59 protein-coding genes and 1 pseudogene (1 of these 60 running past the window's edge) are annotated in these 57,671 nt (G+C 37.2%); 20 read left to right on the plus strand and 40 right to left on the minus strand.

Going from position 1 to position 57,671, the window contains the following annotated elements; translation table 11 throughout:
• Together dnaX and amvA are read right to left on the minus strand one after the other, a co-directional pair.
• On the minus strand, window positions 1-1,231 hold a 1,231-nt coding region (gene dnaX / locus OD757_RS01625; protein WP_263030643.1), incomplete at its 3' end, for a DNA polymerase III subunit gamma/tau.
• A gap of 173 nt (window positions 1,232-1,404) precedes the next feature.
• Window positions 1,405-2,883, minus strand: coding sequence for a multidrug efflux MFS transporter AmvA (gene amvA / locus OD757_RS01630; RefSeq protein ID WP_263030644.1), 1,479 nt, complete (start codon window positions 2,881-2,883; stop codon window positions 1,405-1,407).
• A gap of 125 nt (window positions 2,884-3,008) precedes the next feature.
• Between amvA and OD757_RS01635 the strand changes: the two genes are divergently transcribed.
• Window positions 3,009-3,587, plus strand: a complete 579-nt coding sequence (locus tag OD757_RS01635; protein ID WP_004791707.1) for a TetR family transcriptional regulator — start codon at window positions 3,009-3,011, stop codon at window positions 3,585-3,587.
• 48 nt (window positions 3,588-3,635) lie between these two features.
• Here OD757_RS01635 and OD757_RS01640 read toward each other — a convergent pair whose 3' ends face one another.
• The 3 genes from OD757_RS01640 to OD757_RS01650 form a co-directional block, all read right to left on the minus strand.
• On the minus strand, window positions 3,636-4,895 hold the full coding sequence (locus OD757_RS01640) for a serine hydrolase domain-containing protein (protein WP_263030645.1): 1,260 nt from the start codon (window positions 4,893-4,895) through the stop codon (window positions 3,636-3,638).
• A 71-nt stretch (window positions 4,896-4,966) separates the two neighbouring features.
• Window positions 4,967-5,821, minus strand: a complete 855-nt coding sequence (locus tag OD757_RS01645; RefSeq protein WP_263030646.1) for a MaoC family dehydratase — start codon at window positions 5,819-5,821, stop codon at window positions 4,967-4,969.
• A gap of 74 nt (window positions 5,822-5,895) precedes the next feature.
• Window positions 5,896-7,287: a 3-oxoacyl-ACP reductase gene (locus tag OD757_RS01650; protein WP_263030647.1), complete on the minus strand. Its 1,392-nt coding sequence runs from the start codon at window positions 7,285-7,287 to the stop codon at window positions 5,896-5,898.
• A gap of 234 nt (window positions 7,288-7,521) precedes the next feature.
• Here OD757_RS01650 and OD757_RS01655 point away from each other — a divergent pair, with 234 nt between their 5' ends.
• Window positions 7,522-9,093 (plus strand): acetyl-CoA C-acetyltransferase, encoded by a 1,572-nt coding sequence (locus OD757_RS01655; RefSeq protein WP_263030648.1) that lies wholly within the window; start codon window positions 7,522-7,524, stop codon window positions 9,091-9,093.
• Window positions 9,094-9,159: 66 nt separating this feature from the next.
• Here the strand turns inward: OD757_RS01655 and aceI are convergent, their stop codons facing one another.
• Entirely contained in the window at window positions 9,160-9,594 is a 435-nt protein-coding gene (gene aceI, locus OD757_RS01660) for a chlorhexidine efflux PACE transporter AceI (RefSeq protein WP_155757888.1), read from the minus strand.
• A 90-nt stretch (window positions 9,595-9,684) separates the two neighbouring features.
• Between aceI and OD757_RS01665 the strand changes: the two genes are divergently transcribed.
• From OD757_RS01665 to leuE, 3 genes are all read left to right on the plus strand, one after another.
• Entirely contained in the window at window positions 9,685-10,578 is an 894-nt protein-coding gene (locus OD757_RS01665) for a LysR family transcriptional regulator (RefSeq protein WP_009390304.1), read from the plus strand.
• Between the two features lie 130 nt (window positions 10,579-10,708).
• Window positions 10,709-11,698 carry a transaldolase gene (gene tal, locus OD757_RS01670; RefSeq protein WP_263030649.1) on the plus strand — a complete coding sequence of 330 codons (990 nt, stop codon included), beginning with the start codon at window positions 10,709-10,711 and terminating at the stop codon, window positions 11,696-11,698.
• Window positions 11,699-11,770: 72 nt separating this feature from the next.
• On the plus strand, window positions 11,771-12,421 hold the full coding sequence (gene leuE / locus OD757_RS01675; RefSeq protein ID WP_057074598.1) for a leucine efflux protein LeuE: 651 nt from the start codon (window positions 11,771-11,773) through the stop codon (window positions 12,419-12,421).
• A 50-nt stretch (window positions 12,422-12,471) separates the two neighbouring features.
• Here the strand turns inward: leuE and OD757_RS01680 are convergent, their stop codons facing one another.
• Window positions 12,472-12,945 carry an Lrp/AsnC family transcriptional regulator gene (locus OD757_RS01680; protein WP_009390122.1) on the minus strand — a complete coding sequence of 158 codons (474 nt, stop codon included), beginning with the start codon at window positions 12,943-12,945 and terminating at the stop codon, window positions 12,472-12,474.
• A gap of 186 nt (window positions 12,946-13,131) precedes the next feature.
• Here OD757_RS01680 and OD757_RS01685 point away from each other — a divergent pair, with 186 nt between their 5' ends.
• Entirely contained in the window at window positions 13,132-14,307 is a 1,176-nt protein-coding gene (locus OD757_RS01685) for a benzoate/H(+) symporter BenE family transporter (protein ID WP_263030650.1), read from the plus strand.
• 57 nt (window positions 14,308-14,364) lie between these two features.
• On the opposite strand, the gene OD757_RS01690 is transcribed toward OD757_RS01685, so the two are convergent.
• The 3 genes from OD757_RS01690 to OD757_RS01700 all read right to left on the minus strand — a co-directional run bounded on the left by OD757_RS01690 (window position 14,365) and on the right by OD757_RS01700 (window position 15,649).
• A complete protein-coding gene (locus OD757_RS01690; protein WP_009390068.1) occupies window positions 14,365-14,808 on the minus strand; it encodes an RDD family protein in 444 nt (147 codons plus the stop codon).
• A gap of 264 nt (window positions 14,809-15,072) precedes the next feature.
• Window positions 15,073-15,246 carry a hypothetical protein gene (locus tag OD757_RS01695; RefSeq protein WP_263030651.1) on the minus strand — a complete coding sequence of 58 codons (174 nt, stop codon included), beginning with the start codon at window positions 15,244-15,246 and terminating at the stop codon, window positions 15,073-15,075.
• A 175-nt stretch (window positions 15,247-15,421) separates the two neighbouring features.
• Window positions 15,422-15,649, minus strand: coding sequence for a hypothetical protein (locus OD757_RS01700; protein WP_009390128.1), 228 nt, complete (start codon window positions 15,647-15,649; stop codon window positions 15,422-15,424).
• Between the two features lie 286 nt (window positions 15,650-15,935).
• On the opposite strand from OD757_RS01700, the gene OD757_RS01705 reads away from it, so the two are divergent.
• On the plus strand, window positions 15,936-16,379 hold the full coding sequence (locus OD757_RS01705) for a universal stress protein (protein ID WP_263030652.1): 444 nt from the start codon (window positions 15,936-15,938) through the stop codon (window positions 16,377-16,379).
• Window positions 16,380-16,642: 263 nt separating this feature from the next.
• Window positions 16,643-18,229: an ATP-binding cassette domain-containing protein gene (locus OD757_RS01710; RefSeq protein WP_263030653.1), complete on the plus strand. Its 1,587-nt coding sequence runs from the start codon at window positions 16,643-16,645 to the stop codon at window positions 18,227-18,229.
• Between the two features lie 66 nt (window positions 18,230-18,295).
• On the opposite strand, the gene OD757_RS01715 is transcribed toward OD757_RS01710, so the two are convergent.
• From OD757_RS01715 to OD757_RS01745, 7 genes and pseudogenes are all read right to left on the minus strand, one after another.
• Window positions 18,296-18,724, minus strand: coding sequence for a PPC domain-containing protein (locus OD757_RS01715; RefSeq protein ID WP_009390116.1), 429 nt, complete (start codon window positions 18,722-18,724; stop codon window positions 18,296-18,298).
• 34 nt (window positions 18,725-18,758) lie between these two features.
• A pseudogene (locus tag OD757_RS01720) lies at window positions 18,759-18,845 on the minus strand (hypothetical protein); the annotation flags it as partial.
• 55 nt (window positions 18,846-18,900) lie between these two features.
• Window positions 18,901-20,013, minus strand: a complete 1,113-nt coding sequence (locus OD757_RS01725) for an OmpW/AlkL family protein (protein ID WP_263030654.1) — start codon at window positions 20,011-20,013, stop codon at window positions 18,901-18,903.
• Window positions 20,014-20,378: 365 nt separating this feature from the next.
• Window positions 20,379-20,741 (minus strand): NirD/YgiW/YdeI family stress tolerance protein, encoded by a 363-nt coding sequence (locus OD757_RS01730; RefSeq protein WP_262145344.1) that lies wholly within the window; start codon window positions 20,739-20,741, stop codon window positions 20,379-20,381.
• Between the two features lie 238 nt (window positions 20,742-20,979).
• The gene (locus OD757_RS01735; protein WP_009390141.1) at window positions 20,980-21,267 is read right to left on the minus strand and encodes a hypothetical protein; all 288 of its coding nucleotides are present in this window, start codon (window positions 21,265-21,267) and stop codon (window positions 20,980-20,982) included.
• A gap of 276 nt (window positions 21,268-21,543) precedes the next feature.
• Window positions 21,544-21,675, minus strand: a complete 132-nt coding sequence (locus tag OD757_RS01740; RefSeq protein WP_009390132.1) for a hypothetical protein — start codon at window positions 21,673-21,675, stop codon at window positions 21,544-21,546.
• Between the two features lie 153 nt (window positions 21,676-21,828).
• Window positions 21,829-22,698, minus strand: coding sequence for a LysR family transcriptional regulator (locus OD757_RS01745; protein WP_034678034.1), 870 nt, complete (start codon window positions 22,696-22,698; stop codon window positions 21,829-21,831).
• Window positions 22,699-22,923: 225 nt separating this feature from the next.
• Between OD757_RS01745 and OD757_RS01750 the strand changes: the two genes are divergently transcribed.
• Window positions 22,924-23,778, plus strand: coding sequence for a DMT family transporter (locus tag OD757_RS01750; RefSeq protein WP_263030655.1), 855 nt, complete (start codon window positions 22,924-22,926; stop codon window positions 23,776-23,778).
• A 57-nt stretch (window positions 23,779-23,835) separates the two neighbouring features.
• Here OD757_RS01750 and OD757_RS01755 read toward each other — a convergent pair whose 3' ends face one another.
• The 4 genes from OD757_RS01755 to OD757_RS01770 form a co-directional block, all read right to left on the minus strand.
• The gene (locus OD757_RS01755) at window positions 23,836-24,099 is read right to left on the minus strand and encodes a hypothetical protein (protein WP_009390188.1); all 264 of its coding nucleotides are present in this window, start codon (window positions 24,097-24,099) and stop codon (window positions 23,836-23,838) included.
• 162 nt (window positions 24,100-24,261) lie between these two features.
• Window positions 24,262-25,368, minus strand: coding sequence for a minor capsid protein (locus tag OD757_RS01760; protein ID WP_263030656.1), 1,107 nt, complete (start codon window positions 25,366-25,368; stop codon window positions 24,262-24,264).
• 194 nt (window positions 25,369-25,562) lie between these two features.
• Window positions 25,563-25,805: a hypothetical protein gene (locus tag OD757_RS01765; protein WP_263030657.1), complete on the minus strand. Its 243-nt coding sequence runs from the start codon at window positions 25,803-25,805 to the stop codon at window positions 25,563-25,565.
• 612 nt (window positions 25,806-26,417) lie between these two features.
• Complete coding sequence (locus OD757_RS01770; RefSeq protein WP_263030658.1) at window positions 26,418-26,732, minus strand: winged helix-turn-helix transcriptional regulator; 315 nt, start codon at window positions 26,730-26,732, stop codon at window positions 26,418-26,420.
• A 110-nt stretch (window positions 26,733-26,842) separates the two neighbouring features.
• Between OD757_RS01770 and OD757_RS01775 the strand changes: the two genes are divergently transcribed.
• Window positions 26,843-27,259: a carboxymuconolactone decarboxylase family protein gene (locus tag OD757_RS01775; RefSeq protein ID WP_263030659.1), complete on the plus strand. Its 417-nt coding sequence runs from the start codon at window positions 26,843-26,845 to the stop codon at window positions 27,257-27,259.
• Between the two features lie 87 nt (window positions 27,260-27,346).
• On the opposite strand, the gene OD757_RS01780 is transcribed toward OD757_RS01775, so the two are convergent.
• The 5 genes from OD757_RS01780 to OD757_RS01800 all read right to left on the minus strand — a co-directional run bounded on the left by OD757_RS01780 (window position 27,347) and on the right by OD757_RS01800 (window position 29,689).
• Window positions 27,347-27,916, minus strand: coding sequence for a lysozyme (locus OD757_RS01780; RefSeq protein ID WP_263030660.1), 570 nt, complete (start codon window positions 27,914-27,916; stop codon window positions 27,347-27,349).
• 130 nt (window positions 27,917-28,046) lie between these two features.
• Window positions 28,047-28,247 carry a hypothetical protein gene (locus OD757_RS01785; protein WP_004791647.1) on the minus strand — a complete coding sequence of 67 codons (201 nt, stop codon included), beginning with the start codon at window positions 28,245-28,247 and terminating at the stop codon, window positions 28,047-28,049.
• Window positions 28,248-28,354: 107 nt separating this feature from the next.
• The gene (locus OD757_RS01790; RefSeq protein ID WP_263030661.1) at window positions 28,355-28,624 is read right to left on the minus strand and encodes a hypothetical protein; all 270 of its coding nucleotides are present in this window, start codon (window positions 28,622-28,624) and stop codon (window positions 28,355-28,357) included.
• 315 nt (window positions 28,625-28,939) lie between these two features.
• On the minus strand, window positions 28,940-29,314 hold the full coding sequence (locus OD757_RS01795; protein ID WP_263030662.1) for a TonB C-terminal domain-containing protein: 375 nt from the start codon (window positions 29,312-29,314) through the stop codon (window positions 28,940-28,942).
• A gap of 150 nt (window positions 29,315-29,464) precedes the next feature.
• Window positions 29,465-29,689 (minus strand): hypothetical protein, encoded by a 225-nt coding sequence (locus OD757_RS01800; RefSeq protein WP_263030663.1) that lies wholly within the window; start codon window positions 29,687-29,689, stop codon window positions 29,465-29,467.
• 276 nt (window positions 29,690-29,965) lie between these two features.
• On the opposite strand from OD757_RS01800, the gene OD757_RS01805 reads away from it, so the two are divergent.
• The 3 genes from OD757_RS01805 to OD757_RS01815 all read left to right on the plus strand — a co-directional run bounded on the left by OD757_RS01805 (window position 29,966) and on the right by OD757_RS01815 (window position 33,681).
• A complete protein-coding gene (locus OD757_RS01805; protein ID WP_263030664.1) occupies window positions 29,966-30,688 on the plus strand; it encodes a type 1 glutamine amidotransferase in 723 nt (240 codons plus the stop codon).
• 112 nt (window positions 30,689-30,800) lie between these two features.
• The gene (locus tag OD757_RS01810) at window positions 30,801-31,319 is read left to right on the plus strand and encodes a hypothetical protein (RefSeq protein ID WP_263030665.1); all 519 of its coding nucleotides are present in this window, start codon (window positions 30,801-30,803) and stop codon (window positions 31,317-31,319) included.
• Between the two features lie 151 nt (window positions 31,320-31,470).
• Complete coding sequence (locus OD757_RS01815) at window positions 31,471-33,681, plus strand: TonB-dependent receptor family protein (protein ID WP_263030666.1); 2,211 nt, start codon at window positions 31,471-31,473, stop codon at window positions 33,679-33,681.
• Between the two features lie 75 nt (window positions 33,682-33,756).
• Here OD757_RS01815 and OD757_RS01820 read toward each other — a convergent pair whose 3' ends face one another.
• The 10 genes from OD757_RS01820 to pepN form a co-directional block, all read right to left on the minus strand.
• Window positions 33,757-34,308: a TetR/AcrR family transcriptional regulator gene (locus tag OD757_RS01820; RefSeq protein WP_263030667.1), complete on the minus strand. Its 552-nt coding sequence runs from the start codon at window positions 34,306-34,308 to the stop codon at window positions 33,757-33,759.
• A gap of 571 nt (window positions 34,309-34,879) precedes the next feature.
• A complete protein-coding gene (locus tag OD757_RS01825; RefSeq protein WP_263030668.1) occupies window positions 34,880-35,437 on the minus strand; it encodes a chorismate mutase in 558 nt (185 codons plus the stop codon).
• Window positions 35,438-35,514: 77 nt separating this feature from the next.
• Window positions 35,515-36,198 (minus strand): SDR family NAD(P)-dependent oxidoreductase, encoded by a 684-nt coding sequence (locus OD757_RS01830; RefSeq protein ID WP_263030669.1) that lies wholly within the window; start codon window positions 36,196-36,198, stop codon window positions 35,515-35,517.
• Window positions 36,199-36,207: 9 nt separating this feature from the next.
• A complete protein-coding gene (locus OD757_RS01835) occupies window positions 36,208-36,969 on the minus strand; it encodes an SDR family NAD(P)-dependent oxidoreductase (RefSeq protein ID WP_263030670.1) in 762 nt (253 codons plus the stop codon).
• A gap of 7 nt (window positions 36,970-36,976) precedes the next feature.
• On the minus strand, window positions 36,977-37,663 hold the full coding sequence (locus OD757_RS01840) for a glutathione S-transferase family protein (protein ID WP_263030671.1): 687 nt from the start codon (window positions 37,661-37,663) through the stop codon (window positions 36,977-36,979).
• A gap of 229 nt (window positions 37,664-37,892) precedes the next feature.
• Window positions 37,893-38,912: a spore coat U domain-containing protein gene (locus tag OD757_RS01845; protein ID WP_263030672.1), complete on the minus strand. Its 1,020-nt coding sequence runs from the start codon at window positions 38,910-38,912 to the stop codon at window positions 37,893-37,895.
• Window positions 38,903-41,362, minus strand: a complete 2,460-nt coding sequence (locus tag OD757_RS01850) for a fimbria/pilus outer membrane usher protein (RefSeq protein ID WP_263030673.1) — start codon at window positions 41,360-41,362, stop codon at window positions 38,903-38,905. The genes OD757_RS01845 and OD757_RS01850 overlap by 10 nt, the downstream gene beginning before the upstream one ends.
• Before the next feature lie 9 nt (window positions 41,363-41,371).
• A complete protein-coding gene (locus OD757_RS01855) occupies window positions 41,372-42,076 on the minus strand; it encodes a molecular chaperone (RefSeq protein WP_263030674.1) in 705 nt (234 codons plus the stop codon).
• A 72-nt stretch (window positions 42,077-42,148) separates the two neighbouring features.
• Window positions 42,149-42,679, minus strand: coding sequence for a spore coat U domain-containing protein (locus OD757_RS01860; RefSeq protein ID WP_009391903.1), 531 nt, complete (start codon window positions 42,677-42,679; stop codon window positions 42,149-42,151).
• Window positions 42,680-43,268: 589 nt separating this feature from the next.
• A complete protein-coding gene (pepN, locus tag OD757_RS01865; RefSeq protein WP_263030675.1) occupies window positions 43,269-45,875 on the minus strand; it encodes an aminopeptidase N in 2,607 nt (868 codons plus the stop codon).
• A gap of 319 nt (window positions 45,876-46,194) precedes the next feature.
• Between pepN and OD757_RS01870 the strand changes: the two genes are divergently transcribed.
• The 3 genes from OD757_RS01870 to thiM all read left to right on the plus strand — a co-directional run bounded on the left by OD757_RS01870 (window position 46,195) and on the right by thiM (window position 48,623).
• Window positions 46,195-46,452 (plus strand): hypothetical protein, encoded by a 258-nt coding sequence (locus OD757_RS01870; RefSeq protein WP_009391895.1) that lies wholly within the window; start codon window positions 46,195-46,197, stop codon window positions 46,450-46,452.
• Between the two features lie 152 nt (window positions 46,453-46,604).
• Window positions 46,605-47,762, plus strand: a complete 1,158-nt coding sequence (locus OD757_RS01875) for a hypothetical protein (RefSeq protein ID WP_009391907.1) — start codon at window positions 46,605-46,607, stop codon at window positions 47,760-47,762.
• Between the two features lie 33 nt (window positions 47,763-47,795).
• Complete coding sequence (gene thiM / locus OD757_RS01880) at window positions 47,796-48,623, plus strand: hydroxyethylthiazole kinase (protein WP_263030676.1); 828 nt, start codon at window positions 47,796-47,798, stop codon at window positions 48,621-48,623.
• Between the two features lie 29 nt (window positions 48,624-48,652).
• Here thiM and OD757_RS01885 read toward each other — a convergent pair whose 3' ends face one another.
• The 3 genes from OD757_RS01885 to OD757_RS01895 all read right to left on the minus strand — a co-directional run bounded on the left by OD757_RS01885 (window position 48,653) and on the right by OD757_RS01895 (window position 51,701).
• The gene (locus OD757_RS01885) at window positions 48,653-49,483 is read right to left on the minus strand and encodes a GyrI-like domain-containing protein (protein WP_263031011.1); all 831 of its coding nucleotides are present in this window, start codon (window positions 49,481-49,483) and stop codon (window positions 48,653-48,655) included.
• Between the two features lie 102 nt (window positions 49,484-49,585).
• Entirely contained in the window at window positions 49,586-49,945 is a 360-nt protein-coding gene (locus OD757_RS01890; RefSeq protein ID WP_263030677.1) for a 5-carboxymethyl-2-hydroxymuconate Delta-isomerase, read from the minus strand.
• Between the two features lie 43 nt (window positions 49,946-49,988).
• Window positions 49,989-51,701: an AAA family ATPase gene (locus OD757_RS01895; RefSeq protein ID WP_005306567.1), complete on the minus strand. Its 1,713-nt coding sequence runs from the start codon at window positions 51,699-51,701 to the stop codon at window positions 49,989-49,991.
• Window positions 51,702-51,931: 230 nt separating this feature from the next.
• On the opposite strand from OD757_RS01895, the gene OD757_RS01900 reads away from it, so the two are divergent.
• Both OD757_RS01900 and OD757_RS01905 read left to right on the plus strand, forming a co-directional pair.
• Window positions 51,932-53,104 carry an iron-containing alcohol dehydrogenase gene (locus tag OD757_RS01900; RefSeq protein ID WP_263030678.1) on the plus strand — a complete coding sequence of 391 codons (1,173 nt, stop codon included), beginning with the start codon at window positions 51,932-51,934 and terminating at the stop codon, window positions 53,102-53,104.
• 195 nt (window positions 53,105-53,299) lie between these two features.
• Window positions 53,300-54,268: an alpha/beta hydrolase gene (locus OD757_RS01905; protein ID WP_263030679.1), complete on the plus strand. Its 969-nt coding sequence runs from the start codon at window positions 53,300-53,302 to the stop codon at window positions 54,266-54,268.
• Here the strand turns inward: OD757_RS01905 and OD757_RS01910 are convergent.
• Window positions 54,265-55,455: a helix-turn-helix domain-containing protein gene (locus tag OD757_RS01910; RefSeq protein WP_009391894.1), complete on the minus strand. Its 1,191-nt coding sequence runs from the start codon at window positions 55,453-55,455 to the stop codon at window positions 54,265-54,267. The two genes, OD757_RS01905 and OD757_RS01910, sit on opposite strands and share 4 nt — an antisense overlap.
• Before the next feature lie 142 nt (window positions 55,456-55,597).
• On the opposite strand from OD757_RS01910, the gene OD757_RS01915 reads away from it, so the two are divergent.
• A complete protein-coding gene (locus tag OD757_RS01915) occupies window positions 55,598-57,109 on the plus strand; it encodes an aldehyde dehydrogenase family protein (protein WP_263030680.1) in 1,512 nt (503 codons plus the stop codon).
• A gap of 220 nt (window positions 57,110-57,329) precedes the next feature.
• Window positions 57,330-57,671: the beginning of an ethanolamine permease gene (eat, locus tag OD757_RS01920; RefSeq protein WP_263030681.1), read on the plus strand. 1,095 nt of this gene lie beyond the right edge of the window; the window shows 342 of its 1,437 coding nt (coding positions 1-342); its start codon is at window positions 57,330-57,332; the stop codon falls past the right edge of the window.

Raw genomic sequence — 57,671 nt, forward strand, 5'->3', positions numbered from 1 at the left:
GTTCAATCATAGCGGGTTGGCTAATCACTTCAACTGGTTGCACAGCACTTACAGGAGCAATATCTTGAACTTGTTGCTGAACTTGGTGATTCACCGCAACTTGGTCATTTTGCTGAACAGGCTCTGATACTACAATTTCATTAGGTGCTAAGGGACGGAATGCCAATAAGCGTAAAACGCACATTTCAAAACCTTGTTCTTGCGTCACGGCAAGTTGTAGGTCAGATCGTCCTTTACATGCAATTTGATAATAAAGCTGTAAATCTTGAGCAGAAATTAGCTTAGACAGCTGCATGATTTTGCGATTAATTTCATCGCTATATTTCAAACTTAAATCAGGCAGATATTGCAAAATTGCCAATTCATGCAATGTCGAAATCAACTGATCAAGTACAAGCGAAACATCTAGTGCTTGATGTCTAAATTGTAATAAAAGCTGACTCACCTTTTCACGTTGGTTTTGATGAATCGCTAAAATCAAATCATAAATAATCGTACGGTCAATTAGACCGAGCATTTCTTTAACATCTTGGTGATGTACGGCACCCTGACCATAAGCAATTGCCTGATCGGTTAAAGATAATGCATCACGTAATGAACCTTGCGCAGATTCGGCAATTTGCCAAATCGCATCTTGATCAGAAACGATCTGTTCTTTTTCAAGAATCGCACCAAGATGCTTTGTAATTTCATCTACAGCAAGAGGTCGTAAGGTAAATTGCAAACAGCGTGAAATTACCGTAATCGGTAACTTTTGTGGGTCAGTCGTTGCAAACAGAAACTTAACATGTTCGGGTGGTTCTTCTAATGTTTTTAATAACGCATTAAAGGAATGCGTAGATAACATATGTACTTCGTCAATCAGGTAAACTTTAAAACGGCCTTGCGTTGGCGCATAAGGAACGTTGTCTAAAAGTTCACGCGTATCTTCTACTTTTGTTCTTGAAGCAGCATCAATTTCAATCAGGTCAATAAAACGACCTTCATTTACCGCTTTACACGTTGCGCAGACTTCACATGGCGTAGAAGTCACACCTGTTTCGCAGTTTAAACACTTGGCTAAAATACGTGCAATTGTGGTTTTACCCACACCACGCGTTCCTGTAAATAAATAAGCATGGTGTAGACGACCGCGTTCCAATGCACTACTTAATGCACGAGAAACGTGGTTTTGTCCCACTAACTCATTGAAATTACGTGGACGGTATTTTCTAGCAAGTACTTGATACATGTATGCTCCTTTTTACAGGCATAAGCATACTTTGTTTTTAAAAGAGTGTGAACGTATAAAGCTCATATCCGTACAGATAAACTGCGAACTGCCCCATTTGTCTGCACTATCAGTTATTTTAAAGCTTCGGATAAAGAACATTTTGACCGAAGCTTTAAATACCCTAAAACGTTTTAATTCACTTTCTTCGGAAAACTAAACCAGACAAATACAGTTAAAAGGAAAAAACAAATAGCTGAGATTGTAAGCACCCAACTATGGGCATAGCTAAAAGCTTGCTGAGCAACTGCAATTAATTGCCCTCCCAAAGGATTTTCAAGACTAGATGCTAATTGCATGGTTTCACCGATCGAAATACTCGCTTTTTCAATTAAGCTTGTCGGAAGTCCTTCGGGCAAAATAATTGAACGACTATAAAACCAAGACAACATTAACCCAAAAATAGCGACGCCTAAACCAGCTCCAAGCTCATAGGCCATACCTTCAATCGCACCTGCTGCACTTGCCTTTTGAGGCGGTACAGATGACATAATGGCAGCAGTTGAGGCCAGCAAAGCAATCTCAATGCTAAAGCCTAAAAAGACCATACACATCCACGCTAAAAAGTGATCGGTCGAAAAATTAAGCTGGGCAAGTCCCCATAGACTAAATCCACTTATTAAAATCCCAACAGTAGATACAAGTCTTAGCCCCCATTTATTTAAGCAAATACCTGCTAATGGGCCACCTAAACTAATTGCAATCATGAATGGAATAATAAACATGGCGGCTTGTAAAGGAGAAAAACCATGCACAAACTGCAACTCTTGAGACAAGAGTAATTCGAAACCAACCAAAGCAATCATAGAAACCACCGCCATGACAATGCTGGTAGAAATCACTGGATGTTTAAATAACTCCAAATCAATCATTGGCGTTGTACTTCTTTTTTGGCTTCGAATGAAGTGAATTAAAGTACTTACTCCAATCACAAACATCACGACTGTAAGTACCGAGAAGTTGTACATCGCCGATTTAATTGAATAGATGAGACTTAAAATCGCCACGACTAAAATTAAAGCTTGCCCTAAGTTAATTGGCTGATCAGTTTTCTCTTGTTGTTTTGGAATGATCATTACGATCATGACTAGAACGACTAAAATAATCGGAATGTTAATGAGGAATACAGCTCCCCAATGGAAATGTTCTAGTACAAAACCACCAACTAATGGACCAAAAGCTGCACCGCCCCCACCCACTGTAGACCAAAGACCAAGTGCAAAATTTCTCTGCTTCTCTTCGGTAAAAGCATTACGAATGCCTGATAAAGTAGCAGGAATAAGCATCGCTGCCCCTAGACCTAAAACAGCACGGGAAGCAATTAAAGCATAAGCTGTTGGAGAAAAAGCCGCAGCCAAAGAACCGACTCCAAAAATTGCAGTTCCAATAAATAATAATTTTTTAAAGCCAATACGATCACCAAGTGCACCCATCGGCAAAATCAAACCCGCCATAATCAGTGAATAAATATCAATGACCCATAAAAGCTGATTGGTAGTTAAATTCAATGCTGCACTTAAAGATGGTGTTGCAACATGCATCACCGTTGCATCAATCGTAACTGGTAAATAAATAAGGACGATAATTGTCAGGATTAACCATTTTTTTTGCATAACGCTCTTCAATATCCAAAACTTGGACATGTGTTCAAATCATGGTTATTATATACACAATTGGACACTTGTCCAACTTTTAGTTTTAATGTAATTTGTGTCGAATTCAGTCAGGTGAAAGAAACATGGCCTATCTTAATCGCGATCAACGCAGAGAAATGATTCTGCAAGCCGCCATGCAAGTTGCTTTGGCTGAAGGTTTTACAGCCATGACGGTACGCCGAATCGCAACAGAAGCACAAACCTCTACCGGACAAGTTCACCATCATTTTTCTTCGGCATCTCATTTAAAAGCTGAAGCTTTTTTAAAGCTCATGGAACAGCTTGATGAAATTGAACAAACCCTAAAAACGACTAGCCAATTTCAAAGGCTATTCATCTTATTAGGCGCAGAAAACATAGATAGACTTCAGCCCTACTTACGCTTATGGAATGAGGCTGAACTCTTAATTGAACAAGATGTTGAAATACGAAAGGCTTATAACCTTGCCATGCAGAATTGGCATCAAACAATTGTGCAAGCAATTGAATGTGGTAAAAAAGAAGGTGAATTTAAAAATATATCTAATTCAACAGACATAGCTTGGCGACTCATTGCCTTTGTATGCGGATTAGAAGGTATTTATCAACTTGGTTTACAAGGTTTAGCCGAAGAAGACTTTAAGCGCCATACCGAAGCAATTATTCGCCTAGAATTATTATAAATATAGAAGCTGGCATTTCTTAAAAATACCAGCTTTAAAATACTAAAATTAGAACCAGCCTTTACGACCTTTTAAAACTTGATCGGTGCAACGTAGGGCTTCTTGAGTCAGCCCCCATAAACGGTAATCACCCGTGATTGAACCAATTTGAAAGTTATGGGTATAGGCAAAACTCAGGTCGCGCTCAGGATCGCACCACGCCCCTGAACCATTGTAACCAATATGTCCAAAGCCATTTTTAGCACGTTTACCCATGGTAATAATGCGGTGATATCCTAAACGCCAATTCATCGGAATTGGCATGACTCGATCACGTGCATAACTTTGAATGGTACTGAGTTCTTTAAATACTTCTGGGCGAATAAGTTGCTGTCCATCCCATTCACCGTGATTTGCCAGCATCGCATAAATTTTAGCAAGACTATTTGCAGTAAACGTGCCGTTCGCCGCTGGAATGACTGCTTGTAACCCTTCATCACTAAAGAAACTAAAATGCTTCATTCCTTTTGGAATCATGGCATCCTGAAAATCTTGCGGATCTTGCCCCGTCCACGTAATCATTTTTTCAGAGAGTGAACTCTTGCGTGCTTGAGGCTTTTTAGGTTTTTCAACTTCGGGAGCCGCTGGTTTTTCAGGTTTGGGTTGAATAATTAAACGTGCTACACGGTCTAGCTCACTTGCAGGCGTACCAAAATAAGCGCCGTCTAACTGCAAAGGCTCAACGAGATATTTTTGCATGAGCTGATCTAAAGATTGACCAGTTGCTTTTTCAAGTACTCCACCGACAAGCCAGCCAAATGTTAAAGCTTGATAAGCATTGCCCTCTCCTGCAAGGAATCTAGGCTTAGTCGCCGCGACTACATCTAACATGTGTGACCAGTCGAGCATTTCTCTTGCACTTTCGATAATATTTCGAACATCAAACATACCGCTTTGATGACTTAGCACATGACGTAAAGTCATTTGCTCTTTACCATTTTGAGCAAACTCAGGCCAATAAGTCGCAATCGGTTTGTCGTATTCTAAAAAACCTTCACTTACTAAAATATGCGCTAAAGTTGCAAGCACACCTTTACCTGTAGAGTAGCAAACTGCCAAAGTGTCAGGTTGCCATGCTTCACTTTGTGATTTTAGACCTGTGTAGATATCTACAACTTTCTGGCCTCTAAAATAAACCGCTAATGCAGCTCCACCTTGTCCCGTTCTGGCATCTTGCAGGCGGCTAAATTGGTGGGCTAAATCAATAAAACGTTCATCTAAAATACCGTGATAGTTATGGGTATCGGCCAGTAAAATTTCTTTAATCACATGAAGTTCCTTGCATTTTTTGTTATTTTGCTCAAAAGCAGCCCAAACATCTGTTCAGGCTGCTGATATTTTTATAATGCTTTTACAGTTCCTGCAACATGCGGTTTTTGTGATTTTGCATTACGAATCAAGAAATCAGTCTTTTTATCTGCATTGGCAGTTAAAAATTCAACTTTTGACGGTAAGAACATTGGTAGCTTAAACCACACATCTGCTTCATAAGCATTTGGTAATTCGAGGTTCGCTAGTGCTTTAGCTTTGCTCCACATGCCATGTGCAATTGCTTGCTTAAAGCCAAATGCTTTTGCTGTAATAGCATGAATGTGAATTAAGTTAAAATCACCAGACACTTTCGCATAACGGCGGCCTGTGTTTTCTAAAATATTCCACTCTGCCTTTGGAACATAAGCTGGTGCTTGTTCTTCTTTGGCTTTCTCACCCACTCTTTTCTCGACTTTTTGGCGAGATAAATAAGTCGTTAAGCCCTCCATCACCACTTCATTGCCAACTTTTGCCGTGCTAATAAAGTCAAACTGAACACCTTTATCATGCGGTTTTAGTTCCCCAAATTTACATGACAAAGTTAGTTTTTCAGTCACAGCAATTGGTCTGGTTTGTTTAATCTGGTTACGAATATGCACTAAACCTAAAATCGGAAATGGAAACGCTTCTGCTGTCATCATGTGCATTTGCAAACTTTGAGAAAGCACAGCCAAATAAATTGCGGGAACAAAACCATTATTTTTAAAGCCACATACTTCGTTATAAGCTTTGAGGTGACTTTGATCAACCTCAAGACTATCCACCACATATTCAATTTGTGGCAAGATTTTTGGACCTTTAGGCTTTTTAAAAATTAAACCTTGCACCACTTTTGGGTAAGCCAAGGCCGCTTTTGGTAGCTGGCTAAAATGACGAGTATTCATACCTAACCTTTTATAATTTATAGATTCTTGAATAAAAAAGGGATGCACAAGCACCCCTTTTTAGTGAAGAGTGCTTAAGCGCCCAACAAACTTTGACCACACACACGTACCACGTTGCCATTTACGCCTGTAGAAGCGGTTGATGCAAACCATGCAATCGTTTCTGCTACATCAACAGGTAAACCACCTTGTTGCATAGAGTTCATACGGCGACCAGCTTCACGAATTGCAAATGGAATCGCAGCAGTCATTTGAGTTTCGATGAAACCAGGTGCTACTGCATTAATGGTAATACCATTTTTTAGAATAGGTGCAGTAAATTTCACTAAACCAATCACACCAGCTTTTGATGCAGCATAGTTTGTTTGACCAAGGTTACCAGCAATACCGCTAATTGATGATACACAAACAATACGGCCATTTGCATTTAGACCATCGTTTTCTAACAAGTAGTCATTTACGCGTTCAGCAGCCGACAAGTTAATGTTAATTACCAAATCCCAAAGCTCTGGCTTCATGTTTGCCAAAGTTTTGTCACGTGTAATACCTGCGTTATGAACAATAATATCTAAACCGCCTTGTTTTGCAGCAGCAGTTTTAATTTTTTCGCCTGCATCAGCAGCAGTAATATCAATTGCCAATGTAGAACCACCAATGTCAGCAGCTACACGGTCAAGGTCAGCTTGTTGTTGTGGTACATCTAGACAAATAACATGAGCACCATCACGTGCAAGCACATGTGCAATTGCCTCACCAATACCACGGCTCGCACCAGTTACTAATGCAGTTTTACCAGCAAGCGGTTTTGCCCAATCAACATCAACCACATCTGCTTTAGATACACGAATTACTTGACCAGATACATAAGCTGAACGTGGAGAAAGCAAGAAACGTAATGTTGATTCAAGGTTTGCAACAGCACCTTCGTCTACATAAACAACTTGAGCGGTAATACCCTTTTTAAATTCTTTACCTACAGATTTGATAAAACCTTCAAGTGCACGCTGAGCAATCGCTTGTTTCACAGTTTTTGCAGTTTCAGGTGTTGTACCAATAACAATCACTCGACCAGAAGTTGCAACTTGACGTGCAATCGGGTTAAAGAATTTATAAAGTTCGTTTAACTGTTCCGAGTTTTGAATACCAGAAGCATCAAATACTACTGCTTTGAATTTTGATTCTTTATCGCCTGCATTAAATGGACGTAAATTTAAACCAACTTTTGCAGCTTCTTGTTGTAATGCAACATTATTGCCTACATAGCTGTCAGCATGAATATTGCTAAGTACTTGTGCAATCGCACCTGACAATACACTTGACGGCGCTGCGCCAACCAATACTGCACCATTCACTACTGGCTGAGCACTTTCAAAACGCTCTAATACAACAGGCGATGGTAAACCCAAATTTTTAACAACGAATTTACCAATAGGAGATTGTGTAAATGCTTGGTATTGATCAGTCATGATTATTATCTCTCAAAAAAATGATTTTCTACGACAGGCTTCATTATGTTATGAAATGGAGAGGAACAATATGAAATCAGTCGTTCATTAGAGTCATCCCAAATCATACTTGAGTTCATCTTTTGATGTCTTGACCTGAATGCTATCTACCATGTCATTCTAGTCAATACAGGTCTATTTGAATTGTGTTAAGGTAGCTTATAAGAATATCGTTAATATGCTTGGAAAAGCCTTATGAGCAAACCAACTCAAGAAAATCCAGCAGTCGAAAATTCTGCTCAGGAAAAAGTGTCAAATACATCAAAGTCGGCTTCTAACACGACTAAGCGTAACAGCACAACGCCTAAAGCAGCAACTAATACTCCAAAAACGACACGTACTCGTTCAACGACTGCACCTGCACGTAGCCCTCGTACTAAGAGCGCCGCTACAGCAACCCCATCTACATCTTCTAACAATGTAGCTGCAGCACCAAAAGCAACAAAAACCAAAACTTCTGTTCAACAGGATAAAACCATGAGCCAAAACACTGTTCGCCGCGTTGCAATTATTGGTGGCAACCGTATTCCATTTGCACGTTCAAATACTGCTTATTTTAAAGCGTCTAATTCTGACATGCTGACAGCAGCATTAAACGGTTTGGTTGAGCGCTTTAATTTACAAGGTAAGCGTATTGGTGAAGTCGTTGCGGGTGCTGTTTTAAAACACAGCCGTGACTTCAACATGACTCGTGAAGTTGTATTAAGCACAGATCTTGCTCCTGAAACTCCTGCTTATGACATTCAAATTGCTTGTGGTACAGGTTTACAAGCAGCTTTTGTTGTTGCAAATAAAATTGCGCTTGGTCAAATCGACGTAGGTATTGCAGGTGGCGTAGACACGACTTCTGATGCCCCGATCGCTGTAGGTGATGGCTTACGTAAAGTTTTACTCGAGCTCAATGTCGCTAAGACTGGTAAAGACCGTCTTAAAGCTTTAACAAAAATTGATTTTAAAAAGCTTCTTGATGCACCAAGTAATGGTGAACCACGTACTGGCCTTTCAATGGGTGAGCACCAAGCAATTACTGCTTTAGAATGGGGTATTACTCGCGAAGCGCAAGACGAGTTAGCGGCAAGCAGCCATCAAAAACTTGCTGCTGCTTATGAACGTGGTTTCTTTGATGACTTAATCACGCCATTCTTAGGTCTTAACCGTGACAACAACTTACGTGCAGACAGCACAGTTGAAAAACTTGCTAAATTGAAACCAGTTTTCGGTAAAGGCGAAACTGCAACAATGACAGCAGGTAACTCAACTCCGTTAACTGATGGTGCATCTGTTGTATTGCTTGCTTCTGAAGAATGGGCAAAAGAAAACGGTCATGAAGTTTTAGCTTATCTTTCTTTCTCTGAAACAGCAGCTGTTGACTTCATTGGTAAAAATGGCCCTAAAGAAGGCTTATTGATGGCTCCTGCTTATGCAGTACCTCGTATGCTTAAGCGTGCAAACCTTAAACTTCAAGATTTTGATTTCTACGAAATTCATGAAGCATTTGCATCTCAAGTGTTGTCTACATTGAAAGCTTGGGAAGATGAAAAATTCTGTAAAGAACGTCTTGGTTTAGATGCACCTTTAGGTTCAATTGACCGCTCTAAACTGAACGTAAATGGTTCATCTCTAGGTGCAGGCCATCCATTTGCTGCAACTGGTGGTCGTATCTTAGCAACTGCTGCTAAATTGATTAATCAAAAAGGTTCAGGCCGCGCATTAATCTCTATCTGTACAGCAGGTGGTGAAGGTGTGGTTGCGATTGTAGAAAAATAATTTCTCTATCGACCTAACAAAATAAGCACCCATCTGGGTGCTTATTTCATTTCAATATATAGTGAATTAATGAAGGGATGCAGCTTTAGCATCTGGAAAAAATTTATCTTCGATATGGTCATAACACCACTGGAAAACAAAGGTATAAACCAAAATACACAAGGTTAAACCAATATCTAAAATAAGTGCATCAATAACACTCATCTGAAGCATATATGCAATCATCGGTACTGTTGCAATCAGCAAACCACCCTCAAAACCAATCGCATGTAAAATCCGTACAGGGATTGTTCTTTCCCAATTATATTTATGCTCTACTTTTTCAAAATAATGGTTAAAAATCATATTCCAGAAAACTGAAACGACTGCCATAAACACACCGAGTGTACCGGTTACGTCCATTGGCATATCAAAAATAAAACTTAATGCAATCGCTATGATGACCAATAAAATTCCTTCATAACTGATTGCATGAATGAGCCTTCTCTTGGAAATCAACATTTTTAAATACTCAATAATAACTTGGATAATGTGCATTTTATTTTTATAATATTGATTAATCTAATCAGGTTCTTTCAGTTTTTTTGACAGATGAATATTAATCAAGAACAACTACTCATGTTTCAGGCCGTGATTGAAACCGGCTCCTTTTCGGCAGCAGCACGTAAACTTGGCAAAGTTCCTTCGGCTGTAAGCATGTCTATTGCCAACCTAGAAATTGATCTGGACTTAACTTTATTTGACCGTAAAGGCCGTGAACCCGTCCCTACTGACGAAGCACGGGTGTTATACGAAAAGACATCTCAGCTTTTAATTGAGATGAATCAATGGAAACAACATGCTCACGCGTTAAGTACAGGGTTAGAAGCCAATTTAACCATTGTGATTGTCTCTGAACTTTTACACACCAATTGGACTGACTATATTTGTCTTTTAGAAAGTCGTTTCCCTGACTTACAAATTAATATTGTGTCTGCCCCTCAAGAAGATGCTCTTCAAATGTTATTAGACGGGTCTGCCCAACTAGCACTGATGTTTGAACGCGAGCATCTAGATAACAGAGAACAATTTGTAGAGCTTAAACGCGAGGCTTTAATTCCTGTTATTTCAAACAATCATCCCCTCGCAAGCCAAAATCAGGTTTCTTATGAACAGATCCTCACTACACGACAAATTGTAGTTGCAAGCCGAGATGAAACTTTAAAGCCAGAATTGCTTTTTTCGAAACATTACTGGCGTACAGACAACCATCACTCTGCTTGCTTAATGATTTTGCGTAATTTGGGTTGGGGGGTTCTTCCTCAAGAAATGTTTAAAGAAAACCCAGAATTAAAAAATAAGCTTAAAGTATTGGATTTACTAGATTTCACACCCAGATTCGAATATTACGTCGATTTAGTTTGGAGTCGTGAAAGTGAGCTTGGAGCTGCAGCCAGATTTCTGATTGAATATATCCGCAAGCAACGAATGCAACAGGCACCTTAAAATTATTTCAATTTAGATGCAGAACCTAAACGTTTTTCTTTGAAAGATAACAATTGATATATCGACAGCATGAATAGACTTTGTGCTATAAAGAAAAGATAAGATTTATTACTGAAGATGTTGAATATCAATGACTCATACAGCACTTGACCAATTAAAAACATTAACGACCGTTGTTGCCGACAGTAGTGACCTTGATGCAATTCGTAAATTCCGTCCTCTAGACGCGACGACTAATCCGTCATTGATTACGGCGGCGGCAGAACAACCAGAAAGTAAAGAGCTCATTGAGGATGCTTATTATCAAGCCAAAGAAGAAGGCTATAGTAACGATGAGTTAATCGAAAGAACCATTGATATTTTAACCGTAAAATTTGGCGTAGAAATTTTAAAACTAATTGAAGGCCGCGTTTCGACTGAAGTTGATGCTGCCCTTTCATACAACACTGAAGCCACCATTCAAAAAGCGCATGAATTATGTGAACTTTACAAAGGTTATGGTATTGATCAGTCTCGCATTCTGATTAAAATCGCGTCGACTTGGGAAGGTATTCAAGCCGCTAAAGTGCTAGAAGCGGAAGGGATTGCGTGCAACCTCACCCTCCTTTTCGGTTTACATCAAGCTCAAGCTTGTGCAGATGCAAAAGTAACTTTAATTTCACCATTTGTAGGTCGTATTCTAGACTGGTACAAAAAAGCTGAAGGTGTAGACGCTTACCCAATCGAAAAAGACCCAGGCGTAGTTTCAGTTAAGAAAATCTATACCTATTACAAACAGCAAAATATTCCAACTCAAGTGATGGGTGCAAGCTTCCGTAGCATCGATCAAGTACTTGGACTTGCAGGATGTGATTTGCTAACGATCTCTCCTGGTCTACTTACCCAACTTGAGCAAGATACACGTACAGTTGAGGCAGCTCTTGATGCGACCAAGTCAAAGCAAGCAGATGCGATTGTTAGACCAGCTCAAGATGAACAAAGTTTTAAAGACGAACTTAATCATGACTTAATGGCATTCCAACTTTTACAAGGTGGTGTTGATGGCTTTATTAAAGCTCGTGACCAGTTAAGTTTTTTATTACGTCAATCCTTTGGAATTGATGCGGAAATTAAACCTTAAAAACTGCACTTTTCATACAAAATCACCGATTTTTGTTATCATGGCAAAAATCGGTTTTTTATTGGGTTTCTCGTGTTCGGCATAACAGATTTAACAACATATATTATTGGTACATTCCTAATTGTGTTATTGCCGGGACCCAATTCTCTTTATGTGATGTCAATTGCTTCACGTTACGGCATTAAAACTGGTTATATGGGCGCATTCGGTATTTTCACTGGTGACCTTATTTTAATGCTGTGTACAGTTCTTGGTGCTGCTTCTTTACTTAAAGCATTTCCATGGGTATTTGTTATTCTTAAATTAACAGGTGCACTTTACCTATCTTATTTAGGCTTTAAGCTCTTACAAGGCAGTATTCAACGCTGGAAACAACGTAATCAACCACAACCAGAAATGGCTGATTTACCCGCTCTAGATAAAGTTCATCCTTATAAAACCGCCTTAAGTATTAGTTTACTTAACCCCAAAGCGATTTTATTTTTCCTCTCTTTCTTTGTTCAATTTGTTGAACCCGACTATGCCTACCCCGCTCTAAGCTTTTTAATTTTAGCGGTTATTTTACAGATCATTAGCTTTAGTTATTTAACGGCATTAATCTTCTCTGGAATTAAACTTTCAGCATTTTTTAAAGAAAATCATAAAATTGCAGCAAGTAGTGTTTTTTTAGTCGGAATTCTATTTTTCGGATTCGGTTTAAAACTAGCAACTTCAACGATCTAATCATCTTTACCTATACGTTTTGCATTATAAAGTTAAAACATGATGAGCTCCTAAAATGCCAACATGCCATCAGTTTTAACTTCGTTGAGAACAAAAAACGTTCGAACTTGTCTTACTCCAGGTAAAGCAATAATCTTTTCACTATGGAATCGGTTAAACGCAGCTAAATCTTTAACACGAATTTTTAGAAAATAATCGACTTCCCCAGCAACCAGATAACACTCCAGCACATTCTCCAAATCACCTGCGGCCTGTTCAAATGCCTGAAAGCTGTCTGGAGTTGAACGGTCCAAAACCACACCAACGAGCACCACCGTATCACGCTGCACCATGCTTGGATTGATCCGAGCGCGTACATCTAAGATTGCCCCAATTTTAAAAAGACGTTGAGTGTGATTCCAACAAGATGAAGTACTGATTCCTACAAGTTTGGCCAGCTCAGCATTACTTAAACGTCCATTCTCTTGTAAAGCACGCATAATTTTGAGTTCAAGTACTGTCAAATTTTCAGCCTGTTCTTCCATAAAATAATATCCCAAATTTAGTATTCCCTATGGAATAAATAATAGCATTATTCAATAATTTGAAAATATTATTTCCAATTTAAGTTAAAAATAGAAAGCACCTTCTTTAAAAAAATTGCTAAATTCACCTCAATTAGAAGCCATGGCAGAAGCCTATTCACTTTTCTTGGATTTAGAACACTTATTATGCAAAAGATTCTTCAAGATTTTTCAATTCCAGCAGTATTTGCCGGCTTTATTACTTTTTTAATAGGTATTAGTGTTTCGGCCGTTTTAGTCATTCAGGCTGCTCAAGCTTTAGGAGCTTCACCCGAACAAATCACCTCTTGGTTTTGGGCCTTAGGCTTAGGTATTGGTCTATCAGGACTTATCCTTTCTTGGAAATTTAAATACCCTGTAGCAACTGCATGGTCAACCGCAGGCCTCGCTTTAATTATGGCAACAGGCAGTGGCTATAGCTTAAATGAAGCCATTGGAGCTTTTTTAATAGGGGGTTTACTGACTGCTATTTTAGGCTTTTCAGGTATATTTCAAAAAGCACTTTCATATATTCCTCAAAGCTTAACCAGTGCTATGCTTGCAGGTGTTTTACTCAAATTTGGTATTTCCCTGTTCGCCAGTTTACAAAATGATTGGGAATTCGTTTTATCCTTACTTGTCATTTATATCATTACAAAAAAATTATGGCCGCGTTATAGCATTGTATTTACTGCTCTTGCAGGTATTGCGCTGTGTCCTGTCTTTTTAGAATTTCATATGCCGACTCTTCAGTGGTCTTTGGCGAAACCAGTTTGGATTAGTCCTGAATTTAGCTGGTCAGCACTTTTAGGATTAGCTCTTCCACTTTTTGTGATTAGCATGGCTTCCCAATATTTACCCGGAATTGCCATGATCAAAAGTTATGGCTATAAACCACATGTTAATCAACTGATTGGCTGGACAGGTTTAACCCAAGTTGTGCTTGCACCTTTTGGCTGTTATAGCGTCAATATTGCTGCAATTAGTGCTGCGGTAAGCTTAGATGATCAAGTCCACCCAGACCCAAGTAAACGCTATATTGCTGGCATGAGCTGTGGCTTTTTCTATATCTTAATGGGTTTGTTTGCTGCAACGCTGACAAGCTTACTGATGTCTTTTCCACATATCTTTATTGTAGCTTTAGCTGGCATTGCTTTATTTGGTACGATCAGCCACAACATAGCCATCGCATTTGCTCAGGTTGAAGACCGCGAAGCTGCATTATTTACCTTTTTATGCAGCGCTTCAGGCATTCAATTTTTTGGTATTGGTTCAGCCTTTTGGGGACTCATTGTCGGTCTTATTGTATTTGTAGTACTTAAATTTAAAGTCAAAAAAAGTTAATAAAAAAAGCGTTCATAGCCCCTTTTTCAATGCTATGAACGCTTTATAATCTTATTTTTATAGCTCTCTTACTACCACTGATTTTGCCATTTTGTCATGCCAGCCTTGTTTTTTAGCATCAAATGCGACCCAAAAAAGACCAATACCAAATACTATAATTGACGGTATATAGCCAATATATCGAATAATACTCTGCATGAGTGTTAGCTTATCGCCGGTTTTTTCATCTAAAACCTTTAATCGCATCAATCGTTTACCTGGAGTACCTGCAAAATACAGCCAACATAAAACTGAATACAACAAAGGAAATGCATAGTTCACAATTAAATCAAACCAATAATTTTGTGGCTTCGTACTTAAACCGGTAGCAAAGACTAAGTCGTAATCCCCTTGATAAAAAATCCAAGCTGCAGGAATAATTGCTAAAAAAAGAATAAGAGTGTCAATAATCATTGCACCAAATCTTAACCAGAACCCTGCATACTCATACTTATAAGTCATGCTCACCTCGCTTTGTTATTGTTTAATCGCTAAAAATGCTTTTACAATTTTACTTTTATCCTAAATGAAACTTTTTTATTTTTAAACACTTAAATAAATTTTAAATTTTCTTCTTTTATATTTTATTGTAATAATTTTGATAAAAAAATATTATTAAACTAAAACTTATCATAAAAATAATTCAATTTTTTAGAACTGAAATTTTCTTTTCAGTTCTATTAAAATAATTCTATAGACAATCAAAAATACAAATTCATATTATATTTATTTCCAAAATAAAATATCTAATTTAAACTCTTTCTTTAATAGTAATGCTGCAAATAATAGTGCTAATCCTATAAAAATTAAAAAAACACTTAAACTGACTAATCCACAAATAATCGCTATACTGCCTAATATAGCCAAAAAATAAAATATAATTACACTGAGTGTTGGCATTTCAATTTATTCCACTACTTAAAATAAAAGCAATTTATTCTATCGAGTTTATAAACGATTGCTGTTTTCAAATGTTGATTACAATATTAATTTGTATCTTTATACAATGAACATGTTATTAAACTTATTTAGTGTTACTTTAGTTTAATATGCTGTGATGAATTTCACATAACTTTTATTTAATTTCAAAGTAATGCTTTTCAGTCACAAGTTTAATTTTTAAATTTTTATATAATCGTTCTTTTGAATCTTCAAGAGAAGGAACAACTTTTTCTGCAAATTTATCTTCTGCCATCAATCTGGCATAAGTTTTATAACCAATGACTAACTTTTCCGGTTCTTTACCTGTTTGACGGAATTCCTCTAAAAGCTTATTCACTTTCTTTGCTGTTAAATCAGCCATCTTCTTCTCCCCCTTCATTTACTATTTTGTTATACGTTTTCTATATGACAGAAATATGAACAGTAATTTTTTGTAATTTTCATGTAAATATTATCGATTGTTTGGCAATAACGCTTAAACTCAATAAACGCCAATAAAAAACCAAAACAAACGTTTGATTTTAAATAAATTTATTTAATTTTCAGTTACATTGATCGAATAGATGTCTACCAAGAATGAAATATGTTAATCTTTAATTAATAAATGCTTCATACATATAACAACTGTAAATAAGAGGAATAACATTATGAATTACCAACATATTATTGTACCAGTCGACGGTTCTGAAATTTCTTTTGCAGCAGCAAGACAAGCCGCACATATTGCAAAGGCATTTGGAAGTAAATTGACCGCTATTAGCTTAGTTGCGGTAGATCCTTTTAGTGGCGTAGATTTTTATTACATCTCACCTGTTGTAAAAGATTATTTTGTTGAAGCACGCGCCAATGCGGAAAAAACCCTCGCAAAAGTAAAAGCTTTATGCGCCGAAGAAGGTATTGATGCCGAAACTCAAATTATCCAAGGTGAAATTTCTTCAGATGGCATTCTTAAAGCTGTAGAGGGCTTAGGTTCCGATTTGATTGTGATTGGTTCTCATGGTCGTAAAGGCTTCCAAAAACTTATTTTAGGTAGTTTTGCTCAAGATGTTTTAAACAGCACTAAAATTCAGGTATTGGTTGTAAAAGAATAAACCTTATTTAGAGGCATAAAACCCAATCTTTAGATTGGGTTTTTTAATAAAACAAACGTATAAATTTTACACTAGCCAAAAATCTAGCTAGAATAGTTTATTATTCTTTTCAATTTCGTGAGTCACGCCAATGAAGTAAGTCTTTTTTTCTCATCATTTTTTTCTTTTTTTGATGTGCAAAATAGACTATTTTTTGTGATTTAACGTCTCTGCTTAAAACTACTTTTACTATTTTGTACATCCTGTATTTATGAGGTTTTTTTATGACTCAGCAGGCATGTGTAATATCAGAACTCACTTTAGAATTCCCCTCTAAAGTCATGTTTAAACAACTAAATTTTAGTCTTGAATCAAATCACGTATCTGCTTTAATTGGCCGCAATGGTCAAGGCAAATCTTTGCTGATGCAAATGTTAAACCAGACGCTTAAATCTGATTCAATTCTTACATCGGGGCAAATAGCTTGGCATATAAAACATGCTTATTTACCTCAATTGCATCGGTTAACAGGTCGGACCATAGCTGAAGCATTAGATATTTTAGATCTTTATCAAGCTTTTAAGAGAGTTGAGCAAGGTGTTGCTAGCTTCAATGATTATGATTTATTAGAAGGCAACTGGGATTTGCCCACCTTATGGAATAACTTATTAGAGTCTGCTCATTTGCCCACTAATTTAGAATTTCCAGTTGAAAAATTAAGCGAAGGTCAAAAGACCAAATTGGCTTTAAGCTGTTTATTTTTAAAATCAGATCATTATTTACTACTTGATGAACCCAGTAATCATCTAGATCAGGAATCTAGAAAATGGTTAATTGATCATTTGAAGAAACACCAAGCAGGTGCACTTATCATTAGCCATGATCGAACGTTGTTAAATGAAGTAAACCATATTTATCATTTAAATGAGCATGGCTTGCATCACATAACCGGAAATTATGAGAAATTCTATGAGCAATATCAATCTCATGTAGCGGCTTTAGAACACTCTGTTCAACAAACTCAACGCGACGTTAAGCAGATGAAGCAAAAACAACATGACGTATTAATGAAAGCTCAAAAACGTGAACGTGTTGGGAATAAAATACGCGAATCAAATTCTCAAGCTAAAATTTTGCTCGACTTTAAAAAGGAACAAGCGGGCCAAAGTATTGCGGCGATACAGTCTCAACAACAACGACAAATTTCAAATAGTCAAAATGATTTAAAAGACAAAAAAATGCGTCTTGAAACAGTCAAGCCACAACAATTTGTCTTCCCTTCTTTTCATAAAAAATCTGGAGAAATTCTTCGAATTAAAAAACTCAAACTGAAATATGGCACTCAAACGCCCATAGATTTAGCGGTAAAGGCAGGCCAGAAAATTCACATAACAGGTCAAAATGGCAGTGGAAAATCAACACTGCTTAAAGCAATCAATGGACAGAAAAATCAGCCCTCTGACAGCATTCACTTATTAGTAGAGTGTTTTTATCTCGATCAAAACTTTAGCTTTTTACGTGATGAGATGTCTGTTATTGAGAATTTAACTCACATGAATAAAGACCTTTCAGAATTAGAGTGGAGAAATTTATTAGGTCAACTTCGAATCCGTGGTGATAAAGGTGCTTATCTTCTGTCTCAGCTAAGTGGTGGGGAAAAACTAAAAGTAGCGTTATTGGCGCTAAGTCAGATCCACCCTACCCCCGAACTTCTGCTATTGGATGAACCAGAAAATCATTTAGATATTGAATCTAGAGAATTATTAGCTACCGCAATTCAAAGCTATGAAGGTGCTGTCCTACTCATTTCACATGATCAAATCTTTGTTGAAAGTTGCGCTATTCATGAGTCAATTTCTTTAGCCGAATAATTATTATTTATATCTTTTTTCAAATTTACTAGCTCTCATGTGAAAGCTAGTAAATTTAATTAGCTATTATCTCTTTAATTTATTTAATAATTCGATGTCTAAATTATATTTCACAGTTTTATTTTTACGAGCACTATTACGCATTTGATAAACTTGAACAATATAATCACCATCAACTGGTAAAGTGAGTTCTCCTGTCGATCCTACAGTTGAGCCAATCAATAATGCATTATCTTTACCCGGTTTTTTACCCGGTGCAAAAATATTGACATAGGCTAAATTACCAAGACTATTGATATTAAATTTCAATATTTGTCCATTCTTTGCATAAACTCTATATCTCACATCTTCATAACCCTGAAATTTTCCAGTTAAAGTAGTATGAGGTGAACCTTGTAATAAATTAATTTTTTGTTCAGTATTTTTAGCTAAAACAGAGAAAGATATAGTTGAAATGAGTGTAGATAATAATAAAGTTTTAATGATTTTTTTCAATTTCCTATCCTCAAAATTATTTTAAATTATTATATTAAAAATATTTTTTATAAAATTTTACTTTATGTATGAGTTTGATGAGTAGTAGTTATTTTTTATAACTAGTAAAAAATAAAGTATCTCAAAGTTTCAAATATTAAGTAACTCTGAGATACCCTTTTTAAAAAATAAAAATATTAGAATCTATACCCTACCCCTAAATAGGTAATAAGGGGATCGATATCAACTTTTGTTGTAGCATGGATTAAGCGAGTTCCCGTATTTTGATTGACTACATCAATTTGTGCTTTGTTGTTTAGTTTTGCATAAGATACAGAAGCAACCGTGTACCATGAGTCATTAAAATCATAGGTAAAACCAGCAGTAAAAATAGGAGCTATTGCGTCATCTGTATCGACATTAACCACCATTTTTCCACTCGACTCTTTTCGGTCTAAAGCAGCGCCTGCTTTACCATCTAGTACATTTTGAATCATATGACCTGCAGAGACTAGATCAGAGTGAATTCCATCATTAAGTTTAATATCATTAAAATGAGCATACATTAAGCCCGCACCAATATAAGGTCTAAACTTATTTACCCCACTTTTACCAAACTGATATTGTGCTTCTATGGTTGGCGTCCACGCTCGAATAGATGCAGCTTTAGATTTGTTTCCTAAGTTGGTAATTGGAATCGCTTGACCTAGGGTAAAGCCGTCAGGGAATAGATATTGAACTAGACCATTAGGAGACATGGCAACTCCACTTAATGGTGCTAGGATTTCTCCTTTACCTTTTACATCAACTTTAGGTGGGATACCGCCAATAAATTGTAAAGACACATTATCATTCAGATAATAGTTAAATGTTAAACCTAATGTGTCTACATCATCAACTTCTAGTCCCGCATCTTGCTGCTGCCAGCTTTCCAATCCCTCAATTCGGGCTGTACCAGCAACATCAGCTAGAATATTCCCATTACCGTCTGTAAGTTGATCTTGGATTTCGGGTTGAGCTAAAAACTCTGTAAGGGATTCTTTTAAATTCCAAACCCCTCCTCCCATATCAGTCATAGTAGCATTGGGATCAATTGAGTTTAAAAAGCTTGTTGTTGAAATAGTACCGACTTTAGCTGTGGTTCCATTTTTAACAGCAGTATTAATATTAAATGGATTAGCTTTACCTTGTGGCATTACATGTAACCAACCAGCAGACACAGAGAATTTTTTAAATTCCTGCGCATAACTCATGCTTGTTAACACCGATAATGCACTCACTATTGCTATTTTTATTACTCTTTTTTTCATTTTTATTCCATCCTAGAAATATATTGCCAATTTTGCAATATATTTATGGAATATAGCCGAGTTGCCTTTTTTATCAATCAGTATATTTTTTAAACGATATTAATTTAGACAACTCTATCACATTTACAATAGTAATTTTATGAAATAGTTATCATTATTTTCAGATGAATGGCAGAAATATATAAAATTATAATTTAACGATCGGTAAAATACTTAAAAAAGATTAGTTCTATTTTGACTAGCTGTCATGAAGCATTTAATGCAAAGCATTCATAAAAAATTATCCCCTTTTAAAAGAAAACTCCTAAAAATAGGAGTTTTCTTTTTTGTTTGCTCTAAACAATATTTATATAAATGATCTGTTTTTATTTAACACGCTCGATTTGAAAAACTTCAATATCGGTAGGCTTAACTCTATGAGTATCTACCTCTCCCATAACACGTACTCTATCGCCCGCTTTTAATTGTAGAGGTTTCCACAAGTCATCATCTACATCAATTACAATTGAACCCGTAGCATCTTTAAACTCAAAATGATCACCAGCAATATGCTTTACGATTGTACCGGTTAAAGTAACTCCAGTTTCATCAGCCAAAGTTTTTGCTTTAGACACTGTAACTACATTTTTTGTCGCTTCTTTTATTAAGGTAGCATCTGGTTTAGCAAATACCGCATTACTACCCAATAAAGCTAACCCAGTTAGGGTTGCCAAGAATATTTTTTTCATTACGATGACCTACTTTTAATGTTCTTAGTTATATAAACAAATTCTTTTAAAGTTATAGATTTAGCTTTTGTGGTTTTTTGTATCTTATTAGAGACTTTGTTTAATATTGAGGAATAAAACTATCAATTATCTTCTTGGAGTTTTCTCTTTTGACCACCATCTTTATAGCCCATGACATTTATAATTAATTTACTTAAGAAAGCTTTTTCTTAAGTAAATTAAATTCTGTACTTAAAGCTCAAACAACAAGTTGTCCTAAATCCAATAAAATATTTATGGCTTCGGCTTCATTTTGTGTTTGCCCCACAATCATTCTGTCATAAGAAATTCCACCAATCTCAATATAAATTTTTGGATGAGGAAGTTGAGGTATATAAACTTTTAGCGGTTGATAAAGAGCTAGAAGATAACCAAATGAATCATAAGGATAATAATCATCTTTTTGTGTTTTCTTGACCACCATGTAAGTGTTCAAAATATCTAGAATAAAACCATATTCATTTTCAGAATGAAATTTAGCGTCCATACCCACCTCCTTGATTAATTAATATTTTTATAATCAAATTTAAAGGTTAAATTTCTGATCTGATAGCATTTGAACCATTTATTTTAAATATAGAGTTATATTTAAAATGATCCGTGTTGAATTTAAATATATTTAAAACCTAGTATACTAGTCAACATATTTTGAACAGCGCCTTTAAAAATAAATATTTTGAGTTACAAATCACACTTTAAGATAAAATAAAAAGATATAAAAAAACCCATCTTACGATGGGCCTGAGCATTCATTCATCTAAAATTATGAATCTTTATCCATTGAATGAGGGGTTGTGGTTTTATCTTGCTGTTTTGTATCGTTTTCACCTTGGCAAGCGCTCACACTTAAAGAAATAATGGCAGCTAAACCTAAAGTAGTCATAATTTTTTTCATATTTCACCTCATAAATTGTTTAGATTGATGAGTTAATAAATACTTTTTATTCGTTTTACGATCAGCATAGGTTTCTAGGCTTTTTTGTAGATTTAATAAAGAAGTGTAAATCTCTTTAGTATCACCTCTAAATATCAACTTAAAATTTGGTCATTAAACATTAACTGAATGTCTAAGTGTTTTGATTAAAAGCTCATATAAGTGGTCAACAGCTTTCGATTCTAAAGATGCCCTACTCCGATAAACTGCTGTTTCCATAGGTTCCAAAGGACCAAGGCCATGATCAGCACCTAATATTGTTAAATGCTGTGGTGCACTACACTGAGTAAACACGGCAATTGCTAAACCGCTTTCAACGGCTGCAATTTGTCCCGCTAAACTTGAACTGTTGTATACAACACGGTAACGCCGCCCTTGTAACGCTAAAGAATTGATAGCACTCTTTTTCGCTTGACTTGTACTTTCGTAAACTGCAATCGGAAGCGGGTCTTCTCGCCAGAGTTCAAACTGAGGAGAGCCTACCCATACCATAGGTTCATGAAATAAAAGTGTTCCTTGACGGGCGTTATCTCTCGAAATTAATGCCAGATCTATATCACCACTTTCTACTTGTGGAATTAAAGAAGTCGACTGCTCACAGATCAATTCAATTTCCACCCCTCCATAACGTGGCGCAAACCGCTTGAGTACGGGCGTTAAATATTTAGCAGCATAATCATCAGGTACTCCAAGTCGTATACGTCCCTTCAGTTCATCTCCATGAAATGCCATTTGTGCTTCTGCATGTAAATCGAGAATACGGCGTGCATAACCTAAAAGTAATTGTCCTTGAGAGGTTAATTCAATTTGTCGGTGAGTTCTGATTAAGAGTTGACAATGTAAAGCTTCTTCTAGTTTTTTCAATTGCATGCTAACAGCTGATTGGGAACGATATAACTCAGGCGCTGCATTCGATAATGAACCTGTATCTACCACTGTAACAAAACACTTCAGCCAATCAATCTGTAAGTTTTTTATATTCATTTCAATTTATCTATTCGATTTTCAAATAGTATATAAAAGAATTATGCGCTTTTCTTTATCTATTCTCTCTTCCATACTGGATTTAGAAAAAGTTAAAACAATTCATTTTTCTTAAAGAAGCTATCCGTGAATTGTTTAATGACTGAACAACACGTTAATAGCTGCACTTACTAACAATTTCATCACTTGCTATTTCTTAGGTATTACGCACTAGGAGGAGGTTTTATGCGCCTAAATAAACAGATGCTTGCTTCACAAAGTGCAACATCCATTTTTGTTTTGCTCTGGGGTAGTGCCGCTATCTTTACTCGATGGGGACTTAATAATGCCTCCCCCATAGCCTTATTAATTCTGCGCTTTTCAACTGCTTTGCTTGTGCTTTTATTACTTGCTCTTTTTAGAAAAAGACTTTTACCCAAATTTGGAACTCGAAAACAAGTTCTGCTTACAGGGCTGCTGATTATTGCAGGGTATTCAATTTGCTATTTTAAAGCGATGGCTTACGGAGTTACTCCTGGTTTAATGGCCACAATTATGGGAATCCAACCCATTTTAACGCTTTGCCTTCTAGAAAAGAATTTACAAAAAGAAAGGCTATTCGGTTTATTGATTGCTTTAGCAGGGCTCATTCTTTTAGTGTGGAAAAGCCTAACCATGTCGTTTATTGCTCCAATCGGTATACTTTTTGCCTTGACTGCCCTCATCTGTATAACCTTTGGAGCCATAATGCAAAAGAACATTCAACAAGCTCCTACAGATGTCTTACCCCTACAATATGTAATCAGTCTGGTAGTCTGCTTATTTATAGTTCCTTTTGAACATTTTGAAATAACGTGGAATTTACAACTGATTATTTCAGTCTTATTTCTTGGAATTTTAATTTCTGTAGTTGCTCAGCTTTTACTTTATCGGCTTTTAAGTCAGGGCAATATTGTCAATGTGACAAGCCTGTTCTATCTGGTTCCTATCGTTACTGCACTTTTAGATTTCCTAATTTTAAAAAATAAGTTACCGCTGGCAGGTTTAATAGGAATGATTGCAATTTTGCTCGGCTTAATGCTCGTGTTTAAAAAGAAATAGTTGTTAAAATTTTTAGTTTAAAACCCTCAATTGAGGGTTCTATTTTTGAGTAAGAACTTAGCTTAATTGTTTCCAGTCAGTACCAATTTGAGCTAATGCAGGCAATTCATCACTATTAAAAACATTAAAATTTCGGTCAATAGCAAATCGATAGATGGGTATAGAATCAGCTTCAGTTTTCTTAAAAAAACTGAAGTTTTCAGTAGGGTGATAATTACCAGCCTCTGTAGATTTTGTTGCTGTTCCTGAGGGTATATGAATATAACTTTCACACTCCACTTCAATACTATTTCCGGCTAGATCTTGGTAGGAAAATTTCATGTTTTAATCCTTCCTAAATTTTTTATGATTGAGAAAAACTTAACATGCTATTTGATTCAATGATGGAAATTTTTTTCAACTAATTGTTTAAGTGTGTATATTGAGTTAAAACTAAACTTTATTAAAAATATAAATCGTATTTCAAAATGTAGTTACCTGAGCTCATAATCCCAACACTTTAAAAGCACGCTCATCAAGTTCATTAAGCTCCTCAAGCGTATATAACCGCCCTTCTGGGTCAAAAAACTTATCAAAGTCAAATTGTCCCTCTTTATATAATTGATATCTTTTAGGCCCTAGCCATTCTTTTTGAAAAAAATCATCTGTGAGTTTAAAAAACTCTTTAAAAGAAGTATTTGCATCTAGCTGACCTATTAATTGTTCGCGCTCATCTTTAGGAATATCTTTAAATTTTCTTTCATCCATTATGAATGCTCGACTTCCAATAAGCTGACCATTTTCAAGAGTCGGGACTAAAATACTGCGACAATGAGGATGTAAAGGAGGAACTTTTTTTGTTGGGTCATTAAGGTGCCATACCGTACCATCAAGTGAAGCGCATGTTTTCGATGTTCTTCCATCAAGAACACTTACAAATCTGACATATTCAAACTTTAATTGTTTATAGCTATTTAAATAGGCTTGATTTGATATATGACTCCGAATTGTACGTACAGTTCGTTCAATATCCGTTTTAGTACTATTTAGTAGTCCATCTTCATATTTAAGTCGTTTAGTTCCATGGATACGCTGAACAATTTGCGATGTTGGTGCGCCATTGTTAAGACCATCCCGAATTGCATATTCAACTCTTTGACGAGCTACCTCAGCAATTTTAGATAATAACTCATCCACTAATGCCCCACCTGCTAAAGGAACCCGTTTAGCAGTTTTATAGAGCTGTTCGCCTTTTAACTCTTTATGTTTACCACCAAAAATTTTTGACATATATCGGGCTTCATATAGAGCCAATGCCACAGCAGATATTGTAAAAGTGTCATTGAGAGCTTCATTAATCAAATTAAACCACTGAGAAATAAGTGCACGTATCTCTCTTAAATTGGCTGTTGAATAAACTCCCCCAGCTAATGCCGCTTTTTCCTTTTCATTTAGCTCATCTAACAAGTTACTTAACTTCGCAAGCATATTAACGGTTTCAGAATTAAATAAATTGAGAAGTTCATTAACCGCTCTTGAAGATGCTCGATAAAGATAAGCCTGATGTTGAGTCAAGATATCAAAAAGTGTTTTCTGATGAAGATTAGCCATAAAAATTTACCTCTACAGACATGCTTTTTTTATTATTGTGTATTTGCCCGTTTCACCTTATTCGATTTGCTATTTATTGATATTTTCAGTATCTCCAGAACAAGTTATGTCTAACAAGTATACCTACGTAAAGTTATTTAGCTAAAAGCCCATCCTTGTAATCTATATCTTTATAAACTCATCTCATTTTTAGTCTAAATAGCGTCTTTCATGCTGACTAAAACGGCATTACTCGGAATACTTTTAAGTATTTTCTTTTGTTGTTTCAGCCATTCTTTATAAAATTTCTTATCAGATTGTTCCGAAAAGTTGTCTCTCTGCTTGTTACAGGACGCACCTCCCGTATTTCCAGATGGGACATAAGGCCAATTGTTTAATTGGGGGGTTAAAACAGCATTACTCATTAGTGAAAGTTCTTTTAATCTAATCAAATTCATCTTTACTTCCTTGCTAAACACTAACACCTTGATGCATTGATATATTTATTTGAACTTCTTTCTTGAAGATTTTCTAAATAGCTATCCTTCGATGTCCTAAGACAATCCAGCCATGAACCTACAAACAAATACCACACCCTCAAAAATGCAAAGTGCAAATTTTGTGTATTGATTTATCAAAGATGTAACTTGTTATAGGACTAAATAAATTGAATCTAAATAGAATGAGGAAGATATTTAGAAGGTTTTCTTCTCTGTTGCCTCAATTTCAGATATACTGAACTTAGTATGAGATGAGCCTTATATAGTTCATTGCTAGATCAATGAACGACTAAGCCCTTCGCTTTCGAGCAAGGGCTTTTTTAATGCCTATAATTTGAGAAAACTTATACTTATCTGAACTGCTCGGTCGACCATGGGTTTGCCTTTATAGAGCAGGTCTGTTAGATTGGTGGTGTTCATCAACTCCTATTGTCGATGAATACTGAAGCCTGATTCGTAGCATCAGGCTTTTTTATGCCTAAAATTTGTATAAATGGTCTTATCAAAATAATGAGATACGATGTCAGCATGATCTAAAACCCAGTAAATCAAACTATAAAATAAACTCTGTTATCTTGTTTTTAGCCAAGAGCCCACTTCTTTTAGCACGTCTATTAAACAGTTTAATTTATTACCATCCTCTGTTAACGAGTACTCAACTTTAACAGGGACTTCCGCAAAAACCTCTCTGTTAATAAACCCTTCTTCTTCAAGAAAACGTAATTCTAAAGTTAACATTCTTTGAGAAATATTAGGTATTGCCCGTCTTAGCTCATTAAAACGCATCGGTCTTTCGATGAGAAAAGAAATAATTAACATTCTCCAGCGACCACCTAATACGGTCATTGCCTCTTCTACGGAACAGCCAGAAATATTATCTTTCATTGATTATTTAAGTATAAAAAATATACCTATATAACAAAATAGTGCCTAATTTACAATCTATACCTAGTAGTCAATAATGTTTTTTTATTATCAAAAGACTGACCCATATTATGGAATATAAAGAAGTTGCTAAAAAAACGATTAATCATTTGTACTCAGCACATGCATCTATTCGCGCCTCAGGCATTGATCCTCAAATAGTGGCTTTAGCTGAGTTGTATGTGTCACAAATTAACGGCTGTGCCTACTGCTGCGCTTTTCATGCTCAGGAATTAAGAGACATGGGAGTAAGCCAAGAAGTGATTGATAAAATTCCGGGCTATAAACATTCAAATGCCTTTTCAAAGAAGCAGCTTCTTGCACTTGAACTGGCAGAGGCAGTCACTTTTCTATCTGAAAAAATTGAACCTGTGAAAGCTCATTTAGCTGAATATTTTAGTGAAAGAGAGATTGTAGAGTTGACGACTAGCATTTCACTCATGGGAGCATTAAATAGGCTCAGAATCACCCTAGGTGACAAAAGTTAGTCTATTCAACTTCTATATGAAAAAGCCTCGAATGGTTAGGCTTTTTCATAAGTTTTTGACAAAGTTTAATAAAAATTGAAAGCACTATTATGACGATAAAAATAATTTCTTTTCGATTGCACGGCGATTAACCAACCCCTGCAAACGCTTACCTCCAGCATTGACCCATACATCAAACTGGTTTGCAGCCTCTTTATAATCACCCAAATTTAACTTTTTGAGTAAGGTCGAGTTTTTAAAGGCACTTACCCCAATGTTATAGGCTAGAGAGACTAATGCATCGAATTGATTTTGTTTTAAAGGAACTTTTACAGAACTATTTACTGCACGCTCAAATATCTTTAAATCGTGCTGCATATAAGTTTTAGCTTGTTCAAGCGTACATTGGTCTCCTTCACTTACACGCTTACCATTAGGATATCGTGTTGTTCCATAACCAATAGTCCATACACCAGTACCATCATCATAGACGCTGAGTTTTAACCCTTCAAAATTACAGATTAGGTTTACACCTTCCACACTAAGAGACATCTCGTCAACAGCGATACCTATTAATTCGTCGCCATTATCAGTTGCCATAGCAATCTGATCCACTGCTGCATCTTGCTGAGATTTGGCAATAAAAAGCTTACGGAGATAGTCCAATATTTTTTGCATTTAATGCCCTGTCATCTTATTTTTTCTCTTATGATGCACTCGTCTAACAGATTTCGATAATAGTTTTAATTCGCTATACAAATCAAAGAGTCCAAAATATAAAATGCCCAATATTGAATTGGGCTTTAAATTATTCTTCGATTTCGATGGGATCCCCATCTTCAGGGCGAATGTGACGCTCCCCATCATCTGCGGGATCTACACTCGAGCCATCTTTTGTAATGCTGTTATATAATTCATCTTCTTTTTTATCATCGATAAATTCTTCATCAGCAAAATCGAGAGGCTCTTCATCATCGTCAAAATTTAAGGGTTTTTCTTCATCTATCATGAGATTTATCCTTTCCTTAACTGGTGTCATTCCATGCTTAAATAATTCACAGATACATTCAACACCAAACAAACATCATTTGTGTAACTAACACTTTCAGATACATTTTAGCTTTTGTTATTTTCAAGATGGTTCAAAATACTACTAATTTTTAAAAGTAAGTAACCAAGCAATAGCCCATTAAATGTAATAAAAAGGCCCACTGTCACCATCTCTTTAGACCATACCTGAATAATGTCTAAATTATCATTTCTTGTTTCAACCTGCCCATACGACAAAATAAAGGCAATGCCCAAAACAATACCAAAGAAAATGACGCACCACGCGACAACCGAAGTTGCCTTACTTTCACTATGAGGTTTCTTTACTTCACTCATGCTGTGTCTTTATATTTAAGGATTCACTTATTTTTTATAATAATTTAATCACTTTTTAAAGTTTTGTTTATGTTAGGTTTTGATAGCAATGTAACCAATTTTTATATTTTTTTTGCCTATAAATAAACTGACTTATTTGCTCTTTAAAATGAAATATTGCATTTTCTTCTTATTTTTGAAGCGAAATTTACCTCGTAAAGAAATTCTTTTTTTCTAATGAAACCTAATATTTTCAATACATCAGATAAAGAGAGAGCAAATTTAATCTACCTTAACAAATCTAAATTTGCCCTCTCATGTTTAAGAAGAATTCACTTATTTCGCCAGAAATTTCATATTGAATTTTTTAGCTTGCTTTCTAACTTCTGGATCAGAAGGCAAAGCAAATGGACTTGCACGCCAGATCGCTTTTTCAATACTTGTTTTAAATTTTTGTTCTTCTTTATCTAAAAAGATGATTTGCTCAATTTCTCCACTGTCGCTTAGAAATACTTTAACACTTGCACTCATACCGGCAGAAGACTTTGGAATATCCCATATTTTATAAATTTTCTTTTGATATTGCTTTTTATATTTTTCGGCCTCTGAAGTAATTTTATTATCAGTCACTTGAACAGGAGTGACTTGTTTATGACCCGTAGCACACCCAACTAATAAAAATAAAGAAGCAATAATTGTGAAATTTTTCATTTAAAGTACCTTTTTTCAATAATTAAAATTTAACAGTTTAAAATTTAAAAAACCACCCGAAGGGGGTATTAATCATTAATTATCTCTAGTCAACAAAGGTGGTGAACCACCCTTATTCCACCTTTGTTTAAATGAATACTTTATTTTTCTTTAAAAAGGGACTTCGTAGCGAAAATTCATATTTGAACTCTCTGGCATATTATAGATATCTTGATCAGTAAAAACTCCGTGTTCAGGTGTTTTAAAACTATTAAATGCTTTATTCACGGGAGTAGTTGGAGCGTTATTTAAATAATTTTCTTGAGAATTATATGGAGATGAGGCACAACCAATCAGCCCAAAACCCAATAAAGATATAACTAAAAATGTCTTCATAAATTTCGCCCACTATTATAAAAACCACACAACTTAACAAATTGGACAGCTATTGTCACACCAGAACTATTTAGCCATACTTAACAATTAACTTATCAGTAGTCTTTTAAAAAAAGAAAATGAGCAAGTATTTTCTAATAACATCAATAGTAAAAGCTCATCTGGACCATATAACTTTTAGAAACTGGATGTATTAAATACGCCACCCTGCTTTTAATCTATTCTCAATTTATAACGATTGACCTATCAATTAACTTTTAAATTTTGAGGACTGTCATGCGGCTACATTTTATTGTTCATGAAGATTTTGAAGCACCTGGTGCGTATGAAACATGGGGCAAAAATAATAACTTCAAAATTACATATTCAAGAGTATATTTAAATGAAGCCTTGCCCTCTTCTGTTGAAGATATAGATTTCTTAATTGTAATGGGTGGTCCTCAATATCCGGATACGACCGTGGACATGTGCCCTCACTTTGATTCATTCGCTGAACAAGCAATTATTAAAAAAGCGATTGAAGCGAATAAAATCGTTATCGGGGTATGTCTAGGTTCTCAATTAATAGGTGAAGCTTTAGGTGCCAAATTTGAGCATAGCCCTGAAAGAGAAATTGGTAAATTTCCAATTATGCTTACCGAATATGGGATAACCCACTCTAAGTTTTCACACTTAGGAAAAATGACCGAAGTTGGACATTGGCATAATGATATGCCGGGTTTAACTTACGACGCAAAAATCATTGCTTTTAGTGCAGGTTGCCCAAGACAAATCATCGAATATTCAAAATTAGTTTATGGATTACAATGCCATATGGAGTTAAATTCAGAAGTCGTTGAAATGTTGATTCAACATTCAGAAGTCGAATTAAATCAGGCTCACAATTATAAATTCGTGAATACTCGTGAAGAATTACGAAATCATGACTACCAAGAAATGAATCAAAATCTATTTATTTTTCTGGATAAATTGAAAGAAGAATATTTAAAACAAAATTAAAAATGAGTGTAAAAGCCTTACTTACACTTGGCTTTTACACGCATCCATACACCGTGTTATTGAACAGATGATTAAATACTCTAAAAATTGAACCTTCAAAAAATCAAATTTAATGTTACAATACAGTGATTTACTCAATTTCAATTGGACTTCAAAAGAAATGAATAGATTTTTATTAATTTTTTTATCTTTAAATATTATTCTTTTTTCTCCCGCAGTATTTTCTGAAACAAACACATTTCAAATGAAACAAGAATATCATCGCCCTAACTTTAATAAGCATAAAAGCATGCTTGAAGTGAATGCGAGTTCTCAAGACCATAAATTTAACGGACAACCAAAAGACTTTTCTAATTCTGCCACTCATCAAAATGTAGATTTTTTTGAAATTGCAAAACAATATCAAGAAAAAGAAACTAAGCCGTCGTACTCAACTGATGAAACAGTGAATATGAGTGATCATGACCGTAGTCTTTACTACATTAGAAATCATGATAATGTAGGTATTCAAAGAGAAATTCGTGGCCAGCAATTTAGATCGCTAAAACACCAGCGAGATAAAGGCGTTATTTCTAATGATGTATATAAAGAAAAGGTTTACAAAATTTTAGACACACCTAATTTTAGATAAGTTCGAAGCCCTCCTTGAGGGCTTTTCTATGAAAATGATTAGATAAAAAGTATGTTTAGTTTTTCTAAAAATATTAAAGCACATTTATAAAATTTTGTTACTTTTTCGCTATAATGATTATAATTATCGTTTAGGATTTCGATACATAAACATGGACCGCTCAAGCCCCCTTTCACTACCAAATTTTAAGTTTAAATTTTCTACACTGAGTTATGCAATCGGAATTGCTTGTACTTATCTCGCTCTTCCTGCACATGCCGAAGATACAACTACCAGTGCATTACCAACCATTACTATTAAGGCACAAGGCAACTGGTTAGAAGAAGCAAATGCTGAAACTGTTCACAAACATGCTGGTGCTCGAACTATTATTAACCGCAAGCGTTTAGATGAGACAGCTGCAACATCAATTCGCGAAGCTCTAAAGCAAGTTCCCGGAGTTCAGGCTCAAGACAGTAGCGGCACAGGTGGTAGTGATGTCTCTCTCAATATTGGGGTTCGTGGTTTAGCATCTCGCCTATCACCTCGCTCAACAGTTCTTGTTGATGGTGTGCCGCTTTCATTTGCACCTTATGGTCAGCCACAGTTATCTTTAGCACCTGTTTCAATTGGTAATATTGAATCAGTTGACGTTGTACGTGGTGCGGGATCAGTTCGTTTTGGGCCTCAAAACGTAGGCGGAATTATCAACTTTGCGACTCGCGCCATTCCTCAAGATTTTAGTGGAACTGTTAGCCTAACTTCAGAATATGCATCTGGTACTGACCAAGTAAAACTGAGCCCTAATCTATTTATAGGGGGAACTTTAGATAATGGATTAGGCCTTGCCCTCTTGTATTCAGGGACTAAAGGAAACAATTATCGAGAAGCAAATAACAAAATTGATATTGATGATGTAATGTTAAAGTCTGCTTATCAATTTAATGATAAAGACTCAGTTGCTTTAAATCTGCACCATTATGAAGGTCGAGGCGAAATGCCAGAGGGTTTAACTCAGGCCCAATACGCAGAAAATCCTTATCAATCTTCTGGTGAAAAAAACTATTTTGCAGGTCGACGTACTGATGTCTCTTTACGTTATAACCATAAAGATGAAAAAAATAACTTTGAAGTTTTGAGTTACTACATCGACTCTTTCCGTACAAGTAATCTTGAAAGTACGTTAGATGACGGTCAAAAGCGTCTCGACTCTGCTCCACGCGATTATAAAGTCTATGCGATTGAACCGCGTTACTCCCGTATTTATCAACTAGGTAATACTCAAAACGAAGTAACGGTAGGCTATCGTTACTTAAAAGAAGAAAGTTCTGAATTTGCTGGACGTACTGCATCTTATGCTGCTGGTTCATCAGCACCAGATTTTGCTCCACGTACTATTAGTGATGGTGGCACTAAAGCACATGCGGTATATATCGACAACCGTATGGAACTCGGCCGCTGGACAATAACACCAGGTGTTCGTTTCGAATCAATTGAAACTCATAATAACTTTTCTGTTTATGACAAAAATGGTCTTGTTAATACCGTTCATCCAAAAATTGATTCTGATGAATTTTTACCAAGTTTGTCTGTGATGTACTCAGCAAATGAAAACTGGAATATATTTGCAAATGCTGGTGTATCGTTTGGTCCACAGCAATACAGTCAATTGGCACGTCTTGAAGAAGACAAAAAAAATAATAAAATATTTGCAGCTGCTACAACTGATGGTTTACATCCTGAAAAGTCCAATAACTATGAAATTGGAACTAAGTATCTAGGTAATGGTTTAAATGCCGAATTTACCGTATTCTACCTAGACTTTGATAAAGAGCTTTCATTGGTACGTGATGCTGCTAATAATGGAATCTGGACAGATTTAGGTGCAACTAGCCATAAAGGTGTCGAAACAGGTATTAGTTATGATCTCGGTCATCTAACAGACGCATTAGAAGGTTTAAAAGTATATGGAAACTATACTTTTACCAAAGCTGTAGCTGAAGAAGGTAAATTTAAAGATAAAGACTTACCATTTTACTCGCGCCATGTCGGTAATGTTGGGCTAGGTTATACTGTGGATAAATGGTCTTTAAATGCCGATATGTTTGCTCAGTCTAAGCAGCATTCACCTGATCTTCCGAAAAGCGAGGTCTATCAAACGGAAGAAACTGCGGATGGCAAATATGGAGACATTCCGGGTTACACCACATTTGCGCTACGTACCTCTTATGACTTAAGTTCACAAGTTAAAGGTTTAAAAATCGCGGGCGGAATCAAAAACGTTTTTGATAAGCAATATTTTACTCGCTCAACAGACTCTACTGGCGGTAAGTATATAGGACAGCCACGTACTTTCTATCTACAAACCTCTTTTGACTTTTAAAGCTCAAACAAATTAAACAAAAGCCCTCAATAGAGGGCTTTTCTATAAGTGTTAAGCACTAGAGAAGTAGTTAACTTAAGCTAACATCGACATAAAATATTCTAATAACTTATCTCTTTCATCTATCTTATTTGCACTTAAAAGCTGGACCATTGCTCCATCAATCACAAATAAAAACATATACGCATCTTCAACTGTAGCAGTCGCTTTTACGGTTAAAAGCAACTTATAAATTTCTTTAATAAACCAGTTTCGGTAGTCAATCACGATTTTATAGGCTACAGGATAAAGCTTTTCAATTTCAAAAATGGCTTTAAATGGCAAACGATAAAAGCCTTCTAAGTTTGCATGTAAAAAGTAAATTTTCTTGAGCTGATCGAAGGCCATGAGTTCACGGTACGAATGAATAATTGAAAATACCTCATGTTTTAATGCGTCTTTTTGAAAAGTTACGCTCATCTCAATGAGCCTTTCTTTAGAGTGAAAATAGTTATAAAAAGTGGCTTTGGGAATTTTGGCCTCATCGATAATTCGGTCAATCCCAATATAAAACCCATATTGATTAAATAAATCTTTTGCCGCGTGTAGCACGCGAAGTGCTCTAAATGATGCTTCTAAATTTGGCATAGTTATACCGTTTAAAATAATTTTTTGTTGTAAGTAAATGAGATAGAAATGCGGTCACTCTTAAACTGAGCGCTAAAAACAGGCATGCAAAAGCGGCACAAAAAAGTGTGCTCGCCTATCTCAGGTTTATTGTTACTATGATTTTTAGTCGTAATGATTCTTAAGGCGCAAAAAACCTAGAGTCGATTAAACCGTTTGAAAGACTGTTTAAATGGAATGAATAAAGAGACTTTGGCAAAGGCCAATAAAGAAGAAATAGTACGCATAGCGGACTCCTAGATGAAATAGAAGTTCTGCCAAATCACTGCTAAATAATTATGGTGGCAGAACGAAGAAGGGTTAGCAGACCAGTCATCTAGGAACCGGCACGCCCGAAGGCGTCCCTCCTCCGTCCTACCGCTACGAAGGGAGACGAACGAGTTCGACACCAAAAAATTGCTTTTTTGATGTCCTAGATGAAAACGGTCTGCTAAAACCGACTAACAATGTGGCCAGCAGGCAAAGGATAATCGGAGAGATTTTGGGTGTCAATGTGATATTGACTAGAAAACAGTTAAATAATTATTGTTTTTCATTCTCTTAACTTAATTTTATTTAGTGTCATACATAAAGCTTTTTTGTCAGTCTCTTTAATTTGAGGATGTTGAACAGACCACATATAACTACAGCTATGAGGTGCTTTATTGTTATTTTGCTTGAGTTCATTGGCAATGTTTTTTAAAAGCTCAGTATTTAGCGTACTAATTTTTAAACGTACTTCTGTTAAATCTTGCGGCTTCCAATTGGTTTCCGGACTCGACAACCAGTCTGCGCGATATCGATACTGAATTGCTTTGGCAACATTCATTTGAGTCACAATAAATGGTTTCACTGTTTCGCTATTTAAGCCAAAAGATTCCGCCTCGGAAACAGACTGATCGAGAACTTTCTTTTCTTGAGTTAAATCTTCAATTGGCAAATGCTGTTCTGCTTTATAACCCGCCACATCCTTCATATAAGATAAGCGCTCGTTAATTAAACGGGCCGTTTGATCATATTGATATGCTTGCGCTAATGAAGAAACACACGTGAAAGCTGCCAACGTACAAACCGCTTTAACTGCTTGCGAAACACTCTTAATTTTTGCCATGTAATACCTATCGAAATTATTGTTCTATCGTCATTCCAGATCAGTACTGTATTTTAACAACCTGCAAAAGTAAAACTTCAAGATAGGCTAAGTTCTTGGCTCCATGCCGAATCAGGTTGCTGATAGATATGTTGGCACACCTGTTTAAGTGATGAAATAAAATGTCGGTTTTGCCTATCCCATTTTTCAACCATGCAATAGGTGATATGAATCCCTTTAGGCTGGAACTCTCTTGCCAATGATTGCGCTAAAGCACGAATACTCGCGAACATGCTTTGGCTCAATACATCGTAATGAGTCGAGTTACTATTTGGCGCGCCAAGAAAAATCACTGTGCCCTGCTGTTGTTTTAACATCGGTTTAATGACAGCTTGCGCTACATTCACCGCACTCAAACCTGTGGTTTGCCAATGATGTTCAATCTCTTCTAAAGATAAGGCTTCAATATTTGGCGAAGATGAAAAGTTCGGCTGAAACACGCATAGTTCAATTTTGTGGCCGTGGTTAGAAATATAACGCACTAAACTTTTTAAGTGATCTGCATTCGCTAAGTTTAAATGGATTGCTGTCACACCATCATGTATAGAATGAGCTTGCATATTTTGTACAGCCGAATCATGCACAACTTGATAAAGATGTAACGGGAATTGGGCGTTTTTATCTAAAATTACAAAGTCACGCTCAAGCAGATGTAAATCATGACCAGCAACGACCACACAGCCCTGCTTTTTTTGAAATCTCTGAAATATTTTTTTTAGCATTTTAGTCTCTCAAAATTTTTCTTGATAAGGACGTAAATCCAGCTCATGTGTCCAAAGCTTCGGTGTTTGTTGGTATAGCCTCCAATAGTTTTCTGCAATTGCATCAATATTGAGTCCACCTGTGCCACGGGTAAGACGGGCTAAACGCCCTAAGCCAAATAATGCTTTATTCACTCTATCGCCATCGACCATTCCATCAATAATTACATGAGCAATATGTACACCTTGTGATTTATAGATTTGAGCTAGATTTAATGCATAAGCGCGTAAGGCAGATTTACCCATCGTAAAAGCAGCAAAAAAAGGTTTTCCACGCAAAGAAGCACTTGCCCCCGTAAAAATAAGCGTACCGTGGTTTTGTTCTTTAAAGATTTTTAGACAGCTTTGAGAAACTAAATAAGCCGATAAAAAAGTGGATTGCCACATTTGAGTAAAAAACGACAGCGGACTCCGTAAAAACACCGAGGGAATATTTCCCCCTACATTATGAATAACAGCAGTTATACGTTCATTTTGACTAATGATTGTGTCAAACAAAGCTTGTACTTGCTTTATATCTTCTGCATCCAGACGAAATGCGACAGCGTCCCCACCTTTCGAATGGATTTCGGCAGCTACGGCTTCAATTTTCTGGAAAGTACGCCCAGCGACATAAACTTTTAAACCTTCTTTGGCAAAACGATGACACACAGCTGCACCAATGCCTTGTGATGCCCCAACGCCAATAACAACTACACAATCTAATGTTTTATCCGGTGTTGCTAATGTCATAGTCATTTCACCCTGTTTGTTTTTTATACCATAATGCAATAAATGGACGATCCAAAATTTCTTTACCAAATTTTTTGCTTGTACGAATCACTTCACCGAGTTGTGCGGCCACAGCAATGTCTGCAATTGTCTGGGAGTCTCCTATTAACCATTCACTTTGTGATAAAACTTGTTCGATACGGTCTAGGTGTTTTCTAAATTCTGCTTCAACATGTTCAGCTTTCATTCGGCCAAGCCCTTGAAAGAAAAGCTGTGTTTTTAATTCGGCTAAAATAAATCCTTTTACCATTGGCTTTTCATACGCTGGGCGACCAATACTACTAATGCGCATTGCTTCTTCTAAAGCTTCAGGGTCATTGACGCGTAAATATACTTCATAAAAATAGAGAGCCTCATCTGCCCAGTCTTCCCACAACTCTGCCAGTGCTTTTTGATTTGGATCTTCCGGATAAAGCCGCGGCGTATCTGGATAAGTTTCTTCTAGATAACGGGCAATTCGAGTACTGTCTTGAATTCGCTGTCCTTTATGATCAATGACAGGCACCTTGCCCACTTTACTCAGTAAAGGAACTTTAGCTCCCAAAATGCCGTTATAGTTAACTGTTTCAAATGAAATTCCTTTAAATTTCAAAATTCTTGAAACTTTTTGACAAAATGGGGAAATTTCCCACTGATGCAAAATGATATCCGCCATTTATTCACCTTTATTTTAGTTGCCTGTTTTTCTCATGAGTTCTTTTTTGGAACTAATCAATAGATATACAGTATGTATTTTCAAGTCAAACTTTTTTTGATGACGGACAAGTTTCAAAAAACTAAAATCAACTAATTTATATCGTTTTATGCTCAGTCAGTTTTAATGAATATAATTAAAAATTATGCGGAACCACTCCACTCAAATAGAACCGCATATATTTGATAAATTAATAAGTCACAGTAACAACAACACTATCTGAGTAGCTTCCTGGTCTACTTGCGATGGAAGTACCTTGCGGGATCTTTCCATACACTGTGGTCGTTTGAGCACTCCCAGTTCCTGTACCCGATACTCCACCTGCCCCACCAACATTGGTTACGCCTCCGGTGGCGTCCCACACCGTACTATAGTTAGAATCTTTATATAACTGATAGGGAATAAATTCGTTATTGCCATTGGTCATACGCCTGAATCCACCCGTAATACGGTTGTTTCCATCGCCTAAGTAAATGCTATATGGCGTTCCATAATTGCAGGTCGAATTTACGGCTCCTTGCGCTGTGTAATCACGCTTGGTCGTACTAATATCATTAATATTGCCAAAATCTACAGTTGAGGTTGAGTTTAATTGACAAAGCGACGGTACTACAAAGTTTGCTGTTAGTAATGTATCACCTGAATCCCAGCCACCGATTAAATCACCGCATGATAAACCCAGAAGATCCATATCCCAATACAACCGAACCGAAGTCGTATATGTTCCTTTCGGATAAGCAAGAAGCGATCCCGTCCGGGCTGGAACTTTTATATTTACCGAGTAGCTCACAATATTATTTGATGCGACTGTTGCTACTGGGCCATACCACACATTGGAGGTTTGATTCGTGGTAGAAGACCCAGCTCCACCTACAGTTGCAGTGACCGTATATGGTAAAGTCACACTATTATTCGCAGTGGTTGCTCCTGTAAATACGGTTTTCATACACATGAAATTAGAAATCTGGGGAAGTCCTAAATTCGTGCAAGTAATTGTGCCTGAAAGGTTTACAGTTGCATCACTATTAATATTTGCTGCCGTGTAGGTAAAAGTACTATTAGTAGTTCCGCTTACTGTACAAGCAGCATGTGCTGGACTAAAAAATGCGTAAACGAGATAAAATAAGCAAATACCTATAAAGTATTTTAAAGATAAGGAAATCTTTTTATAGCTCGCTATTTGAGCCTTATTCATAATATTTAATGACATATATAAGGTCCCAATTTTTTAGTTGAGTACTGATTACTGTTATATGTGAAGTCAACTTGGCATGAGCCATGATCTAGAAGATCAACTTCAAGTTTGTTTTGCTTTAATAGGTTTGGAATAAATACTTCACCGTCGTAGCCAACGACTCCATCTTGTTGCCCATTAATTCGAACCGTATAACCCGGTAATAAAGGTGAATTATTTGCATCAACAAGCTTCACTAATCCTGAAATGACCTGATGAGCACCAAAGTCCACTAAGGTTCCTTGGCGGTAACCCACAACTGTTTTTTGATCTGTAGATTTGACGCTCCAATTCAAGGGAAGATACGACGGATCTAAATAAATATGATTTTCTTTATATGGCATTAGACTAGGTATCAAAAATCTTCCAGAATTATCAGTTACGCCTAAATTGACTCCACCATTTAAAATTTGGCTTTGTGGTCCGGCATTGGTCACGACCGCGTAACCGTCTCCAATTTCATTGGCCGCAAAGATTCGTCCTGCTGCCGCAACCAACGATCCTGTCGCCGAAAGTGCAACTTGGTCGTTATCGCCAAAATGGTTGTATCGGCCGGTCAGGTAAGCTGCACGGGCACGGTAAGAAGCATAGACCGAGGCATTGTTGTCATTCGCATCTTGGTCACGCTCAACATAACCTCCCCAGCCCAATGAACCGATTTTCGGTTCCGATAAACCAAATACTTCTTGTCGGTAACTCAGCTTGCCACTATCACTTGACACACTCGTAATCGCATTAAGTTTGGTAGACGGTGTATAACGCAGCGCAAAGTAAATGCCATAGTCTTTGTGGTTTTCATAATCTTTATACGCTGAGCTATAAAATCCCCAGTTCTTGTTAATACTTCCGCTTAAATTGGCAGACAGTAATTTATAAGAGTTGTCGCTAAATTTAATCTGGTTATAGCCCAGATACGCACCATACCCCTCATAAAAATTATAGTTAATTCCCGCCCTAAAAATCTCATCTGCCAATGCACTGTAGCTCAGATAGTTCTGCGGCTCAGAAGTCATCTGGTTATCTTTTAAATATCGAATCTGAGACACACGGGCAAGGTCAAAGTAGTTCTCAAATACCTTGCGGTAACTGGTGTTAAATGAAATATTCTTGCTAATCCGCCCTTCTAAGCCAAGCAAAGCAGAATAGCCGTTTTCATCTTTATACTGGCTTGCGGCAAGGTCAGCATTGATCACCCCAAAACCAAACAGGTTCTTGGCAAAACCCGTTCCGAGATTCGACAAACCATCTGTTGAAGCCTCTGCACCACCACTTAAGGTCAGTGAATTGCTATAACCATAGCGAATCGCACCTGAAGCAAAAGTCGCGTCATCATAATCATTTGAATACAACCCATAGTTATAACGGGGAACCCCAACGTCTACTGAAAATTCATTAATGCCTTTGGCTAAAATCTTAGATGAAAAATAGTAAGCCTGTTTGGTCACACTCTGCTGTCCCGTTGCATCGGTGGTCACAAGTGTGACTTCATTGCCTGAAATAAAAGGTAACTGCTTAATATCAAACGGGCCTGAAGGCACAAGTCCTGAATAAATCTTTTGCTGGTTAACGTATAAATCTAAAGTTGAAGGGAGTGCGGCCGAGCCGGAAAATTGTGGTAATGCCGAGGTGACAATATCGCCTCGTTGGGTGTAAGCACTCGACCACTGCAAACCTGCCAGACGCACGCTACTGCCCCAGTCGGAACTATTGGAAATAAAATCCCCTAAGGTATAGATCCTGATCTTTTCAGGGTCTACATACTGCCATTTACTTTCTAAGCGCACCCACTTTTCATGGCTATAACTATTTTCATTACTGCCGTTGTATAAAACCCCGGAAGAGAAGTTACCGATTGCGCTGTTAAAGATCCCTTCTGCCGAGCCCGAGAAAACATTCTCGTCATTGGTCAGGGTGTTATATAGGCTATAGTTCAGAATGGCAGCATTTAACGGCTTCATTTTGAGCAAATGAGGACTGGTGATCTGCTGACCATTTAAGTCAACTGAATAATCCGTCAACATGTTCGAAGGAACTTGTAAGTTTAGAGACTGTTCTTTCTCAATATATTTAAACTGAATTCCTTTAAGCTCGTTAATACATACCCATTGGCTATCAGCCATATACTCATCCACTTTCACTCTTAAAGCTTTTAAATCATTAGAGCGGATATATAGCTTTCCATCCTTAGATTGCTTCACAGCAATCAAGTCTTCCGACTCATTTTTATTAATAGAGACATTCAAAAATAATTGATTAAAATTAAGCTCTTGCTCCTGTTTATTAGTCTTCACCTGTGCAGATTTATTAATGCTATCCATAGATTTAGGAACACTAGGAACTGCTGTTTTCGTATTATCTTGTAGTTGCTCAGCAAAAGAATACGCGGGAAGATATGCGACACATAAGACACCTATAATGTATTTCATATAAGCCTCTTAAAGTGTGGTTTTCTTACCATTAACTGTCAGAGATACACTGTATTTATGATTTGGCTGATATGTAAAATTATTAATAGAATAGCTTCGTGCCTGCTCCGCAAGAATATATCCATTTACAGTATTTACTTTAATGGGATAACTTTTATTTGCTGTTATATCAACAAGCGTTAAATCATTTAAAAGTGCGTGCCGGTTTCCAATATTGCTAATATTTAAAGAAGGTGCCTCCTGATTAGGATCAATTTTCCAATTCAATTTAGTCATCGCATCTTTATTTACTACAAATACGGGTAATGATGAGCGCAGTAATACATTTATTCCTTGAGCTGCTTTACGGCTATCTACAGGCTTTGGTAATTCATCAATAATAATACGATATGTTTTTTCACCAGAAACAGGTGCTGGATTAATTCTAACTACACGCAAGTTATAAGAATCATTAGGGGGTAGTTTTAAAAATGGTGGACTAATCGCAATTTCATCTGTAGATATTAATTGGTCCTGTCCATTCTTCTGAGTCCATTCAAAAACACGAATCTGCAAATCTGTACTTTCATTCGATTGATTAAATAAACTAATTGAAGAAGCATTTTGATTACTCAACATCTCCACATTCACTGGTGAAAGTCGAATCGTGGCTGCACTAAGGGTGCTAGATAAAGATAAGAATAAACTTGTAAGAATAAAAATATTTCTTTTCATGACTTGCTCAAATATAACTTTTTAAAGCATTAGCCCTTTTAAAGGGCTAACAGTATTTCTAATTTATAAAAATTAATAAGTTACCGTTATTGTCACTGTGTCTAAATAGCTACCAGCACTGGGTAAAGTCGTTCCAGCAGGAATACGGCCATACACGTTAACAGTTTGAACATTACCTGTCCCTGTCCCACTATAGGCAGTTGTTGCAATGCCGATTGCTGTTGCACGGCCTGTGTCAGAGAAAAGGTTGTAAGGAATGTATTCTGTAGTGGTTGCTCCGCCAATCATACGGCGCTGTGTTGATAAAACATTCTGACCACCATCAAATGATAAGGTCCATGGCACAGTGTTGTTACATAAAACCCTGATGGGAGTACCGCCCGTGGTCGTGGTATCTGCATCTACATTACTCGCAAGAGAACTTAACGTACCAAAGTCCAAGACCGCATTTGAAGTTGTACCGGTAGCTGATGTATTTAGAACACAGCTATTTGTTACTGTTGCTCTAACAGTCAATGTTCCAGTTGCTGTGGCTGCATTTGCCGTATTGAGAGAAAATATCCCTACAGCAATTGCTGATAAATAATAAAAAGTCTTTTTCATGGTCTAAACCTTTTTACATTAAATTGTTGAAATTAATAGTTGTAAAAAAATTAACCCTTACTCATACAATCATTTTTAATTTGACTGCTCTTTTAAAGCTTATATTTTTTACCCTATTTTTTCATAATACATAAAAAATATTAAAATGTATGACAGTATTTTTATTTTGAGTTCCAATTAATAAAATACAATTACCCAAATTAAACCTTATTAACACACGATTAACATTTAAAATAATTAAGATTTTGATTTAATTTATTTTATTAAAAATGCCATAAAATTTATTGAAAAAAATTTAAGCAAATATGTCAATATTTTTTGCTAAGTTGCAGATAATTAAATGCTAATTATGAGCTTAGTTACTTTAATTTTTTATATTATTATTGCCTCTATTTTTTATTTATATATATTTTAAAGATTAATTTTTAACCAAATTTTCAATATTACAAGTAAATTAAAAAGTAAAATGATGTGTAGTAGAGAAATTGATAAACCACTATAAGAATAATTTTATTGTTTTGAGATTATATAAATGTATAAAAATAAAGGCCTCTTACGAGACCTTTATTTTGTGGTTTTTTAAATCTAATTAAACACTCAGCATACTATTTAAAGTTTCAGAGACATTTTTCGATTTCACTTTAGGCTGCAATGCTTGTAAAGCTTGTTGAACTTGAGTTCGCTGTGGCTCTGCAAGCGTATACCAACGTGACAATACCTGTAATAGACGCGAACCTAAAATTGGGTTCTTTTCATCTAGATATTGTGCAAGGTTAATAAAGTGAGCTACACCAAAGCCCCACGTATTTTCAGGATTATTTGACAAGCCACCACTTACCGCACGAATACGGTTCGGCGTTGTTAAATCGTAGTCAGGATGTTGAGTCAGATACTCAATTGTTTCTGTTGTCGCATTTGGGTTTGCTGCCTGAATCATGAACCACTGATCTAAAGATAAAGCTTCATCTTTAAAACGGTCATAAAAATCAGCAAGCGCATCTTGAGCTTGAGGTGCATTTTGCCAAACCAATACGCGCAGCGCACCTAAGCGTTCAGACATATTACCTGTATTTTGATATTGCACATGTGCGAGTTCAAATGCAGTTTGATCACCCTGACGAGCCATCATCATGAGCATGATGTTCTTTAATGCCCGCACGCCCATTGCCAAAGAAAATTCTTTTTGCAGCTCTGGGTCAAGTGTAAGGTAAGTATCTTTCCAGAATGAGCCCAAGTCTTGAGCTAAACGATTAAGTAAGGCTTCACGTTTTACATGAATATCGGATGGTGCATAATCCTGATCGATACGGCTACCTAAATAACCTTCGCTTGGTACATCAAACAAACGCGATGCCAAAAGCGGGTCTCGTCCAACCAACTCTGGTAAAGTGCTTTGAATTGCTTGAATGTAGGCATCTGCAGAATGGTCTTCTAGCAAAATACGCTCAAGTAAGGTTTGAGTTGCTTGCCACTGGTTAAAACCATTTGTTTCGTGCTGAATTAAAAATGCTAATTCTGCATCAGTATAATCAAACACAAGATTTACAGGAGCCGAGAAATTACGGAGTAGCGACACAACAGGTTGCTCAGTCACGCCTGTAAATTCAATGGTTGCCTCATCTTGGTCAAATAAGTACACGCCATCTTTAACATCGTTTACGAATAGGCTTTCGCTATGCAAGGTATATTGTTCACCTGTTTTAGCATTAAATAGTGCTAAGGCCACAGGAATTGGAACAGCTTTTAAATTTGGATATTTAGGATGTGCTTTTAGGCTTTGTTTAAAGCTTAAACGATAAGTTTGTGCTGCTGCATCATACTCACCTTTTGCCTCGAGCTTTGGTGTACCCGGTTGGTTATACCACGTTAAGAATGCAGATAAATCGACACCTGAACCTGCAGTTAACGCTGCAACCCAATCCTCTACAGTCACGGCTTGTCCATCATGACGGCGGAAATATTCATCGGTTCCTTGACGGTATTTTTCTTTACCTAACAAGGTCGACATCATGCGGTTAATTTCCGCACCTTTTTCATAGACTGTCGCAGTGTAGAAATTATTAATTTCTACAAAGTGATCCGGACGTGGCGGATGCGACAATGGACCTGCATCTTCAGGGAACTGATGTGATTTAAGTACAGCTACATCATCAATACGTTGAACCGCAGCAGATTGTAAATCTTCAGAGAAAGACTGATCACGGAATACGGTTAAACCTTCTTTTAAGCAGAGCTGGAACCAGTCACGGCAAGTAATACGGTTCCCTGTCCAGTTATGGAAATATTCATGCGCAATCACAGACTGTACACGCATAATCGCTGCGTCAGTGGTGTATTCATCATCGGCAAGTACACATGAGGTATTAAAGATGTTTAAACCTTTATTTTCCATAGCACCCATATTGAACTGGCTCACTGCAACAATCATATAGTTGTCGAGGTCATATGCGCGGCCATAGTGTTCTTCATCCCAACGCATAGAATGCTTTAATGCTTCCATTGCGATATGGCATTTTGGAATGTCTTTCTCAATGGCGTAAATTTCTAAAGCAACATCACGCCCTTCAGAAGTCGTATAACGATCTTTAAGAACTGCTAAATCACCAATGACGCAAGCAAATAAATAGCTTGGCTTTTTAGTCGGGTCTTGCCAGATCGCAAAGTGGCGGTTTTCACCGACCTCACCTGTTTCTAGCAAGTTACCATTGGCAAGTAACACTGGATATTTTTTGTCTGCTTCTACACGTGTAGTAAAGACTGAGAGTACGTCTGGACGGTCTGGATAAAACGTAATTTTGCGGAAACCTTCAGGTTCGTTCTGCGTTACAAACAACTCATCTGCTTTATATAAGCCTTCTAGTTGAGTATTGGTTTCAGGATGAATAATCACTTGAGTTTGTAAAATGACTTCATCTGGTGCATCAGTGATCACCAGTTGCTCACTATCGAGTGAATATTGTGCAGGAGTAAGAACTTGACCATTGAGCTGAACAGATTGCAACTCAAGATCACGACCCAATAACACCAGATCTCCAGCAGTTTGGCGCTTCATCACCAATGTTGAATCAACAATTGTTTTGTCGTCATAGACTTGAATATCAAGATTAATGGATTCAACCAAGAACGCAGGTTTTTGATAATCTTTTAAATAAACTGTTTGATCTGCCTGAACTGGAGGCTGCGCCGCAATATTCATCTTTATTCCTTATATATTCGTATGAAACGGTAGTACGAGTTGTTATGAACCTGATCATACTCAATCATACATACTGTATTCGCTTACCTTTATGAAATTAATGGGACTTCATTTATACATTTCAAATTAGAATCTTGTTTTATTAGCATAGATTAGACCAAATTTACGATAACCGTTGTTTATATAAGCAATCTATACAATAAAAATAAAACACCTTTAGCTTTTAACATTATTTAGAGACAGCTTACATTTTGGGCATGGTTCTTGCCTAATTAAATATACCAATATGGTTATCTAAATTAGAACAAGAGGTGTCAGCATGGAATTTAAAGCACATTTTCATCGACTAGAGAACATCAAAGCAATTCATGATCTATCAGCAGCAGGACTTGACCACCATGTGATTGCTGTATTCTTGTCTGCTGAAGGTATTTCAATTACTGATCAGGAGGTTACTTCTATTGTTAATACTTACGATGCATTAGGTAAAGTGAAATTACCAAGTAAAAAAGTACAAGCACTTATTAATGCCAAAAAGCTTGGCCAGAATGATGAGAGCTTGCCGTGCCCTGTTTAATTCGACTTTTTAGCCCACTATGAAAACCTAAAATCGAAACATAGATTTTAGGTTTTTTCTATTTTAGCAACAAACGAAATTGGCAATTTCCGCTATCTATAGCGCGCCTGTGTATAATAGCCCCATCATTTTTATTTTATGTTCGGAGCAAAATGGCCTTACAAATTCTACAGAAACAGCTAGATGAAAGTAGCCATTGTCCTCTCTGCCAAGCCTCAATGTATTGGGTAGATGCCGAGCAATTTGAACAAGACATTCAATTTCATGAATGCAGTCATTGCCAGCACCGTATATTTAAAGATCAAAGAATGACTTGCCACTGTGAAACATGCACGAAACAGCGGAAAAAACTTTTACAGCAAACACGACTACAAGAACAACGCCAATTTAAGTCAAAAGAGCAACCACAACGCAGTCTGGAACAGCTTAGCTTCTTACATAAACTTTTCTTGCTAAGCGTTTTAGATGAATATGCCCGCGAAGAAATTACTCATGATGAATATATTCATTGGGACAAAATTAAATACCATCACATCACTCCCAACTGGATGTTTCAGAGTTATTTAATTAAACAATTGCATAAAGATGGCATTCTCAATACCAATGATCAAACTGATGATCCACAATGTTTTTACTTAAATATTCGTTTAGATGGCTACAGTGATCCAAGTTTATTTAGTGTGGCTCAGCAACTGCGTAATTGGTTTTATGAAAATTTAAGTTTCGGCATACCTTTTCGTAGTGCAGACGAAGTTAAAGACGTACTTTTTCAGGTGCTTTATCAAGAAATTATCCAGTTTATGCAATTCTACTGCCGAACTTGGGGCATCCAAATTGCCGGAAATTCAAACTTTCAAAGCTTTTGCTATCGTTTAATGGATTCACTCGCCATTGGGCAAATTTATTATCTGGTACAAACTGCACTCGAATATCTCTATAAACAAAAAGTTTTACAGCCTCGTAATGATAAGTTTATTAATACCAATCTATTAAAGAAAACTTTAGAACAATATCGTGAAAGAGCCTTGGCTGAAAAGTGGGAAACCTCTATGCTCCCCCGTCCTCACAATATTCCCTATAGTAAAATGAGTTATATTTTGCTTAATCGTTTCTTAGGCTATGACGAACAGATCTTTGTGCAACCTGTATGGAAAGCATGGCGAAAAATTGAACCACGTTTAAACTTTTATTCTGTCAAACGTTGTATGTATTGTGGCTCAAATGATTTAAGCGTTGACTACGATGCAGTAGATTATGTTTCTTTGATTTGCCAAAAATGTAAGCATCAAGATCATTATTTTACCCATTAAATCTGTCATCTTTGGCTTCATAAGGATAATAATATGACATCAACATCTACTTTGATTGAACAAGTAATCGAAGCTTGGCACACCATGCAAGCCAAAACGCCTCTTGTACAATGTATTACCAATAGCGTTGCGGCTAACTATACAGCCAATGTATTACTCGCTTCTGGTGCTTCGCCTGCGATGATTGATAACCCTTATGAAGCAGAAAGCTTTACCAAAATCTCATCTGCCTTGAGTATTAATTTAGGGACACCCACTTCTGAGCAAATGCAAGCCATGCAAATTTCAGCTAAAACAGCTCAGCTTAATAACATTCCATGGGTGCTTGATCCGGTTGGCTATGGACCAATTTTAGCTTGGCGCAGTCAAATGACCGATGAGCTTTTACAGTTTAAGCCCAGCGTTATTCGTGGTAATGCGTCAGAAATCAGTACGCTTGCAGGCAATCAAGTTCAATCTAAAGGTGTAGATAGTACGCTAAGTAGTGATGATGCCTATCGACAGGCTTACGCGCTATTAGTACATACAGACTGTATCGCCATTTCAGGTGAATCAGATTACATTTTATCTCAAGAACTGGATGTCGTTATCCAAGTAAACGGTGGAAGCCCCTTACAACCTAAAATTACGGCAACGGGCTGTGCTTTGGGTGCGCTAATCGCGGCATATAGTTCGGTAACAACGCCAACCATTGCAGCGCTTTCCGCTCATGTGCATTTTGCAATTGCAGGTAAGCTTGCTGCCAATCAGGCACAAACTATGGGGAGTTTTAGTAACATCTTTATGGACTATATCCATATGTTAGATGCTAACCTGATTGAGCAATATGCAAATATCAAACTGTTAGGTTTAAAGGCATAACAGCATGTTATGCCTTTATCACGCTACACTCACTTTAAAAGTAAGTAGATATCTGTAATAAGATCACACTCTTTCACTTCGTGCACAAAGTTGTGATAGTGAAAGAAAACCGGATAATCCCCGGCTTCTTCTGGTTGCTCAGGTAACCAGTTTCTAAAGATGTAATAGACGCTATCTTTAATCTGGTCATGGCTGCCAAAATGTCTTACGGTTGCATAACGCCCCGCAGGAATTTCACCTGTCTGTACACCGTAACTATTTTCAGGTACAGCTTTTTCAATTGAACCTGCAATATCAAACCGAAACTCGTCAGGTGGTGTCTGATAGGGGTCAGCAAACGGAATACCATAAGTTTTAGACTTGATCACAGGTGATAAACCTGTTTCTTTACGCCAGGCAATAAACTGCGCAGCTGTTTCCAAGATTTTATCAGGACTTCCTAAATGCGATAGATAGGCAATCTTTTCAGCAGGTCGCTCAACAATATTTACATTCATTTTTAGCTCACTTTTCGGAATCGTAAAAACAAACTTCTGGTGCCAAGATTCCCAGTCCGGTTTATCTCTAAAAGCCCGAGGAGTTTGATCAAATGAACGCTTAAATGCACGAGTAAATGCCTCTGGACTATCAAACCCGGCTTGCAATGCAATATCAATAATCTTGAGATCGGGTTCAAAAGCCAGTTGAAAAGAGGCTCGTTTTAATCGAGAAAGTTGAATAAATTTCATTACATTTAAGCCAATATGAACGGCAAAAATATGATGAAAATGAAACTTAGATAAGGCCGCAATCTGGCTCAATCGATCAACATCTAAATCTTCATTTAAATGTCTTTGAATATAATCGCAAACCAGTTGCAGCTTTTATGTATATACAGCCATACATTTATGTCTGTTCATTCGATAGCACTACTTTTGCATAGTGCTGATCTCTATTCTTGATCGAAATTGCGCTTTTTAGACCTATACAACTTGCTTAAAATAATCGTCTCTTGGCATGTCGATCAGCTCAACACACAATTGAATTTCTTTATTAAACTCTTGTGGTAGGTATTTTTTATTGCTGAGCGTCGTTAAGAGCTGATCACCCATTAGCTGTTTTTGTTCAGCAGTTCTTCCAGACAAAATATAGGCTTTTACATGAATATAGGCTTGATCAACGCCTAAGCCAATCAGAAAAACATCATCTTTACGCGCACGGCTTTTGATGTCTTCTGGGCTAAACAACTCTGTTTCAATGAGTGTGGTATTAATTTCTTCAAGTAATTGTTTTGCGTTTAATCCAGTTAAGTTTTCTGAATAATCAACTATCACGTGCGGCATAGCCACCTCAATTTATATAATAAGTCATTAAGCTAATTAAACTTTACTCAATAAATAATAAAGCTAATCGAACCTGATCATATCCCATTCGAGGACTGGTTGCTTCAACGATTGGTCTTAGTTTGATCGAACCATCATCAGAAAAATGATCTGGATTTTGACGTTTTTTCAGCTTCTTATAAATTTTACGAATTTCTTCGACAACTTCTTCACCTGGGTGGGCAACCGAAATATCCAGCTTTTGTTCTTTATGAAGTCGAGCCAAATGATTAATGATCGTTGCTGGTGTGAGACCACGTTCATGCGCAATGTCTTCAATTTCGTAGCCTTCTTCAAACAACGCACGTGTCTCGTCTAGCGTTGCCGTAGCGTAATTTTGCTTTCCACCTTTTGCTAGCTTCTTCTCATTACGAGAAATCTCAGTTTCATTTAAGGTACCGCCACAGTGACGAATAAAGGCTTTATGCTGAGCAGTTAAATCTACATCTGCAAAGTTGTCTTCAGCTTCTTTAGAAAGCTCTTGGAAACGACGATCAGCTTTTACAGCTAAACTATCTAACTCTAAAGCTTGCTCGTTAATACCTAATAACTTAAGACCTGTTAAAGATTTTAAACGTGACAATGCTACATAACCCTGACCTTTTTCAAAGGTATTCGTGAGGTTAATTTCAGCAGCTTCTAAAGTCATACCTTGGCTTTTATGAATGGTAATTGCCCAAGCTAAACGAAGCGGAATTTGTTGAAAACTTGCAATCACTTTTCCTGCTTCGTTTTCAACTGACCATGTTTCAGGAGCAACCAGCAATGTCGTGCCATCGGTTAGTTTTACCTTCGGCAGTAATCCGTTTTCATCGTCTTCTTCAAAGCCAATAACTTCACCTAAACTTCCGTTGATATATCCCATATCAAAGTTGTTTTTAACAAACATGACTTTTGCATGTTTCTTTAAGGTGAGTTCTTCTGGTGCGCGTACCGAAGATTTCAAAGTTTCTAATAGTTTTTCATTACCATCTAAAACTGCATTAAATTGATGCCCTTCATTATCAATTTCATTTAAGTGCTGATAATTGATATTGTCGACATCCATATTGTGCGTATAAAGACGAGTAAAGGTCTCACCAATATCATGTGAGCGTGATTGACGTAATGCGTGTAAATGATCTGATTGAATATTCTGCGCACGGATAGCATTTAAAATCTGATTTAGAATTTCATCATCTTGACGGTGCTGTTCTGTTAAATAACATACGCGAAATTTGGCTTCGACCCATGCATCAGACATAAAACAGAACTTATCACGGTTGGCTTCACTATTACGTCCAACGGGTGGCAACTGAAAGAAATCTCCAGCCACAATGACTTGAATGCCACCGAATGCTTCATCGCTTTCTTTAAAATATTTTAAAACCTGATTGACCAGATTAAGCTGCTTCGCATGCAACATCGAGATTTCATCGATGACGAGAACTTGCGCATTTTCAAGGTGTTCCTTGAGATATTTACGCTCTTTCATACGTTTTAGGTCATCATCAGTTAACTGATCTTTAATACCGATGCCCGCCCATGTATGAATGGTCATACCGTTCATATGTGTTGCAGCAATACCTGTAGATGCTGTAATTGCCACAGGCACTTTACGTGCTTTTAGGTATTGGATGTACTGATTAAGTGTATAGGTTTTCCCTGCACCAGCCGAACCGGTTAAAAAGACATTTTCACCTGCTTTAAGCAGTTTAAGCGCAGTTTCCTGTTTCATAATCTCATAAGTACATCTTCAACAGCCCATAGCTTAACGACTTTCCCGAAAAAATTAAATGAATGCGCTAGAATTTCTGTAAAATCATTATAAATCAACAATTAAAAACAAAATAATATTTGGTAGGTTTTTGGTAGGTAGGAAAATAATCTTCACATCACAATACTAAGTCCATGGTGAGGCTCACCTGTAATAACAAACAATGGATTTATGGAAGAAGGAATCACTCCATGGCTTTTAAAAATATTGCAGATCAAACAAACGGTTTTTATATTCCTTGTGTATCACTCTTTGGCCCAGGATGCGCCAAAGAAATTGGTACAAAGGCACAAAATTTAGGTGCAAAAAAAGCATTAATTGTGACCGATGAAGGCTTATTTAAATTCGGTGTCGCAGATCTTATTGCGAACTATTTAACAGAAGCAGGCGTTGCGAGCCATATTTTTCCGGGTGCTGAACCTAACCCAACTGATATTAATGTCCATAATGGCGTAAATGCCTATAACGAAAATGGCTGTGACTTTATTGTCTCTCTAGGTGGCGGTTCATCTCATGACTGTGCAAAAGGGATTGGTTTAGTCACTGCTGGTGGTGGTCATATTCGTGACTACGAAGGTATTGATAAAAGTAAAGTACCAATGACACCCCTGATTGCAGTGAACACAACAGCCGGTACTGCATCTGAAATGACCCGTTTCTGTATTATTACCAATACAGACACTCATGTAAAAATGGCGATTGTCGACTGGCGTTGTACCCCTCTTATTGCCATTGATGACCCGAAACTTATGATTGCCAAACCAGCTGGTCTAACAGCAGCAACAGGTATGGATGCTTTAACCCATGCAGTTGAAGCATATGTGTCTACGGCGGCCAACCCAATTACCGATGCTTGTGCAGAAAAAGCAATCACCATGATTAGTCAGTGGTTACAACCTGCTGTCGCAAATGGTGAAAACATCGAAGCGCGTGATGCGATGAGTTATGCACAGTACTTGGCTGGCATGGCATTTAACAATGCGTCTTTAGGTTATGTTCACGCAATGGCTCACCAGTTGGGCGGTTTCTATAACCTTCCTCACGGAGTATGTAACGCAATCTTGTTACCTCATGTATGCGAATTTAACTTAATTGCTTGCCCAGATCGCTACGCAAAAATCGCGGAATTAATGGGTGTAAATACTCAAGGCCTAACCGTTATGGAAGCTGCATATGCTGCAATTGATGCCATTCGTGAACTGTCTTCATCAATTGGTATTCCATCTGGTTTAACCGAGCTTGGTGTAAAAACTGAAGATCTGGCTGTCATGGCCGATAACGCTCAAAAAGATGCGTGTATGCTCACCAACCCTCGTAAAGCAAATCATGCACAAGTTGTGGAGATTTTCAAAGCAGCACTTTAATACTGATGTAATGGCATATCCCTCTAGTAAGTCAAATCCCTCCGACCGTTGACTTACTTTTTTGGGGAATACTTAGCTCCAGCGGTATTCCCTTTTTTTAGAAACTCTATTCCAACCTTCTCTAAACCTGATTGACAATTCGCCCATTTCATTGAAGGATACTCAGCATGTCTTAATTACAATAGCTCGATAAAAATGAATACATCTTCAGCTAATCAAAATTATGTTCCAGATATTTTAGGTACTGGCTACGAACAGCTCACACTCAACTTTCCTGATGATTATGAAGGTAAAGTGGTAGCCACCTTAGTGCGTAAAAAAGCTGCTGAATCTACTCAAAAAGCCGTGCTGTATATTCATGGTTTTTTAGATTATTTCTTTCAAACCGAAATGGCTGAGCAATTCAATGCGCATGGTTATGACTTCTATGCCTTGGATTTAAGAAAATACGGCCGTTCAAAGCTACCCCATCAAATTTTCTATAATGTGCTTGATTTAAATGAATACGATGCCGAAATTACTCAAGCATTAGATATCATTGCCAAAGAACAGCACACCCAAGTTTTACTTGCAGGGCATTCGACTGGCGGTTTGACGGCAACGCTTTATGCTGCCCATAACCCAAACCATCCTCTGATTAAAGCACTTTGGGCAAACAGCCCGTTTTATGATTTTAATTTAAGCTTGGTCGAGAAAAAATTTGGTATTCCAGTACTCAGTCGAGTAGGAAAATATCTGCCAAAAGTTAAATTCCCAAGTCAATTAAACAAATGGTACACCGCGAGCCTTCACAAACAGCTTAAGGGCGAATGGGACTTTAATCTGGACTGGAAACCAACGTCTGCCCCTACGGTTCAACTCAGCTTTTTACATGCGATTCATACAGCACAAAAAGAAATACATCGCGGGGTTAAACTCAATATTCCCGCCCTGATTATGCATTCTCATCAGACTAAAAACCCTAAAAAATGGGGAGCAGATGCGACTCAAAGCGATGTAATTTTAGACGTTAAAGACATTGCGAAATTTGGTAAAAAAATCAAAGGCGATGTCTCTGTGGTCTCTATTCACAATGGGTTGCATGATTTAGTCCTTTCGGCCCAGCCAGTACGAGAACAAGTCTATCAACAATTATTCCAGTGGCTGGATCAAAAAATCACTTAACTGAGCTTAGGTGAATCAAGGTATTTCACCAGTAGTTGATGCGCAGGATGGTCGCTCGGTACTAACTCCATAAGACGTTCTACCGCATCAATTGCTTCAGGGAAATGAGCCAAATGCTTAAGTAATAAATCCGTTTCTTGTGTTTTAAAAATTGCATCACTTAAACGTGATTCAAGGCAGTCACGCCATGCGCATAAAAATGGGCTTTCCGTTTTTGCCAGAAATACGCCTGTGTAAAGCTGCAAAGCCGAAGCTGCATATCCGGCATCCAGTGCTTGTTCAGCTTGTAAAAAATCGGCCTCTACATGCACAAGTAAACGATATGGACGTGAACCAAGTAAACCACCCAAAATATCCCGAAGTTGAGACATTTCAGCTTTAAGCGTACCCATACTGACTTTACGTTCGCCATAGAGCGCCTGATAAAGATGCTCTAAAGTTAAGCCATGTGGACATAAAGCCAATATAGTTAAAATTTCAATTTGACGCGGTGTTAATAACAAGCTTTTGCCATTAAATTTAACTTGCGGTGTCGAAAAAGCACGAATATGTAATTGCTGGCGCTGTTGCTCAAGTAGTGCTGACTGAATAATGGATGCACAACGTTCAGCAGCCAATATTCCTAAACTATTATGGTTCTTCCAAGTGGTTGATAAATCAACGACACCGAGAGTTTGTTTTGAGTATGGATCGATAATCGGCGCGGCATAACACACCCACTCATGAATCGATTCCATGTAATGTTCATTTGAAAAAACACAGCTTGATTGTTGAGTTTTTAAAGATAAAGCCAAGGCATTGGTGCCCACAAATTCTTCACGCCACTGACCACCCTGCACAAAATGTACACGTTCGGCAGCACTTTGCATTTGAGCACTGGATGCGGTCCAGATAATCGTACTGCCAATATCACCGACAGCAATTACCATTGAAGATTGCTCTGCAATATGACGTAAGTCGTCGGCACACTGGCTGAGCGCCAGATCTAAAGCATTCTGTGAAGCAGATTTTTTGTCGACTAATGGGGCCGCAAAACGCTCTTTAGGAATCGCAGCAGAGGCTGACCGTTCCCATGAACTTGCAATACTTTGACCCAGTTTGGCAGCATTTTGAGGAGAGAGACTATTTTGCGTACGCAGTTGATCAATCAACGTCCGTTGCTGCAATAAATCCTTTTTTGTGAACATTTGTAAATTCCTTATATATCCACATTTCTATTCCAACCTTTCTCCAACCTTCTTCTTTATATCCTAATTACACAAAGTACGAAAGTACCTACTGACAGGGTTCTTGTTAGTCTTTAGTCCTAAAAAGCAAAGGAATATTTATATGCGCTATATCGATCCAAATCAACCAGACTCAAAAGTACAATTCAAATCACAATATGAAAATTTTATTGGCGGTGAATGGGTAGCACCTGTAAAAGGTGCATATTTTGACAATGTATCTCCTGTTGACGGAAAAGCTTTTACACGTATTCCACGCTCTAGTGCCGAAGATATCGAACTCGCTCTAGATGCAGCACACAAAGCAAAAGCAACATGGAATAAAGCCTCACCAACAGTACGCTCGAATATCCTTTTAAAAATTGCTGATCGTTTAGAAGCAAATCTTGAAATGCTTGCTGTTGCAGAAACTTGGGATAACGGTAAAGCCGTTCGTGAAACTTTAGCAGCAGACCTTCCGCTTGCGATTGACCATTTCCGTTATTTCGCTGGATGTATTCGTGCCCAAGAAGGCGGCATCTCTGAAATTGATGAAGATACTATTGCCTACCATTTCCACGAACCACTCGGTGTAGTTGGTCAAATCATTCCATGGAACTTCCCGATTTTGATGGCAGCATGGAAACTTGCACCTGCTTTAGCAGCTGGTAACTGTGTTGTAATTAAACCAGCTGAACAAACACCTGTCGGTATTTTGTTAGTGGCTGAGCTCATCCAAGATATTTTACCGCCGGGTGTACTCAACATTGTCAATGGTTTCGGTTCAGAAGTCGGCCGCCCGTTAGCGACAAACCCACGTATTGCAAAAATCGCGTTCACAGGTTCAACTCAAACTGGACAAATGGTGATGCAATATGCGACTGAAAATATTATTCCAGTTACCTTAGAACTTGGCGGTAAGTCACCGAACCTTTTCTTTGAAGATATCATGGATAAAGAAGATGACTTCTTAGAAAAAACGCTTGAAGGTTTTGCCATGTTTGCCTTAAACCAAGGTGAAGTATGTACTTGCCCTTCTCGTGCTTTAGTACAAGAAAGCATTGCTGATCAGTTCTTGGAAATGGCTGTCGAGCGCGTAAAACGTATTAAAACTGGTCATCCACTTGATACTGAAACCATGATTGGTGCTCAAGCATCTTTGCAACAACAAGAGAAAATCTTACGTTGTATTAACACTGGTCGTGAAGAAGGTGCAGAACTATTACTTGGTGGTAGCGGCCGTAAAGAAGTAGGCGATGGTTACTATGTTGATCCGACTATTTTTAAAGGTCACAACGGCATGCAAGTTTTCCAAGAAGAAATTTTTGGACCTGTACTTGCTGTGACAATGTTCAAAGACTTTGACGATGCAATTAAAATTGCCAATGACACCATGTATGGTTTAGGTGCAGGTGTATGGTCACGTTCAGCTCACATTTCTTATCGTGCTGGTCGTGCTATTGAAGCTGGCCGTGTCTGGACAAACTGCTATAACATCTACCCTGCACATGCTGCATTTGGTGGTTACAAGAAGTCTGGTATTGGCCGCGAAAACCATAAGATGATGCTAGATCATTATCAACAAACTAAAAACTTGTTAGTGAGTTATTCAACTAAACCAATGGGCTTCTTTTAAGTTTCGCACCAAGTTGATACCAAACTATCAACACTTGAAAGAAGTAAGATGACTAATCATATAAGAAGCCAGTAATTTAGATTGCTGGCTTCTTTGTTTGGTGCAGATAAGCTTGAATTTTTATCATTTAGAATAAAAAAGCTCCATCTACTCTCTAAAGTGTTTCATTTAGGCATTGCTTTTGCATTGATTCATACAAACCCACTCGTAGGAGTATTGTATGAATCAACCAGAAACAGCTTCCGTCATTTCTTCAAGCACAGAAGTCTCATCAGCAGAATATTTTGCTCAGCGTCAACTCAAACAAGGTACGGTTGGTTGGTTACTCCTGATTGGTTTAGGAGTAGCTTATGTGATATCCGGCGACTTTGCGGGTTGGAACTTTGGTATTGCTCAAGGTGGTTGGGGCGGTATGTTTATTGCCACAGCACTCGCGGCACTTATGTACCTGTGCCTATGTCTGTCTATGTCAGAAATGTCTACCATGATGCCGACAGCAGGTGGCGGTTATAGTTTTGCGCGTGCGGCTTTTGGTCCTTTTGGTGGCTATTTAACAGGGACA

Source organism: Acinetobacter sp. AYS6, from assembly GCF_025630795.1.
In the GTDB taxonomy this organism is placed as follows: domain Bacteria; phylum Pseudomonadota; class Gammaproteobacteria; order Pseudomonadales; family Moraxellaceae; genus Acinetobacter.

What these genes read in the sequence shown, in the direction of transcription:
- amvA (WP_263030644.1), bottom strand. Translation starts at nt 2,883, where the DNA reads ATGCAAAAAAAATGGTTAATCCTGACAATTATCGTCCTTATTTATTTA.
- OD757_RS01635 (WP_004791707.1), top strand. Translation starts at nt 3,009, where the DNA reads ATGGCCTATCTTAATCGCGATCAACGCAGAGAAATGATTCTGCAAGCC.
- OD757_RS01645 (WP_263030646.1), bottom strand. Translation starts at nt 5,821, where the DNA reads ATGAATACTCGTCATTTTAGCCAGCTACCAAAAGCGGCCTTGGCTTAC.
- OD757_RS01650 (WP_263030647.1), bottom strand. Translation starts at nt 7,287, where the DNA reads ATGACTGATCAATACCAAGCATTTACACAATCTCCTATTGGTAAATTC.
- OD757_RS01655 (WP_263030648.1), top strand. Translation starts at nt 7,522, where the DNA reads ATGAGCAAACCAACTCAAGAAAATCCAGCAGTCGAAAATTCTGCTCAG.
- aceI (WP_155757888.1), bottom strand. Translation starts at nt 9,594, where the DNA reads ATGTTGATTTCCAAGAGAAGGCTCATTCATGCAATCAGTTATGAAGGA.
- OD757_RS01665 (WP_009390304.1), top strand. Translation starts at nt 9,685, where the DNA reads ATGAATATTAATCAAGAACAACTACTCATGTTTCAGGCCGTGATTGAA.
- tal (WP_263030649.1), top strand. Translation starts at nt 10,709, where the DNA reads ATGACTCATACAGCACTTGACCAATTAAAAACATTAACGACCGTTGTT.
- OD757_RS01680 (WP_009390122.1), bottom strand. Translation starts at nt 12,945, where the DNA reads ATGGAAGAACAGGCTGAAAATTTGACAGTACTTGAACTCAAAATTATG.
- OD757_RS01685 (WP_263030650.1), top strand. Translation starts at nt 13,132, where the DNA reads ATGCAAAAGATTCTTCAAGATTTTTCAATTCCAGCAGTATTTGCCGGC.
- OD757_RS01690 (WP_009390068.1), bottom strand. Translation starts at nt 14,808, where the DNA reads ATGACTTATAAGTATGAGTATGCAGGGTTCTGGTTAAGATTTGGTGCA.
- OD757_RS01695 (WP_263030651.1), bottom strand. Translation starts at nt 15,246, where the DNA reads ATGCCAACACTCAGTGTAATTATATTTTATTTTTTGGCTATATTAGGC.
- OD757_RS01700 (WP_009390128.1), bottom strand. Translation starts at nt 15,649, where the DNA reads ATGGCTGATTTAACAGCAAAGAAAGTGAATAAGCTTTTAGAGGAATTC.
- OD757_RS01705 (WP_263030652.1), top strand. Translation starts at nt 15,936, where the DNA reads ATGAATTACCAACATATTATTGTACCAGTCGACGGTTCTGAAATTTCT.
- OD757_RS01710 (WP_263030653.1), top strand. Translation starts at nt 16,643, where the DNA reads ATGACTCAGCAGGCATGTGTAATATCAGAACTCACTTTAGAATTCCCC.
- OD757_RS01725 (WP_263030654.1), bottom strand. Translation starts at nt 20,013, where the DNA reads ATGAAAAAAAGAGTAATAAAAATAGCAATAGTGAGTGCATTATCGGTG.
- OD757_RS01730 (WP_262145344.1), bottom strand. Translation starts at nt 20,741, where the DNA reads ATGAAAAAAATATTCTTGGCAACCCTAACTGGGTTAGCTTTATTGGGT.
- OD757_RS01735 (WP_009390141.1), bottom strand. Translation starts at nt 21,267, where the DNA reads ATGGACGCTAAATTTCATTCTGAAAATGAATATGGTTTTATTCTAGAT.
- OD757_RS01740 (WP_009390132.1), bottom strand. Translation starts at nt 21,675, where the DNA reads ATGAAAAAAATTATGACTACTTTAGGTTTAGCTGCCATTATTTCTTTA.
- OD757_RS01745 (WP_034678034.1), bottom strand. Translation starts at nt 22,698, where the DNA reads ATGAATATAAAAAACTTACAGATTGATTGGCTGAAGTGTTTTGTTACA.
- OD757_RS01750 (WP_263030655.1), top strand. Translation starts at nt 22,924, where the DNA reads ATGCGCCTAAATAAACAGATGCTTGCTTCACAAAGTGCAACATCCATT.
- OD757_RS01755 (WP_009390188.1), bottom strand. Translation starts at nt 24,099, where the DNA reads ATGAAATTTTCCTACCAAGATCTAGCCGGAAATAGTATTGAAGTGGAG.
- OD757_RS01760 (WP_263030656.1), bottom strand. Translation starts at nt 25,368, where the DNA reads ATGGCTAATCTTCATCAGAAAACACTTTTTGATATCTTGACTCAACAT.
- OD757_RS01765 (WP_263030657.1), bottom strand. Translation starts at nt 25,805, where the DNA reads ATGAATTTGATTAGATTAAAAGAACTTTCACTAATGAGTAATGCTGTT.
- OD757_RS01770 (WP_263030658.1), bottom strand. Translation starts at nt 26,732, where the DNA reads ATGAAAGATAATATTTCTGGCTGTTCCGTAGAAGAGGCAATGACCGTA.
- OD757_RS01775 (WP_263030659.1), top strand. Translation starts at nt 26,843, where the DNA reads ATGGAATATAAAGAAGTTGCTAAAAAAACGATTAATCATTTGTACTCA.
- OD757_RS01780 (WP_263030660.1), bottom strand. Translation starts at nt 27,916, where the DNA reads ATGCAAAAAATATTGGACTATCTCCGTAAGCTTTTTATTGCCAAATCT.
- OD757_RS01785 (WP_004791647.1), bottom strand. Translation starts at nt 28,247, where the DNA reads ATGATAGATGAAGAAAAACCCTTAAATTTTGACGATGATGAAGAGCCT.
- OD757_RS01790 (WP_263030661.1), bottom strand. Translation starts at nt 28,624, where the DNA reads ATGAGTGAAGTAAAGAAACCTCATAGTGAAAGTAAGGCAACTTCGGTT.
- OD757_RS01795 (WP_263030662.1), bottom strand. Translation starts at nt 29,314, where the DNA reads ATGAAAAATTTCACAATTATTGCTTCTTTATTTTTATTAGTTGGGTGT.
- OD757_RS01800 (WP_263030663.1), bottom strand. Translation starts at nt 29,689, where the DNA reads ATGAAGACATTTTTAGTTATATCTTTATTGGGTTTTGGGCTGATTGGT.
- OD757_RS01805 (WP_263030664.1), top strand. Translation starts at nt 29,966, where the DNA reads ATGCGGCTACATTTTATTGTTCATGAAGATTTTGAAGCACCTGGTGCG.
- OD757_RS01810 (WP_263030665.1), top strand. Translation starts at nt 30,801, where the DNA reads ATGTTACAATACAGTGATTTACTCAATTTCAATTGGACTTCAAAAGAA.
- OD757_RS01815 (WP_263030666.1), top strand. Translation starts at nt 31,471, where the DNA reads ATGGACCGCTCAAGCCCCCTTTCACTACCAAATTTTAAGTTTAAATTT.
- OD757_RS01820 (WP_263030667.1), bottom strand. Translation starts at nt 34,308, where the DNA reads ATGCCAAATTTAGAAGCATCATTTAGAGCACTTCGCGTGCTACACGCG.
- OD757_RS01825 (WP_263030668.1), bottom strand. Translation starts at nt 35,437, where the DNA reads ATGGCAAAAATTAAGAGTGTTTCGCAAGCAGTTAAAGCGGTTTGTACG.
- OD757_RS01830 (WP_263030669.1), bottom strand. Translation starts at nt 36,198, where the DNA reads ATGCTAAAAAAAATATTTCAGAGATTTCAAAAAAAGCAGGGCTGTGTG.
- OD757_RS01835 (WP_263030670.1), bottom strand. Translation starts at nt 36,969, where the DNA reads ATGACATTAGCAACACCGGATAAAACATTAGATTGTGTAGTTGTTATT.
- OD757_RS01840 (WP_263030671.1), bottom strand. Translation starts at nt 37,663, where the DNA reads ATGGCGGATATCATTTTGCATCAGTGGGAAATTTCCCCATTTTGTCAA.
- OD757_RS01845 (WP_263030672.1), bottom strand. Translation starts at nt 38,912, where the DNA reads ATGTCATTAAATATTATGAATAAGGCTCAAATAGCGAGCTATAAAAAG.
- OD757_RS01850 (WP_263030673.1), bottom strand. Translation starts at nt 41,362, where the DNA reads ATGAAATACATTATAGGTGTCTTATGTGTCGCATATCTTCCCGCGTAT.
- OD757_RS01855 (WP_263030674.1), bottom strand. Translation starts at nt 42,076, where the DNA reads ATGAAAAGAAATATTTTTATTCTTACAAGTTTATTCTTATCTTTATCT.
- OD757_RS01860 (WP_009391903.1), bottom strand. Translation starts at nt 42,679, where the DNA reads ATGAAAAAGACTTTTTATTATTTATCAGCAATTGCTGTAGGGATATTT.
- pepN (WP_263030675.1), bottom strand. Translation starts at nt 45,875, where the DNA reads ATGAATATTGCGGCGCAGCCTCCAGTTCAGGCAGATCAAACAGTTTAT.
- OD757_RS01870 (WP_009391895.1), top strand. Translation starts at nt 46,195, where the DNA reads ATGGAATTTAAAGCACATTTTCATCGACTAGAGAACATCAAAGCAATT.
- OD757_RS01875 (WP_009391907.1), top strand. Translation starts at nt 46,605, where the DNA reads ATGGCCTTACAAATTCTACAGAAACAGCTAGATGAAAGTAGCCATTGT.
- thiM (WP_263030676.1), top strand. Translation starts at nt 47,796, where the DNA reads ATGACATCAACATCTACTTTGATTGAACAAGTAATCGAAGCTTGGCAC.
- OD757_RS01890 (WP_263030677.1), bottom strand. Translation starts at nt 49,945, where the DNA reads ATGCCGCACGTGATAGTTGATTATTCAGAAAACTTAACTGGATTAAAC.
- OD757_RS01895 (WP_005306567.1), bottom strand. Translation starts at nt 51,701, where the DNA reads ATGAAACAGGAAACTGCGCTTAAACTGCTTAAAGCAGGTGAAAATGTC.
- OD757_RS01900 (WP_263030678.1), top strand. Translation starts at nt 51,932, where the DNA reads ATGGCTTTTAAAAATATTGCAGATCAAACAAACGGTTTTTATATTCCT.
- OD757_RS01905 (WP_263030679.1), top strand. Translation starts at nt 53,300, where the DNA reads ATGAATACATCTTCAGCTAATCAAAATTATGTTCCAGATATTTTAGGT.
- OD757_RS01910 (WP_009391894.1), bottom strand. Translation starts at nt 55,455, where the DNA reads ATGTTCACAAAAAAGGATTTATTGCAGCAACGGACGTTGATTGATCAA.
- OD757_RS01915 (WP_263030680.1), top strand. Translation starts at nt 55,598, where the DNA reads ATGCGCTATATCGATCCAAATCAACCAGACTCAAAAGTACAATTCAAA.